Origin of the sequence: Allobosea sp. TND4EK4 (assembly GCF_900156025.1) — a bacterium.
GTDB lineage: Bacteria > Pseudomonadota > Alphaproteobacteria > Rhizobiales > Beijerinckiaceae > Allobosea.
Genome location: NZ_FTMO01000016.1, coordinates 1 through 56,267 on the forward strand (window position 1 = coordinate 1; position 56,267 = coordinate 56,267).

Below are 56,267 nucleotides of genomic sequence, written 5' to 3' on the forward strand. Positions count from 1 at the left end.
GAGGCGTCCCGCGTCGTCGTGAAACTGAACAGCGTGTCCGTCCAGTGATGGACGCTCAGAACCCGCTCCTCGTAGAAATTGCTCATCGCTGTTCCAGGCGGCTTGTTCGCATTCGGGCGGCCTTCTACGCGATTTTGCACCGCAGCGAAATGCGCAAGGGTGCAAGCCGGGTGTGTCGCCCGCGCCTGCCGAGCCGTCTGTTCCCCACCCTCCGCCGGCCTTGATTGACAAGCGCAGCCGCCACGACGAAAGTCGTAATCACGCAATTGATTGCGGAGCACTCGCCCCTCGCAAAGATCATCGAAGCCGCATCGTCCGATCCGCCGTCGACGATGCCAGGAGGGGACGGCTGACGGCGTCTGACGAGGATTTCGCCATGACCATCGACCGCAGGCGCTTTCTGGCGGCCGCTTCCGCCGGAGCCGCGACTCTGGCCGCGCCCGCCCTCGTCCGCGCCCAGGGCGGAGGCGTCGTCCGCATCGGCGAAGTCAACAGCTATACCGCACAGCCCGCCTTCCTGAAGCCCTATCGCCAGGGCTGGGAGCTGGCACAGGAGCAGGCCAATGCGGCGGGCGGACGCCGCTTCGAGACGATCTTCCGTGACGATGGCGGCAAGCCGGAGGACGCGGTGCGTCATGCCGGCGACCTCGTGAACGCCGAGAAGGTCGACCTGATCGCCGGTGGCTATCTTTCCAATATCGGTCTGGCGCTCGCCGATTTCGCGCTGCAGAACAAGCGTCTCTACGCGGCCTCCGAGCCGCTGACCGACGCGCTCGTCTGGTCGAAGGGCAACCGCTACACCTTCCGCCTGCGCCCCTCCACCTACATGCAGGCCGCGATGCTGGTCGAGGAAGCCGCCAAGCTCCCGGCCAGGAAATGGGCGGTGATCGCGCCGAACTACGAATACGGCCAGTCTGCGGTGAAGTGGTTCAAGGAGCTGCTGAAGAAGGCCAAGCCCGATGTGGAATTCGTGGCCGAGCAGTTTCCCGCTCTCGGCCGGATCGACGCCGGTGCCACCGTGCAGGCGCTGGAGGCGGCCAAGCCCGACGCCATCTTCAACGTCACCTTCGCCGGAGACCTCAGCAATTTCGTGCGCCAGGGCAATACGCGTGGGCTGTTCGAGGGCCGCGCCGTCGTCTCGATGCTGACGGGCGAGCCGGAATATCTCGATCCGCTCGGGGCCGAAGCCCCCGTCGGCTGGATCGTCACCGGATACCCCCATGCCGACATCAGGACGCCGGAGCACACCGCCTTCGCCGACGCCTACAGGGCGAAGTACAACGACTATCCCCGCCTCGGCTCGGTGGTCGGCTACAGCACCATGCAGTCGATCGCGGCGGCCGTGGCAAGGGCCCAGTCGACCGAGACCGAAAAGCTGGTCGAGGCCTTCAGCGGGCTGAAGTTCACCTCCGTCTTCGGTCCGGCCGAATATCGCGCCATCGACCACCAGTCGACGGTCGGCGCCTATGTCGGCAGGACGGCGCTGAAGGACGGCAAGGGCGTGATGGTCGATTGGCGCTATGCCGACGGGGCGAAGTACCTGCCGCCCGACGACGTCGTGAAGACGCTGCGCCCGGCCGGCTGACGCGCCGGTTCCGGAAGGACGGCCCGGCCAAGCCCAATGCTCGACCTCATCCTGACGCAGATGCTGAACGGGATGGCCTCCGCCTCCTCGCTGTTCCTTGTCGCGTCCGGGCTGTCGATCATCTTCGGCGTCACGCGGATCGTGAATTTCGCCCACGGCTCGCTCTACATGCTGGGCGCCTATCTCGCGGTCACGCTGGTCGGCGCCTTCGGGCCGGCGAGCCCGCTCGGCTTCTGGGGTGGCATCCTGCTGGCCGCCTTCCTCGTCGGCCTGATCGGCATCGTGATCGAGGTCGTCATCCTGCGGCGCATCTACCAGGCGCCCGAGCTCTTCCAGCTGCTCGCCACCTTCGGCGTGGTGCTGATGGTGCAGGACATCGCGCTCGCTGTGTGGGGTCCGGAGGACAGGCTCGGCCCCCGCGCGCCGGGCTTCAAGAGCTTCGTCATGATCCTGGACAGCCGGTTCCCGAGCTACGAGCTGTTCCTGATCGCCGTCGGCCCGCTCGTCCTCGGCCTGCTCTGGTTCCTGTTCCGCCGGACGCGCTGGGGCACGCTGGTGCGTGCCGCGACGCAGGACCGCGAGATGGTCGGCGCGCTCGGCGTCGACCAGCGCCTGCTCTTTACCTCGGTCTTCGGTTTCGGCGCGGCGCTCGCGGGGCTCGGCGGCGCGCTCCAGCTGCCGCGCGAGGCGGTGACCCTGCACATGGACCTGTCGACCATCGCCGAGGTCTTCGTCGTTGTGGTGGTCGGCGGGCTCGGCAGCGTGGGCGGAGCCTATCTCGCCGCGGTGCTGATCGGCGTGCTCCACGCCTTCGGCATCCTGATCTTTCCCAAGATCACGCTGGTGCTCGTCTTCCTGGTGATGGCCGTCGTCCTGATCGTAAAGCCCTACGGGCTGATGGGGCGAAAGCCCGCCGCCACCCTGCCCGGCGCGGCCGGCATCGAGCCGCTGCTGACACCGGCGACCCCGGGGGCGAAGCTCGCCGGCCTCGCCGCCCTGCTCCTGCTGGCGGCGGCCCCGCTCGCCGTCTCCGATGCCTGGCTGCTCACCCTGACCGAGCTGGTCATCTTCGCGCTCTTCGCCGCATCCCTGCATGTCATGATGGGGCCGGGCGGAATGGCCTCCTTCGGCCACGCGGCGTATTTCGGGCTGGGCGCCTATGGCGCGGCGCTCGCGGTCAAGTGGCTCGGCGCGCCGATGGAGCCGGCGCTGCTGCTGGCCCCGTTCCTCGCGGGCATTGCGGGGATCGTCTTCGGCTGGTTCTGCGTGCGGCTCTCCGGCGTCTATATGGCGATGCTGACCCTCGCCTTCGCGCAGATCGCCTGGGCGACCGCCTTCCAATGGGTCGAACTCACCGGCGGCGACAACGGCATCCTCGGTGTCTGGCCCTCCGCCTGGGCCGTGCCGAAGGCCGTTTTCTTCTATCTGACGCTCGCGATCTGCGCGGCAAGCGTCCTTCTGCTGCGCCGCCTCGTCTTCTCCCCCCTCGGCTACGCGCTGCGCGCCGGCCGCGACAGCCCGCTGCGGGCGGAGGCCATCGGCATCGACGTGATGCGGGTGCAGTGGGCCGCCTTCGCCATCGCCGCCTTCGCGGCCGGCATCGCGGGCGCCCTCTTCGCCTTTTCCAAGGGCTCGGTCTTCCCGACCTATCTGGCGATCCCGCGCTCGGTCGACGCGCTGCTGATGGTCCTGCTCGGCGGCGTGCAGACCGTCTCCGGCCCGGTCGTCGGCGCCTTCGCCTATATCGGCCTGAGCGAGCAGCTGGTGAAGCTGACGCCCTATTGGCGCTTCACGCTCGGCCTTGCCATCGTGCTGCTCGTCAGCCTGTTCCCGCGCGGGCTGGTCGGCGGCTTCCTCGCCTGGCGCGACCGACGGGACGCTGGGGATCCGGCGCGATGAGCGGAATCGAGCCCGTCCTGAGCGTGCGCGAGCTCGCCAAATCCTTCGGCGGCGTCCGGGCCGTACAGGGCGTCTCCTTCGATGTCGCGGCGGGCGAGATGCTGGCCCTGATCGGGCCGAACGGCGCCGGAAAATCCACCTGCTTCAACATGCTGGGCGGCCAGCTCGCGCCCGATTCAGGCGCGGTGACGCTTCTGGGCCGATCCATCGCGGGAGCGAAGCCGCGCGAGATCTGGCGCCGCGGTGTCGGCCGCACCTTCCAGATCACCGCCACTTTCGCCTCGATGAGCGTGCGCGAGAATGTCCAGATGGCGCTGATCTCGCAGGCCGGCGGAGCGTGGAACCCGCTCGCTCCGGCGCGCGCGCGCCATGTCGCCGCGGCCGAGGCCCTGCTGGCGCAGGTCGGAATGCTGGAGCAGGCCGGGCGCGCCTGCGGCATCCTGGCCTATGGCGACCTCAAGCGCGTCGAGCTCGCCATCGCGCTCGCCAACGGGCCGCGGCTGCTGCTGATGGACGAGCCGACCGCCGGCATGGCGCCGCAGGAGCGCATCGCGCTGATGGCACTGGTGGCGCGGATCGCGAAGGCCGAGGCGATCGCGGTGCTCTTCACCGAGCACGACATGGACGTGGTCTTCGCCCATGCCGACCGGGTGCTCGTGCTCGATCGCGGCCGGCTGATCGCCGATGGCCCGCCACACGCCGTGCGGAACGATGCCGGCGTTCGCGCCGTCTATCTCGGCACAGACGACGGGGCGGAGGGCGCGTGATGGAGCCCCTGCTCGACATCTCCGGCCTGGATGCCCGTTACGGCCAGGCTCAGATCCTGCGCGGCATCAGCCTGTCGGTCGGGCGCGGCGAGGTGCTGGCCCTGATGGGACGCAACGGTGCCGGCAAGTCGACCACCATGAAGGCCGTGATGGGCCTCGTCCCGCCATCGGGCGGCACGATCCGCTTCGACGGCCGGCGGATCGACGGGCGGGAAGCCTTCGAGATCGCCCGGCTCGGCATCGGCTATGTCCCCGAGGATCGGCGCGTCTTCTCGGAGCTGACGGTGATGGAGAACCTCAGCGTCGGCCAGCGCCCGCCGCGCCAGGGTGCGCCGCATTGGACGCCCGAGCGGCTCTTTGCGCTCTTTCCCAATCTCGCGGCGATGCGCGACCGGCCGGGCGGCGCGATGTCCGGCGGCGAGCAGCAGATGCTCACCATCGCCCGCACGCTGATGGGCAACCCGCGCCTGCTCCTGCTCGACGAGCCGTCGGAGGGCCTCGCGCCGGTGATCGTCCAGGCGATGGCGCGCACCATCCTGGCGCTGAAGGGCGAGGGGCTCTCGATCCTGCTCTCCGAGCAGAACCTGCATTTCGCCGGCAGCGTCGCCGACCGGGCCGCGATCATCGAGAAGGGCGAGATCCGCTTCGACGGCACGATGGCGGCGCTGAAGGCCGACGCGGCGCTGCGCGCCCAGTATCTTTCCGTCTGAAGCGCCGGAGCGGGAGCAATCGACGAAAAGGCCGGCGTGGGAACGCCGGCCTCTGGCAACGGAAGCTGTGTGCTCAGCGCTTGCGCTTCGCGCCCACAAGCTCGTCCCATTTGCGGAAGGCCACGACCATCCTGTCGGGCTTCAGCGGCAGTTCGATCGGGTTCTTGGCGATGAGGTCGGCATATTCCGGCCGGCCGAACTCGGCGACGACCTCCTGGCTGCGCTTGGGCGCCAGGGACAGCGGCACGTTCTTCACCGCCGGGCCTGGGTAGAGATAGCCCTCGTCATAGGAATAGGCCTGCATCTTCGGCGTCAGAACATGCGCCATGATGTCCAGCACGACGGCGAGGCGATCGTTCGGAATGCCCTTCGGGACGCACATGAAGAAGGCGTCCGAGACCCAGTGGAAGCCCTTCAGCGTCTGGATCTTCGCTTCCTTGGGCACGATGCCGAGCGCCCGCGGGTTGATGTCCCAGCCCGTGGTCGAGATGATGATGTCGCGCGAGCCGTCGCCGAACTCCTTCATCGTCGCGCCGGTGCCCGCCGGGTAGTATTCGATGTAGTCGCCGATCTCCTGCAGATAGGCCCAGGTCTTGTCCCAGCCATTGACGGGGTCCTGCGGGTCCTTGTCGCCGAGGATATAGGGCAGCCCCATCATGAAGGTGCGGCCGGGACCGGAATTGGTCGGGCGCGCATACATGAATTTGTTGGGGTTGGCCTTGGCCCAGGCGAGAAGCTCCTCGGCCGTGGTCGGAACCTGCTTCACCCGCTCGGGCATGTATTCGAGCAGCGGGCCGGAGGGATAGTAGTTCACCACCGTGCCGAAGCCGGCGCCCTGCACCTTGTGCAGGTTGAGCGCCGCCGGCTCGTAATTCTCCTCGATCTTCGGGAACTTGTCGGCGAAATCGGGGAAGATCTTGAGCCAGAGATTCTGCTCCAGCCCGGCCGCGAGCCCGTCGGAGCCGGTCAGCACCAGATCGAGATCGGAGCGGCCGGCATCCTGCTGCGCCTTGATCTTGCTCGCCAGTTCGGGGGCGGGCGCCTTCACATAGGTGATGCGCGAGACGAGCTTGGGGTTGGCGCTGCGGTAATCGTCGAAGGCCTGCTGCATCAAGGCCAGCGCCCCGCCGACATCGATGATGTTGATGCCGACCGGCGATGTCGGCAGTGGCGGCGCGGCGGCGAAGGCGCCACCTGCGCCGCTCGCCAATGCACCAAGCCCGCCCAGCACTGTCCGGCGGTCGAGTCCCTTCGAGAATGTGCTCATCTGTCTCCCCTTGTGTTGATCGGTGGTTCAGGCGGCCTGTCCGGCCGTGTAATCGCGCAGGATCGCGCCGAGGCGGACGCGCTCGACGCGCAAATCGTCCGACCAGGTCAGCTCGCTTTCCAGCAGCGCGATGCCGGCCGCCGTCAGCGCCGGCACCAGTGCTGCCAGCGCATGGATCGAGGCCATCGCGACCGCCTCCTCGAAAGACGCGATGCCCCAGGCGACGATGTTGCGGACCGCGTCGTCCAGCTTCAGCGCCGAACCGGCGAGCGAGGCGCCGCCCGGCTGGCGCACCGAACCGTCCGCGGCGAGGTCGATCGGCATGCCGGCGAAATCGTACCGCCCCGGGACCGCCCCGGCGGCGACCACCGCATCCGTGACCAGGATCGACCGCTCGAACCCCTTGGCCCGGATCAGGCTCTTGAGCGCCCTGCGGTCGATATGGATGCCGTCCGCGATGAAGCCCGCCATCAGCCGGTCCTCGCCGAGCTGGGCAAACAGGGTATTGGCGAGCTTGTGCATCTGCTGGGGCAGGCCGTTGCCGAGATGCGTGGACAGCGTCGCCCCCGCATCCGCAGCCTTCGCGACGACATCGAAATCGGCGGCGGAATGGCCGATCGCCACGACCTTTCCGGCCTTCGCCAGGGCCGCGACCGCCGCGATGCCGCCTTCCCTCTCCGGCGCGACTGTCACCATGAGGATCGGCCGCACCAGCCGGCTCTCGAGCCGCGCGACCAGCCCTGCATCGGCCGCGACCATGGCCTCCGCTGGGTGGCAGCCGGCATAGCCCGGCGCCGGGTTGAGAAACGGCCCTTCCAGATGATAGCCGGGACACATCGAGGGGCCGAGCCGGCTTTCCGCCACGGCCCGGTCCAGCGCCGCGAAGCGCGCCTCCAGCTCGTGCGGATGCGCCGTGATCAGCGTCGGCAGGCAGGCGGTCACGCCCGTCGCCAGCATCGCCTCCAGCGCCCGGTCGAGCGCATCCGCCGTCACGGCCCCGGAGTTGAAGTCCACCCCGGCGAAGCCGTTCACCTGCAGATCGACAAGGCCGGGCGTCTTCACCGTTCAGGCCTCCCGGCCGAGCTGCGAGGCCGCGGCCTCGTCCATGAACATCACCGTGTTCGGATGGGTCTGGAGGATCGAGGCCGGGGCGAGATCGCTCACCGGGCCTTCCAGCGCAGCCTTGACCGCCTGGGCCTTGCGGGTATCGGAGACCGACAGCACGATCAGCTCGCTCTTGAGGATCTGCCGGACGCTCATCGAGATCGCCTGCTGCGGCACCGCGTCGAGATCCGGGAACCAGCCCTCGCCGAGCTGCTGGCGGCGGCAGGCCTCGTCCAGCGTCACCACCAGATAGGGCGCCTCGCTCTCGAAATCCGCCGGCGGGTCGTTGAAGGCGAGATGGCAGTTCTCTCCGATGCCGGCAAAGCAGACGCAGATGCGCCGCCCGGCGATCCGCTCGCCGAGCGCCTTGGCCGCGGCCTGCGGATCGCCCTCGCCATCGACGGGCACGAAGCTCGGCCGATTGCCGAGCGGCGCCAGGAAGCGCTCGCGCAGATAGCGCCGGAAGCTGGCCGGATGGCTCTCGGACAGGCCGACATACTCGTCGAGATGGAAGGCCGTCACCTTCGACCAGTCGATGCCTTCGGCGGCGACGAGATGGCCGAGCATCTCGAACTGGCTCGCCCCGGTCGCGACGATGATCGAAGCCTCGCCGTCCCGCGCCAGCGCCTCCCGGATCGCCGCGGCGCCCCGAGCGGCCGCCTGGCGGCCCAGCTCTCCCTTGTCGGCCATGACATGCGTTTCGATCATCGAATTTCGAACCTTTGACGAACTTAAAAATTCAATATTATTCTGATGATCTTACGTGCGGTGAGATCGGCCGCAAGAAGAATTTTGAACGCACGCGTTTCGAATATATCGCAGCCGCCGCAGGGAGGCCCCATGAGCCTGGTGACGATTGAACCTGACCTCGTGTCGGCCCATACGCGTGATTGCCGCCGGGCTTACGGACTTGTGCTGGACGGGCAGGTGAATTCCCGCGCCGAAATCAGCCGCCGGCTCGGTCTGCGCTCGACCTCGACCTCGCGGGTGGTGGCGGAGCTTCTGGAGCATCGGCTTCTGATCGAGACCTCCGGGGCCTCGGCCGGCCGGGGCCGCCCGGCATCGGTGCTGATCGCGAACACGCGGCGCATCGGCGCATCGGTCATCTACGTCTCCAGCAGGTCGCTCGCGGGAGCCCTGGTCGATCTCTCCGGCCATCTGGTGGTCGAGCGTCGCCGGGCGATGCCGGAGCAGGCCGGCAATGCCGAGCTCGCCGCCGCCATGGCGGCGCTCGCGGAGGAGCTTCTCGCCGCGATGCCGCCGGGCATGAGCCATGCCGGCACCGCCGTCTCGCTCTCCGGCCTGATCGACCTGCGGCTGGGGCAGTGGCTGCTCGCCTCCCGCTGGCCGAAGATGCGCGGGCTGGACATTCGCGCCCTCATCGAGCCGATCGCCGGCCCGGTCGCCATCTGCCGCAATCTCGACGCCGAGCTGCGCGCCCGCGCGATCCGCGCCGCGGACGGCTTCGCGGGCGGGACCATGCTGCTGCATTGGGGCTGGGGGATCGGCCTCGCCTATGCGCAGGACGGCGAGCCCTATGCACCGACCGGCTCCTTCGGCGAGATCGGCCATTGGCGCCTGGCCGCACTGGGCGAGAAGCCCTGCGGCTGCGGCAACACCGGCTGCCTCGAGACCGGCGCCGCGCTCTGGGCGCTGCTCCCGGTCCTGCGGCGTCACTGGCCCGATCTCGACGAGAACGAGACCCGGTTGACCGGCCAGCTCGCCGCCCTCGACCTGCTCTCCCTGCCCGAGATCGAGGCCGCGGCGCGCCTGCTGGCGCGCTCCCTCGCCAATGCCTGCCGCATCCTGTTCCCGGCCAGGATCGCCGTCAGCGGGCCCTTCGTCAGAAACGCACAGCTCTGGGCGCGGCTCGTCACGCTGTTTCGGGAGGAGGGAACGATGGACGGCTTTGCCATGCCGGAGCTTCTCGGCGTCGAATCCGGCCATCTCTACGAGGTCCACGGGGCGGCCTCGCCCCTGCTCAGCCACGCGATAGCCTCCCTGCTCTCGGCGAAGGCGTGACAACCCTGCCGCGCAGACGCCATGCAAAACAGCCACAGGCAGGGTCAAGCGTCGTGCACGAATTCCGCCTCGCCGATCCGCCTATGCCCGGCAGCTCCCCTTCCCGACGGCGACCGATCTCGACGCCGTGCTGGCCGATCCTGCCGTGGACGCCTGATCCGGTGGTGACCGGCGAAGAGGCCCTCGCCTCCCAGCGCCGCGTCGATGACATTCTGGCGGCAGCGAAAGGCCGTTGACGCGCCGTCTCAGCCTTCGACGAACTGCATGCGGTACAGCCGTGCATAGGCGCCGTCCCGCGTCAGCAGGTCGTCATGGCTGCCGGTCTCGACGATCCTGCCCTCGTCCATCACCACGATCAGGTCGGCCTCGCGGATGGTCGAGAGACGATGCGCGATCACCAGCGTGGTGCGCCCCTTCATCAGCTTGGCCAGCGCCTGCTGGACCAGACGCTCGGATTCGGTGTCGAGTGCGCTGGTCGCCTCGTCGAGCAGCAGGATCGGCGCATCCTTGAGAATGGCCCGGGCGATCGCGATGCGCTGGCGCTCGCCGCCGGAGAGCTTGTGGCCGCGCTCGCCGACGGACGCGCCGTAGCCGCCGGGCATCGCGGTGATGAAGTCGTGCGCCGCCGCCGCCTTTGCCGCCGCGACGATGTCGGCCTCTGGCGCATCCGGGCGGCCGAAGGCGATGTTGGCGCGCACCGTGTCGTCGAACAGCACGACGTCCTGGCTGACGACACCGATCTGCGCGCGCAGGCTGGCGAGAGTCACGTCGCGCAGATTCTGCCCGTCGATCTCGATGCGGCCCTCGGTCGGATCGTAGAGCCGCGGCACCAGCGCCAGCAGCGTCGACTTGCCGGAGCCGGAGCGGCCGACCAGCGCCGTCGTCCGGCCTCCCTGCGCGACGAGGTCGATCCCCTCCAGCGCCCGCTGGTCCTCGCGATAGCGGAAACGCAGATGCCGGAAGGCAACCTCGCCGGCCGGGACCGCGAGCGGCTGGGCATCCGGCCGCTCGGTGACGACCGGCTTCTCGTCGAGCAGCGCATAATAGCGCTTCAGCGAGGCGCCGGCCTCCTGCACGATGGCGTTGAGATTGCCCAGCGACCGCATCGGCTGCGCCGCCAGCAGCAGGGCCGAGACGTATCCGGTGAAATCGCCGACCGTGGAGGCGCCTGAGGAGATGCGCACGCCGATCGCCGCCAGCACGCCGGCGACCGCCATGCCGCCGCCGACCTCGAGCAGCGGGTCGAGCCGCCCGCGGGCATTCGCCGCCTTCATCTTCAGCGCCCGGATCGTCTCGAAGGCATCCGCCGCGCGCCGCTTCAAATAGGGCTCGAGTCCGTCCGTCTTGGCGACGCGCGCGCCCTGGAGGCTCTCGGTGACGAGGCTCGCCATGATGCCCGTCTGCTCCTGCTGGGAATTGGCCATCCGCCGGAGCTTCTTGCCGATGCGGCCGATCGGATGGGCAATGACCGGCGCGATCAGCAGCACCACCAGCGTCATCTGCCAGTCGATCCAGATCAGCGCGCCGACGAGCGCGATCGCCGTCACCACATCGCGGATGGCGATGTTGACGATGCGGGTCAGCGCCTCCTTCACGAAGGTGAAATCGGTGGTGAAGCGCTGCGTCAGCGAGGCCGGGTTTTCCTTCTGCAGCTGTGCGAGATCGGCGTCGATCAGATGGCCGTAGAGCTCGGTCTGCATGTCGGCCTCGATCCGGCTGACCACGCTGTTGGTCATCACCGTCTGCGCCAGCAGCGAAAACCCCTTGATCGCCGTCACCAGCACGACCACGCTCGCCACCGCATTGATGACGCCGATGTCGTAGCCGATCGATTTCGAGACCAGCCTCTCCATGCGCCGGACGAAGCCGGTCGACTCGGCCGCGAGCGGATCGGCGAAGGCGTCGAAGGCCGCCTTGATGAGCAGCGGGTAGAAGCTCGTCGTCGCGGCGATCACCACGACCAGCGCCAGGATCATCGCCATCTGAGGCAGGTAGCGGCTGACCTGTTCGCGCCAGACACGGGCGAAGAGCGCGAGGGTATCGTCGGTGACGCGGCCGATCTTCATGGGCCGCCGCCTACCATGCCGCGCCGGCAAGCGCCACCGATGCCGCCATCCCAACGCATGGCCCTGCGTGGCACAAGGGTCTTGCTCCCGACACGAAGCTGTCATCCCATGCTCAAGTCCGATTCAGGAGATCGCATGCCTTCCATCCCGCCGGCCCAGCCCGGCCAGAGCTTCGCCGAGATCGACACCCCGGCACTGGTCATCGATCTCGACGCCTTCGAGCGCAATCTCGTTGCCATGGCCGCCTTCGCCGAAGCGCACGGCATCAGGCTGCGTCCCCACGCCAAGACCCACAAGAGCCCGGATATCGCGCTGCGCCAGATCGCCCATGGTGCGGTCGGCCAGTGCTGCCAGAAGGTCTCGGAGGCGGAAATCCTCGTCGCAGGCGGCGTCGGCGACGTGCTGGTCACCAACGAGATCGCGAGCCCCGCCAAGCTCGACCGCCTGGCCCAGCTCGCCCGCACCGCCAAGATCGGGCTCTGCGTCGACCATCCCGATGGCGTGCGCGACGCGGCGGAGGCGGCGGCGCGCCATGACGTGGTGCTCGACGTGATGGTCGAGATCGATGTCGGCGGGCGCCGCTGCGGCGTCGCGCCGGGCGAGGGGGCGGTGCGCATCGCCGAGGCGATCGCTCGCTCCAACACGCTGCGCTTTGCCGGCCTGCAGGCCTATCACGGCGCCGCCCAGCATATGCGCTCGATCGACGAGCGCCGCGAGGCGATCGAGCGCGCCGGGCTCGCCGCCCGCAACACCGTGGAGCGCCTGTCGCAAGCCGGCCTCGATTGCCCGATCGTCAGCGGCGCGGGCACCGGCACCTTCGAGCTCGAAACCCAGTCCGGCATCTGGAACGAGCTGCAATGCGGCTCCTACATCTTCATGGACGCCGACTATGCCCGCAACCGCCAGGCCGACGGTTCGCCCTTCCGCAGCTTCGAGCACGCCCTGTTCATCGTCGCCCAGGTGATGAGCAAGCCGGTGCCGGACCGGGCGATCATCGATGCCGGCCACAAGACCGCCTCGGTCGATTCCGGCATGCCGATCCCGTTCCAGCGCGAGGGCGCGATCTACACCAAGCCTTCCGACGAGCATGGCGTCCTGACCGGAGACCCGATCGCGCTGCCGCATCGCGGCGACCGGCTGCTGCTGGTCCCCGGTCATTGCGACCCGACCGTCAATCTGCACGACTGGTATGTCGGGGTCCGGGGCCTGCACGGGCCGGACGCGCATGTCGAGCTGGTCTGGCCGGTGGCCGCGCGCGGCGCCGTGACCTGAGCGGGCAAGGGCGGCGGCGGCAATCCTCGCCGGGATGGCGCTGGAGGCCATCCGCCGCGCCGAGGCCTGCGGCGACTTTCGCTGAGCGTGGCGCTCAGGGGCGCCAGCCGGTCTCCTGAGCCGGCGCGTTCTCCTGCGCCTCGGCCCGCCGGGCTTGCGCCACGACGGCGAACAGGGCTTGCAGCGCCCGGTCGACGCCCTCCCCGGAGGCCGAGGAGAGGACGATCGGCATCTGCTTGCAGGCGCGCTTCAGCCGCGCCACCTGCTCCTTCAGCGCCTCGGGCGTCAGCGCGTCGACCTTGGACAGAGCGACGATCTCCGGCTTGTCCTCCAGGCCGTGGCCATAGGCGGCGAGTTCCTCGCGGATGACCTTGTAGGCCTTGCCGGCATGCTCGCTCGTCCCCTCGACCAGATGCAGCAGCACGCGGCAGCGCTCGATATGGCCGAGGAAGCGGTCGCCGAGCCCATGGCCCTCATGCGCGCCCTCGATCAGCCCCGGAATATCGGCCAGCACCATCTCCTGGTCGTGGACGCGGACGACGCCCAGCCCCGGATGAAGCGTGGTGAAGGGGTAGTCGGCGATCTTGGGCTTGGCCGCCGTCACCGTGGCGAGAAAGGTCGACTTGCCGGCATTGGGCAGGCCGACGAGCCCGGCATCGGCGATCAGCTTCAGCCTGAGCCAGACCCAGCGCTCCTCGCCCGGCAGGCCGGGATTGGCGTGCTTCGGCGCCTGGTTGCTCGAGGTCTTGAAATAGGCGTTGCCGAACCCGCCATTGCCGCCCTTGCACAGCACGAAGCGCTGGCCCGGCTCCGTCAGGTCGGCGATCGGCGTCTCGCCGTCCTCGTCGAGGATCTCGGTGCCCGGGGGCACCTTCAGCACCACCGCCGGCGAATTCGCGCCGTGGCGATCCTTGCCCATGCCGTGCTCGCCGGTACGGGCCTTGAAATGCTGCTGATAGCGGTAGTCGATCAGCGTGTTCAGCCCCTGCACGCATTCGACGACGATGTCGCCGCCGCGCCCGCCATCTCCGCCATTCGGGCCGCCGAACTCGATGAATTTTTCACGGCGGAAGGAGACGCAGCCCGCGCCGCCGTCGCCCGCCTTCACATAGATCTTGGCTTGGTCGAGGAATTTCATGCTGTTCTCGTAGTGCTCGCGGCTCCGAAGGGCAATGCCGCCCTGCTTCTCCCGCAAGGGAAGAGGAAAAATGCCTCAGGCGGCCTGCCGGAAGCTGCTCATCTCTTCGCGCAGGGCATCGGCAAAGCGGCGCGCCGCCAGATCGGGCCGCGGCCCGGTGATCAGCCCGACCGAGAGCTCGAACAGCGGCGGCAGATCGTCGGCGGCACCGAGCTTGCGCAGCGAAGGCGGCACCGCGCTTTCGGTCATGGCGGCGACGCAGAACCCCGCTTCGACCGCGGAGAGCACGCCCGAGGTGTGCGAGCAGGAAAACACCAGCCGATGGGCCTTCCCGGCCGTGTTGAGCGCCGCCAGGATGCGCGGCCGCGCCCGGCACCCCTCGGCGAAGAGCGCCAGCGGCAGCGTCTCCTGCAGCTCCGGCCGGTGTCCCTTGGCCGCGACCCAGACCAGCGGTTCACGCCGCAGCACCTCGCCCATCGGGCGGTTGGGGTCCTGGGTAACCACCGCCAGGTCGAGCTCGCCGGCCAGCAGCGCCGGCTCGATGCGCTTGGAGAGGTCGCAGCGCACCTCCAGCTCCACCTTGGGATGGTCGGTGACGAAGCGCGCGATCAACGGCCGCAGATACGCATCCATATAGTCGTCGGGAATGCCGAGCCGCAGCCGCCCCATCGGCATCTCGCCGTCGAGATCGGCCAGCGCCTCGCGCTCGACCGCGAGCAGGCGGCGCGCATGGGCGATCAGCCGCTCGCCCGCATCGGTTGGCGTCACGCCCCGGCGCGAGCGCTCCAGCAGCTTGTGGCCGAGCTGGTTCTCCAGATCCTGGATCCGCACCGAGATCGCCGATTGCGTGCGGCCGAGCCGGGCACTGGCGGCAGTGAACCCGCCGGTCTCGGCCACGGCGACGAGCATGCCGAGCGCCGCGAGATCGAAATGCCCGTTCATGGCGTGCCTCCTTGCAACGCGTCTGATCCATCGATTTTAAGAATGATTAAATCAGTATAATCCGTTTTTCCGATGGGTGGAAGCCGCCTATAAGCGGCAGAAGAAACCAAGCGGCGCAGTCCCACTGCGCCACCGCAGGCGATCCGAAGCCATGTCCGCTCCCGCCATTCCCGTCCGGTCCCAGGCGCCTGCCCTGGCGATGTTCCTGACGCTGCTGACGGGCGCGACCTTCATCGGCTTTTCGGGCGTGTTCGTGCGGCTCGCCGATGTCGGCCCGGCCGCCGCCGGTTTCTGGCGAATGATCTTCGCCTTGCCCGTCCTCGCCGCCTGGACCGCGATGGAGCGCCGCCGCCCGGCCACCACGGGCACAGGCCGCGGGGGCCTTGTCGCCATCGCGCTGGCGGGCCTGACCTTCGGCATCGACGTCGTGCTCTACAACGCCTCGCTGGCGCATACGACGCTGGCCAACGCCTCGCTGCTCGGCAACCTCGCCCCGATCGGCGTCGTGCTCGGCGGCTGGCTCCTGCTCGGCGACAAGCCGTCTCGCCGCATCCTCGGCGCGCTCATGCTGGCGATCGCCGGCGCCGCCCTCCTCGTCCTGCCGAAATTCACCGGCTCGGCAGCGCGCGGCAGCCTGTTCGGCGACGGCCTCGCCTTCGGCGCCGCGATGTCCTACGCCGCCTATATCCTCGCCGTCGGCCGGGCCCGCGCCCATGCCGATGCCGGCCGCGTCAGCCTGATCTCCAGCCTGATCTGCGCCGCTTTCTGCCTCGTCGCGGCGCTTGGGCTCGGCGAGCAGATGATGCCCGGCAGCCTGCAGGGCTGGCTCGCGGTGATCGCGCTCGGCCTCGTCTCGCACGCGCTCGGCCAGGGCCTGATCACGCTCTCTCTCGGCAGCTACGGCGCCGGCGCGGCCTCCCTCGTCATGGTCTGGCCGGCGCTGGTCAGCGTCCTCGCCGCCTGGGCGATCTTCGGCGAGCAGCCGACGCCCGTGCAGGCCTTCGGCGGCGTCGCGATCCTGGCCGCGGTGCTGCTGGTGCGGAAGGGCTGAGGCCAAGGCGGGAAGCGGTCGACCCCTTCCCACTTATCCCCGGCGCCTGAAAGCGCCGGAAACTGGGCTCCTCGCAGGAGCCCCTCATGCCACACAGCCACTTGTCGCCGTCGCGTAGCCAGTTGCGCGCACTCCGTTTGCGCGTGCTCCGTGCGCGCGACGAGATCGGCCTGGTCCGGCGCGACCGTCTGCACCGCAAATACAATCCCGACCAGCCGCGCGTCCCGGCCGGAAGCCCCGATGGCGGACAGTGGGGAGTGGCGGCGGTGGCGGCGAGCCCGGCTCTGCCGCCGAACTGCCGAGCTTCGGATCGGTCGATTTCGATCCGGTCTGGTCGCTGATCGGCGAGGGCTGGAGTGAGGACGGCTCCGTCTTCGAGCAGACGGTCGCCGACGATGCCGGCAATACGATCAGATCCGAATACGCCGCCTCACGCGCCACCAGGTTCGACCAGCGCCAGACCGTCATCCAGCCCGACCGGACAGCCGTCAGCTTCGAGACCACCAACGACGTCCAGTCGATTAGCTTCGGCGGTCCGGATGGGGAGGTCGTCGCCCGCACGATCTGGACGGCGGACGGGCCGGAGGCCGATGCGACGGTTCAGCCAGCCTTTTCTCGACGCGACGCACTCTCGACCATCTTCAGCGGGGGAGCGATCCTCTTCGGCTGGCAATCGCAGAACAACGGCAGCGACGGCCAGCAGGCCATCATGGGCTTCAACGCCCGCGACTATCGACCTGGAGACAGTACTAGCGGCAAAATAGACTTCAGCTATTCCGGGCGCGTAAGCGAAGCGCAAGCAGCATTGGCCTGCCGTCGCTTGCCCGAGGTTCAGGCAATGGCAGACCGTGCGGCCAATGCCGCAGGCTCTCCCGATCTCTATCCGTCACGAACCATTTATGGGACGGACGTTCACTCGCACTTCAAGGATTACGTGGAAGATCGGAAGGATCCCTATTTCCGGGCCGAGCGCTCATTCCTGAAAGAACAGGAAGAGGGCGTCGCCAGGGCGGAAGTCCCTTATGGCTATCCGCGGTCCATTCGCACCGATGCCTATGAATATCGCCCGGACGGCACCTTGTGTGTCTATGATCTGAAGACGGGCCGATCAGGCCTGACGGATCGGAGGGCGGACATGTTGGCCAACGCCGCAAGGTTCGGATTCGGCTTCGTTCGGCGGATCATCGTTATAGAAGTAAGACCGAGCCAATGACGACGAAGAGGCAAATCAAGAAGCTTCTGGAGGTGGCGGCGTCGCGCCATCCCGACCTGGTCGTCAGAGGCCCGTTCCTCGTCCTCGCGCCTCTAAGGCACGTCCTTCGTTCAATATCGATAGACCGAAGCTGGAATGCCGACTATCCGCGCTTCTATTGGCATATCGGTCATGCCTTCAATCCGACGGGATCTCTCCAAGGCCTGTGCCCCGACATTTTCTGGCTTCCCGATGAAGGCCCAAGGCTCTGGTCGCAGCCTGGCTTCACGGAGGCGTTCATCGAAACGCTCGACCAGCGCATCATGCCGATGTTGCGTCGCGTACAAACGATCGAGGACATGTTCCACGTCCGCGGCGAACCACGCTCCTGCGAATACGATAACTGGCTGATTCGCCACGAACCTTACCGCATCCAAATTCTCACTGCGCTGGGGCGCTTCGAGGAAGCTGCCCCCATTTACGAGCAGATTAGGGACTGGCACCTGACGATGAAGAACTGGTGGCAGCCACGTTTCGAAGCGGCCAGCCGGCTCGGCGCTTTGGTCGCCGCCGGAGACCATCCCGCGATCATCGCGCTCCTACACCAATGGGAAGACGAGTTCGTCGCACGTAACAGGCTCGAAGACATCTACGAACGCACGCCTTTCCCGGCCGAGCAGATCTGAGGAGTGTCGCGCCGCTATCGGCCTTGGGGCGGTGACAGTCTGCCGCCAGCCATCGAGCGCTGCATCTTGGCCGAACTACCATATGGGAATGCTGCTCACCCGCTTCATCGTGCCGCGCGCCGTGCCCGCCTCGCCTGATCACGACAGCGATCGGAGCAGGTGTCGATCGTCTCCCAGACGCGCGCCCACCTCTTGCGCCAGGCAAAGGGCCGCCGGCAAATCGTGCAGGTCTTGCTCGGCAGATCGGCCTTGCTGCGCATCTTCGGCATGCGGGCGACGTTCGCTCCAGTCGCGTGACATCTCCTGCTACGCCAGCGTGACGTCGTCGGATCAGGCGGCAGCTTCCGCGGAACGTTACCTCACTCCGCCGCCAGCCGCGGCGGCGGCCGTCCGCCCATCGCCTCCGCCGTCGCCTCGCCCGGCGTCGCATGCTCGGGGTCGTGGATCGGCTGCCACTGGCTCTCATCCTCGGGCGGGCTGAAGAAGCGGCCGAAGAGGCGCCCGGTCAGGCGGGAAAGATCGTCCATCACCGAATAGAAGGACGGCACGAAGATGAGCGACAGCACCGTCGAGACGATGAGGCCGCCGATCACCGCGATCGCCATCGGGGAGCGGAACTCGCCGCCGTCGCCCACGCCATAGGCCGAGGGCGCCATGCCCGCCGCCATGGCGATGGTCGTCATCAGGATCGGGCGCGCGCGCTTGCGGCCGGCCTCGATCACGGCGGTCATCCGGTCCTTGCCCCGCGCGACCTCCTCGACCGCGAAATCGACCAGCATGATCGCGTTCTTGGTGACGATGCCCATCAGCATCAGCAGCCCGATATAGACCGGCATCGAGACCGGCTTGCCGGTCGCCAGCAGCGCGATCACCACGCCGCCAAAGGACAGCGGCAGCGAGAGCAGGATCGTGATCGGCTGGAAGACCGAGCCGAACAGCAGGATCAGCACGGCGAGCACGAGCATCAGCCCGGTCGTCATCGCCTGGATGAAGCCCTGCACCACCTCGCCCTGGATCTCGGCATCGCCCGTCGCCGCGATCCAGACGCCCTTCGGCAGGCCGACCTCGTTCACGATCTCCTCGAAAGTGTCCTGCGCCGTGCCCAGCTCGAAGCCGCGCTTGAGATCGGCGCCGATCTGCGCCCGCCGCACGCGGTCATAGCGATCGATCGAACTCGGCCCGTCGCCGAAGCCGATGCGCGCCACGGCGGTCAGCGGGATCGAGACCCCGCTCGTATTGGTCACGCGCAGAGCCGCGATGTTGCGGATGTCGGTCCGCGCCACCTCGTCGAGCTGCACGCGGATCGGCACCTGCCGGTCGCCCGCCGTGAACTTGGCGAGATTGGCGCCGACATCGCCCAATGTCGCGACGCGCACGGCTTCCGAGATCGCCTCCGGCGTGACGCCGAGGCTCGCCGCCTCCTCGAGCTTGGGCGTGATGCGCAATTCCGGCCGGTTGAGCGAGCCGGCGGTGGCGACATTGAGATAGCCGGGCACCTGACGCATCCGCGCCTCGATCTTCGCCACCGCCTCGTCGAGCGCATCCCCGTCCTTGGAGAGGATCGAGAAGGCCATCTCGCGCTCGCCGCGCTCGTTGACATACCAGGCGCGCACGTCCGGCACGCTGGCGAGCTTCTCGGCGATGGTGACCTTCAGCTCCTTCTGCCGGATCGAGCGCTCTGATTTATGCTTGAGCAGGATGAAGACGGCGCCGCGCCGCACCTCGCGCTGGCCGGTCGGCGAGGCGCCGCCGAGCACGAAGACATCGCGCACCTCGGGAATCGTCTTCAGCGCGTCGACCAGCTTGTCGGTGGTGACGCGCGTATCCTCCAGCGTCGCGCCGGGCGGCAGCTCGACCGAGGCGACGACGCGCGAGGTGTCCTCGTCGGGGATGAAGCCCGTCGGCAGCATCTGCGTCGCCTGGATCGACCCGAACAGGAACAGGAAGCCGACGATCAGCGTCGCATAGGCCGTGTTGAAGGGAATGGTCCGCCACCCCGAACCGTCGCGGCGCGGGAAGACCGGAATCCGCCGCTTCTTCAGCGTCGCCCGCAGCAGGCCGACATAGGCGCCCATGAGGCGTCCGTCCTTGGGGTCGGCATGTTCGACCGGCTTCATCAGATAGGCCGCCATCATCGGCGTGATCAGCCGTGCGACCAGCAGGGAGAACAGCACGGCGACCGCGACCGTCAGCCCGAACTGGCGGAAATACTGGCCGGCCACGCCGCCCATGAACGACACCGGCGCGAAGATCGCGACGATGGTGAGAGTGATCGCGATGACGGCGAGCCCGATCTCGTCGGCCGCCTCCATCGCGGCGCGGTAGGGCGACTTGCCCATCTTCATGTGCCGGACGATGTTCTCGATCTCGACGATGGCGTCATCGACGAGGATGCCGGTCACCAGCGTGATGCCGAGCAGGCTGACGAGGTTGAGCGAGAAGCCCATCAGCTGCATCGCCCAGAAGGTGGGAATCGCCGAGAGCGGAAGAGCGATCGCGGTGATCAGCGTCGCGCGCCAGTTGCGCAGGAACAGGAAGACCACGATGACCGCGAGCGCGGCGCCCTCCAGCAGCGTCTCCATCGCCGCCTTGTAGTTGCCGGCGGTATAGGCGACGGCATCGTCGATCGGCGCGATCCTGACGTCCGGATAGCGCTTGTTCAGCTCGGCGATGCGCTTCGAGACGACATCCTTCACCGACAATTCGCTCGAACCCTTCGAGCGGAAGACCGCGAAGGAGACCACCGGGCTCTTGTTGAGGCGTCCGAAGGCGCGCGGCTCGGAACTGGAATCCTCGACGCGGCCGAGTTCCTTCAGCCGGACCTCGCGCCCGCCCGAGAGCGTGATCTTGGTCTCGGCGAGGTCGGCCACGGTCTTGGCGCCGGCGAGCGTGCGGATCGCCTGCTCCTGCCCGCCGACTTCGCCGCGACCGCCGGCGAGATCGACATTGGTCGCACGCACCTGCCGGTTGACCTCGCCGGCCGTGATGCCGAGTGCCAGCAGCCGGTCCGGATCGAGCGAAATGCGGATTTCGCGGTCGACGCCGCCATAGCGCTCGACGCGGCCAACGCCCTTCAACCCCTGCAATTCGCGCGCGACGACGTCATCGACATGCCAGGAGAGCTGCTCCAGCGTCATGCCGGGCGAGGCCGCGCCATAGGTCAGGATCGACTGCCCCTCGACATCGATGCGCTGGATCACCGGCTCGTCGATCGTGCGCGGCAGGTCGGCCCGGATCTTGGCGATGGCGTCCTTGACGTCGTTCACTGCCCGGTCGGTGTTGGTCTCCAGCCGGAATTCGATGATCGTCTGCGACTGGCCGTCGGTCAGCGTCGAGCGCAGGTGCTTGACGCCGGGGATGTTGGCGACCGCATCCTCGACCCGCTTGCTGACCTGCGTCTCCAGTTCGGCCGGCGCCGCGCCGGACTGCGTCACCGTGATCGAGACCAGCGGCACGTCAATGTTCGGAAAGCGCGTCACCGGGAGCTGCAAGAAGGAGATAACCCCCAGCACGCAGAGCACGACGAAGAGCAGGATCGCCGGGATCGGCTTGCGGATCGACCAGGCGGAGAAATTGATATTCATGCTGCCCGCCCCGTCAGTTCGTCGGAACCGGGGTGACGACATCGCCGTCGCGCACGAAGGTGCCGGCGCGCGCCACCACCATCTCCCCTTCGGCAAGGCCGGAGACGATCTCGACGCGACCGCCGCCCATCAGCCCGAGCGTAACCTTGCGGGTCTCGACCCTGCCGCCCTTGACCACCTGCGCCGTCGCGGCGCCTCGGATATAGGTCACCGCCGAGAGGGGCAGGGTGATGGCGCTCTTGCGCCCGGTCTCGATCACGCCCTTGGCGAAGCTGCCGATGGCGACTGACGGGTTGCCATCCAGCGCCACCCGCACCCGCCCGAGCCGGGACGCCTGGTCCACCTCCGGCGCGATCAGCCGGATCGTGCCGGCCAGCGCCTCGCGAGCGCCGGCAGGTATCACCGCCACCTTCTGGCCGATCTTCAGGTTCGGCAGCTCGACCTCGGCGACATCCGCCTGCAGCTCGATGGCGCCCTCTGCGATGATGCGGAACAGCGGCTCGCTGGATGCCATCGGTGCGATGGCGCCCAGCCTCGCCGACCGGCGGCTGATGACGCCGCCGGCCGGCGCCTTGATCTCGGTGCGCGCCAGCCTGAGCTCGATGTCGCGCCCCTGCGCCTTCGCCGACGCCAAGTCGGCGGTCGCGATCGCCAGCGCCTGTCGTGCCGAATTCGCCCGCGCCTGGCCCGAGCGGGCCGCCGCAGAACGCTGGTCGAAGGTCTCGGCGCTGGCATTCCCGCTGTCGCGCAGGGTCTTTGTCCGGTCGAAAGCATTGTTCGCCTGGACGAGATTGGCGTCGGCCTCGGCGATCTGCGCGTTGGCCTGCGCGATGCTGGCCTCGGCGCGGGCGATCTGCGCGTCGTTCTGGCCCTTCTGGACCTCGAGCATGCTGCGGTTGAGCCGCACCAGCACCTGGCCCTTGGCGACCCTGTCCCCCTCCTCGGCCAGGATCTCGACGATGGACAGGCCATCGACCTCCGGCCCGACCAGCACCTCGTCCCGCGCCGCCAGCGACCCGGCGACAACGACGCTCTGGACGATCTCGGTCGTTGTCGCCGGCGTCACCGTCACGGACGGGCCGGCGGCCTGCTTGGTCGCTGCCGGCTCCTGGGCGAGCGCGGAGGTTCCGCCAAGGCCGGTGAGAAGCCCCAGAACCGCAAGACCGGAGAGGGCGCGGCGAAGCCCGGTGATCGTCGTCATCCTGCACTCCATCGGGTCTTGGTGAGCGTCGCGCTGAGCAATCGGGGACATCACGCGTCTCCCTCCACATCCGGCAGCAAGGTCGTCTGCGCCAGCACGCGCATGCTGATGAAAAGCGTCTCAGCCGCGGTCGCGCTGTCGAAATCGGGATCGACTGCGCGCCGGCACAGAAAGCCGTCGGCCATCATGCTGATCGCCAGCAGGAAGCGCCGATCGTCCAGCCGCGCAGGCAGCTCGCCATTGCGCTTCGCATCGGCGATGGCAGCGGACAGCCCGGCCATGACCGTGCCGTCGATCCCGGCGCACATCTGCGCCATCGCGGGGTTCCGCGCGGCTTCAGCCCAGATCTGCAGGGCGATGACCGCCTTGTCGCGCGGGTCCTCGACCAGATGCTTGCGGCCCAGCGCCTCGAGCTGATCGAGCAGCGGCCCCTTGCCGGGGCAGAGATTGGCGAAATCCGCGGCGATGTTGCTGCGGTCGCGCTCGGCGAGGCCCGCCACGATCGCGTCCTTGGAAGAGAAGTATCGATAGAGATTGCCAGGACTCATGCCTGCCTCACCCGCGACGTCCTGCATCGTCGCGGCATGGAAGCCGGCGCGCGCAAAGACGCGCTCCGCCGCATCCAGGATGCGGATATGACGCTCGGACAGGGACGGCTGGGCGTCGGCTGCTACAGAAACAGACATATGAAACCGGCGAATAATGAGAATGAACGTTCATTCTCATGCCGGATTTCCGCCGCGCGGTCAAGCGAACAGACGGCGCAGCTCTGCTTTGCCTGCAAAAAGGGCATGGTCGGTCCGCGTCCCGGGCCGTCTCACGGCGCAGGATTTGCTTGCCGACACGGGGAGCCCGCCCCATTCTCTCCGTCCTCACCCCTCCCCCTGCCGGGCGCTGGCGAGCCTCTTGTCGCTGATGAACAATCACGCTTTCCCCCTCTTGCCGGCCGGCCCCGTCCGGGGTTCGACACGCCGGCCGGACGCGCGCCAGCCGAAGCCGGTTCTCATCGTGCTGCATCAGGAGCATTCGACGCCCGGCCGCGTCGGCCGGCTGCTGCAGGCGCGCGGCCATGTCCTGGACATCCGCAAGCCGCGCTTCGGCGACCCGCTGCCGCAGACCATGCGCGATCATGCCGGCGCGGTGATCTTCGGCGGGCCGATGGGCGCCAACGATCCGGACGACTTCATCAAGGCGGAGATCGACTGGATCGGCACATGCCTGAAGGAGGACGCGCCCTTTCTGGGCATCTGCCTCGGGGCGCAGATGCTGGCCAAGCAGATGGGCGCGCGCGTCTACACCCATGGCGAAGGACGCGCCGAGGTCGGGTATTATCCGCTGGAGATCACGGAAAACGGCCGGGAACACGCGGCAGAGGCGGGGTTCCGGTGGCCGGGGACGGTCTATCAGTGGCACCGCGATGGATTCGACTGTCCCTGTGACGCGCAATGCCTCGCCATCGGCGGCGATTTCCCGACCCAGGCGATCCGGGCCGCCTCCAGGGTCTACGGCGTCCAGTTCCACCCCGAGGTGACGCCGGCGATGATGTATCGCTGGTCGGTGCGCGGCTACGAGCGCACGCTGATGCCGGGCGCCCAGCTCGGCCATACCCATATTCCCGGCTGGTTCCAGCACGACCCGGCGATCCGGCTCTGGCTCGACGCCTTTCTCGACCATTGGCTGAAGGAGCCGGCGGAAGCCGGAACGGCAACCGCGTGACACGTTCAGCTCTCGTTCTCGGCGCCGGCATGGTCGGCGTCTCCTGCGCGCTCGCGCTCCAGAAGCGCGGCTTCGCCGTCACGCTGGTCGATCGGCGGGAGCCGGGCCGCGAAACCTCCTACGGCAATGCCGGGGTGCTCGCCGCCTCCTCGATCGTTCCGCTGAACAACCCCTCGATCTACGCCAAGATCGCCGGCTATCTCGGCAACCGCCATCCTGCGCTCAATCTGAGCTGGCGCCGCGCCTTCCGGCAGCCCGGCTGGCTGCTGCGCTTCCTCTGGGAGGCGCGGCCCTCGCAGGCCAAGGCCCGCATCGCCGCGCTGCAGGCGCTGACTGCCGACACGGTCGAGCGCCACCGCGCCCTGATGGCCGAGGCCGGCGTGTCGCATCGCCTGCGGGAGACCGGCACGCTCAAGCTCTGGCGCAGCGAGGCCGGGCATGATGCCGCGCGGGCCGAGCACGACTTCCTCAAGCGCCATGGCATCGAGTCCCAGATCCTCGACCGGCAAGGCATTTCCGGCGTCGAGCCCGGCCTGAGGCCGATCTTCCCTGCCGGACTCTTCATCCCCTGCGTCGGCTCGGTCGATTCACCAGGCGCCGTCACGGCCGCCTATGCCGCCCTCTTCGCCGAACGTGGCGGCAGGATCGAGCAGGCCGCCGTGACGAGCCTTGCCCGGCACCGCGATGGCTGGCGTGCGAACACCGCTTCAGGCAGCTTCGAAGCCGACATCGCCGTGGTCGCGCTCGGCCCCTGGAGCGGAGACCTGCTGAAGCCGCTCGGCATCGACCCCTGGCTGGATGTCGAGCGCGGTTATCACCGCCATCTCGCGCCGGAAGCGGGGGCCTCCTTGTCACGCACCGTCTACGACGTCGATGGCGCCTTTTACATGGCTCCGATGGAACAGGGCTACCGCATCACCAGCGGCGTCGACCTGTCCTTCCGCGACGCTCCCGACGACCACCGCCAGATCGACGGCGTGACGGCGGCGGCCCGCGAAGCCTTCCCGCTGGGTGAGGTCGTCGGCGAGACCTGGCGCGGCGCACGCCCGACCCTGCCGGATTCCCTGCCGATGATCGGCGAGGCGCCGCGGAACCCGGGCCTCTGGCTCGCCTTCGGCAACCAGCATGTCGGCTTCTCGACCGGCCCGATCACCGGGGAGATCATCGCCGCCCTGGCCTGCGGCGAGAAGCCGCCGATCGATCCGACGCCGTTCCGGCCGGGGCGCTATATCCGCTGAGACTGGCGAGATTCATCCAGAACCGGCCGCCGCTCGCCTGGGTGGCACCAACGAAAAACGCCAGCCCGAAGACTGGCGTTTGACCGAAAGCCCTGAAAGTGCGGGCCGGCGCGTCAGACCTGGCGCGCCACCATCATCTTCTTCACCTCCGCGATCGCCTTGGCCGGGTTCAGGCCCTTGGGACAGGCGTTCGCGCAGTTCATGATGGTGTGGCAGCGATAGAGCCGGAAGGGATCTTCCAGATTGTCGAGCCGCTCGCCGGTCGATTCGTCGCGGGAATCGATCAGCCAGCGATAGGCCTGCAGCAGCGCGGCGGGGCCGAGATAGCGGTCGCCATTCCACCAATAGCTCGGGCAGGAGGTCGAGCAGCAGGCGCAGAGGATGCACTCGTAGAGGCCGTCGAGCTTCTCGCGGTCGTCCTTGGCCTGGCGCCATTCCTTCTCGGGGGCCGGCGTCGTCGTCTGCAGCCAGGGCTCGATCGAGGCGTGCTGGGCGTAGAAGCGCGTCAGGTCCGGCACGAGGTCCTTGACCACCGGCATATGCGGCAGCGGATAGATCGTGACCCGGCCGGCATTCTTGCCGGTGCCGCCGCACTCGTCGATGCCGGTGGTGCAGGCGAGCCCGTTCTTGCCGTCCATGTTCATGGCGCAGGAGCCGCAGATGCCCTCGCGGCAGGAGCGGCGGAAGGTCAGCGTCGGGTCGACCTTGTTCTTGATCCAGATCAGCGCGTCGAGAACCATCGGCCCGCAATCGTCGCGATCGACGTAATAGGTGTCGGTGCGCGGATTCTCGGTGTCGTCCGGGCTCCAGCGATAGACCTTGAACTCGGTCAGCTTCTTGGCGCCGGCCGGCTTCGGCCAGGCCTTGCCCTCGACGAGGCGGGAGTTCTTCGGGAGATTGAATTCAGCCATCGCTCAGTACACCCGCGCCTTCGGCTTGATGTATTCGATGTCGTTGGACATCGTGTAGGTATGCACCGGCCGGTCATCGAGCGAGACCGTGCGGTTCTCGTCGTCGATCCAGGCGAGCGTGTGCTTCATCCAGTCCTTGTCGTCGCGGTTCGGATAATCCTCGCGGGCATGGGCGCCGCGGCTTTCCGGGCGGTTCAGCGCCGAGTCCATGGTGACGACCGCCTGGGTGATCAGGTTGTCGAATTCCAGCGTTTCGATCAGGTCGGAGTTCCAGATCAGCGAGCGGTCCTTGGTGCCGACATCGGTGATGCCGTTCCAGACCTCGTGGATGAGCTTGTGGCCCTCTTCCAGCGTGTCGCCCTCGCGATAGACGGCGCAGTTGTTCTGCATCGTCCGCTGCATCCGGTCGCGCAGCACGGCCGTGGGCGTGCCGCCCGCAGCGTTACGGTACTTGTCCAGGCGCGAGAGCGCGAGATCGGAGGAGCCCTTCGGCAGTTCCGGCTGCTTCTCGCCCGCCGTCACCGTGTCGGCGCAGCGCAGGCCGGCCGCGCGGCCGAACACCACGAGATCGATCAGCGAATTGGAGCCGAGGCGGTTGGCACCATGCACGGAGACGCAGGCCGCCTCGCCGATCGCCATCAGGCCCGGCACCACCGTGTCCGGATCGCCGCCGACCTTGGTCAGCACCTCGCCGTGGAAGTTCGTCGGGATGCCGCCCATGTTGTAGTGCACCGTCGGCAGCACCGGGATCGGCTCGCGGGTCACGTCGACGCCGGCGAAGATCTTGGCGCTCTCGGAGATGCCCGGCAGACGCTCGTGCAGGATCTTCGGGTCCAGGTGGTCGAGATGCAGGTAGATGTGGTCCTTGTCCTTGCCGACGCCGCGGCCGGCCCGGATCTCCATCGTCATCGAGCGCGAAACGACGTCGCGCGAGGCGAGGTCCTTGGCCGAAGGGGCATAGCGCTCCATGAAGCGCTCGCCCTCGGAATTGGTGAGGTAGCCGCCCTCGCCGCGCGCACCTTCGGTGATCAGGCAGCCCGAGCCGTAGATGCCGGTCGGATGGAACTGCACGAACTCCATGTCCTGCATCGGCAGGCCGGCGCGCAGCACCATGCCGCCGCCGTCGCCGGTGCAGGTATGGGCGCTGGTCGCGGAGAAATAGGCGCGTCCATAGCCGCCGGTCGCCAGGATCGTCTGCTGGGCGCGGAAGCGGTGCAGCGTGCCGTCATCGAGCTTGAGCGCGATCACGCCGCGGCAATGGCCATCCTCGTCCATGATCAGGTCGATGGCGAAATATTCGATGAAGAACTCGGTGTTGTAGCGCAGCGCCTGGCCATAGAGCGTGTGCAGCATGGCATGGCCGGTGCGGTCGGCCGCGGCGCAGGTGCGCTGCGCCGGCGGGCCCTCGCCGAATTCGGTGGTCATGCCGCCGAAGGGGCGCTGATAGATGCGGCCGTCCTCGGTGCGCGAGAAGGGCACGCCCCAATGCTCGAGCTCGTAGACAGCGGCCGGCGCGTTGCGGACGAGATACTCGATCGCGTCCTGGTCGCCGAGCCAGTCCGACCCCTTGACGGTGTCGTACATGTGCCACTGCCAGGTGTCCTTGCCCATGTTGCCGAGCGAGGCGGCGACGCCGCCCTGGGCCGCGACGGTGTGCGAGCGGGTCGGGAACACCTTCGAGATGCAGGCGGTGCGCAGGCCGGCCTGCGAGCAGCCGACGGTGGCGCGCAGACCCGCGCCGCCGGCGCCGACGACGACGACGTCGAAGGTGTGGTCGGTGATCGGATAGGCGGTGCCGGTATAGGCCGGGACCGGGCGGGACTTGGTGATCGCCATCGGATCAGCCTCCAAATGACAGCTTCAGCACCGCATAGACGCTGGCAGCGCCCACCGCGATGGCGAAGAAGGTGTTCGCCATCGCCGTCAGGACCTTGAAGCCCTCGTGATGGACATAGTCCTCCAGGATGGTCTGCATGCCGATCCGCATGTGCACGCAGGCCGAGAGGATGAAGAGCAGCATCAGGATCGAGACGAGCGGATGGCCCAGCAACGCCATCGCCGCCGGATAGGGCCGGCCGCTGAGCGAGATGACAATCCCGATGAAGATGATCGTCAGGACGAGGTTGGACACCGCCGTCATCCGTTGCAGCCAGAAATGGCCGGTGCCGGACTTCGCCGAGCCGAGGCCACGGACGCGGCCGAGCGGGGTACGCATCGAGGATTGGGTCATGGTCGAGTCCCTCAGCGCAGCACGAGCGCGACGACCCAGATCAGGATCGTCAGGCTGACCGAGCCGATCAGCGTGAATCGGGCGAGGTTCATCCGGGCTTGCGGCTCGTAGCCGTTGCCGGTGTCCCACACCAGATGACGTACGCCGCCCAGCATGTGGTGGATCAGGGCGAAGCTGTAGAGGAACAGCACGAGGCGCCCCAGCAGCGAGCCGGCGATCCACTGCGCCGTGTCGAAGGCCTGCGGGCCGGAGGCCGCGGCGACCAGCCAGGCCGCGATCAGCACCGTGCCGACGTAAAGGCTGCTGCCGGTGACGCGATGGGCGATGGACATCGCCATCGTCCAGGACCAGCGGTAGATCTGCAGATGGGGCGACAGCGGGCGAGCCGCGGGCTTGACCTCGGCCAAGAGCATTCTCCGATCGGACGGCCCACCGCATCGGCGGACGCATTTGGGATCATTCTAGAGTGATCCGCTCTCTAACGAAACCCAACGGGTGCCGCAATCCAGACAGGACAGCTCGAGTGACGGATTCCAGATTCTGTCATTTCTTCAGGAAAGTCTAGCGCGGCAGAAGCGCCCAGTAATCCAGGTCGAGAACCACGCCCTCGACATAGCGTTCCCCGTCCTTGAGCGGGTTTCCGGCGCCGGACAGGTTCTTGGTCGCAACCAGCCGCAGGCGCAGCGCGCCGACATCGCTGCGGCCTGGCAACTCGGCGCTCTCCAGCACCTCGCTCCAGGCATAGACGGTATCGCCGGCGAAGAGCGGGGCGACATGCCGCCCGCCATTGATGGCCGCGACGTGAAAGGCGTTGCCGAGTCCGTTGAAGGACAGCGCGCGCGCCAGGCTGATGACATGCCCGCCATAGATTAGCCGCTTGCCGAAGCGGCTGCCTTTCGCGGCATGCGCATCGAAATGCACCCGGGCGGTGTTCTGGTAGAGCCGGGTGGCGAGCTGGTGCTCGGCCTCCTCCACCGTCACGCCGTCGACATGGTCGATGCGCTCGCCGGCAGCATAGTCGCCCCATCGAAAGCGCGAGCCGGCCAGCGCATCGTCATAGGCGGCCAGATCGATCGGCGGGCAGCCCTCGCCCAGTTCCTCGGGCAGCACGGCGACCGGCAAATCCGGCAACTGCTCGGCATGGGCCGGCGTGCCGGGATGGCGCTTGCGCACCAGGACCCAGCGCGCATAGCTCAGCACGATTTCGTGGTGCTGGTTGCGCCCGATGGAGCGGACATAGACGATGCCCGCATCGCCGGACGACGTCTGCTTCAGGCCGATGACCTCGGAGGTGGTCGCCAGCGTGTCGCCGACGAAAACCGGCCTGAGGAAGCGGCCATCGGCATAGCCGAGATTGGCGACGGCATTGAGCGAGACATCCGGCACCGTCTTGCCGAAGACGATATGGAAGACGAGGACATCGTCCACCGGCATCGCCGGATAGCCGATGGCCTGCGCAAAGCTCTCCGCCGACTGAACCGCGAAACGCGAGCCGTAGAGCGCGGTATAGAGAGCGACGTCGCCGGCTGTCACCGTGCGCGGCGTCGCATGGACGATGACCTCCCCGAGATCGAAGTCCTCGAAGAAGCGGCCGGAACTGGTCTTCGACATCGAACCGGGCATGAGCGCCTCCTCTGGCTGGCCAGTGTGCGGTGCAGCAGACGAAGCGTCAGCCCCGACGAAAGGCCGAATGTCAGGCTGCGATGACGGCAAGCTTCGCCAGGTCGACATTCGCCCCGCAGACCAGGACGCCCAGCCGCTCACCCTTGGCCGGCTTGTAGGCCCCGCCGATCAGCGCCCCGAACGCGGCGGCGCCGCCGGGCTCGACGGCAAGGCGGAAGTCCCGCCAGAGAACCTTCTGCGCCTCGGTGATCGCATCGTCCGCCACCAGCACGACATGATCGACGGCATCCTTGCAGCAATCGTAGACCAGCGGGCCGACATTGCGGGCCCCCAGCGAATCCGCGGCCACGGACGCGACCTTCACCTCGACGGGGCCCTTCGCCTCCAACGCCGCCTGCAGCGCGCGCGAGCCCTCGGGCTCGACGCCGACCACCTTGACCCTGCTCCCGGCGAACCAGCTCGCAATGCCCGAGATCAGCCCGCCGCCACCGACCGCGACAAGGACCGTATCGAGATCGGGTTCCTGACCCGCCCATTCGCGGCCTAGCGTGCCCTGCCCCGCGATGGTCTCCTTGGCGGCAAAGGGATGGATCTTCAGCGCGCCCGTCTCGGCAGCGAAGCGGTCGCAGGCCGCTTGCGCGTCGTCATATTGCGCGCCGCCGACCACCACCTCGGCCCCGAAGCGCTTGATCGCCTCGATCTTCGCGGCGGGCGAAATCTCGGGCACGAAGATCGTGGCCTTCACGCCGCGCCTCGATGCGGCATAGGCGACCGCCGCGCCATGGTTGCCGCCGGAGGCGGCCGACACGCCCGCTGCCGGCACGGTCAGCGAGAGCAGGTTGTTGAAGGCGCCGCGCGTCTTGAAGGAGCCCGCATGCTGCAGGCATTCCAGCTTGAGCGAGATGTCCGCCTCGCTGCCGAGCGCACCGGCCCCCAGCCGCATCACCGGCGTGACGCGGGCATGGCCGGCGATGCGCCGGGCCGCGTCTTCGATCATCGGGCGGGAGACGGGGCGGTCGCTCATGACGGCATCCTGTGCGGGCGGATCGGCCGAGAAGGTCCAGATCGCGATGGGCAGGCCGTGGCTATCGCGTCCGGGCGGGTCGGGGAAGGGCTTCCCGCGCCCGGCGGCAATGTGCCGGGCGACGACCAGCGCCGCGAGTGCGTCGAGGAGGTCGTCGGCAGCCGCACCGCGAGGCGGGCGTGAGTTCAGGACATCGGCCGGGATGCATGCCTCCGCCAGCAGCGCCCGGCGCTCGGCCATGCCGGCCGGATTGACGGCGCCCCTGATCTTCTTGGGACACCGCAGGGGCTGCCCGGCCAGGGTGCGGAAGGCGAATTCCGGATGAACCTCGAACACCCGGTTGCGAAGCGCCGCCTCGTCACGGAGCAGGATGTCGATCTCGCGGATCTTCGGAAAGAGATGAAAGCCCTGCTTCGAGACGCGCCGCGCCGGCTCGGACGAGGCGGAGGCGAGCGCGCAGGCCTCGCGGTAATCGAGCGCCTCGACGGCAGCACGCGCGGGGATCGAAAAGACCGATGATTGTCGGTCGCCGAGCAGAGCTCGAACAAGCTGCTCGGGGCCGCGTCCCGAACCTGCGATGCGGTCCGGCAGGCCGATCGGCATGTCGACCGCGACGATCTCCGGCGCGCCCTCCCCTTCGAGAAGCTCGGCGAAGCGGCGCACCACGCGGATGACCGGCGCTCCGCCCCCGGCCGGGGCGATCGCGGCGATCCAGCCGGCCTTGCACCCGTCCACCCCGGCGACCCAGCCCATGCTATCTCCTCCGTCTTTCGCAGCGCTTCCCCCTTCGCCGCGATGCGCTACGTTGCGGCGCAACACGCCCGCGATCCGTCAGGAGCCATGATGACTGCCATCCGCCCCCGCCGCAGCGCCCTCTACATGCCCGGCTCGAATGCCCGTGCGCTGGAGAAGGCCCGCGAGATCGCCGCGGACGTGCTGATCCTCGACCTGGAGGATGCCGTCGCACCCGACGCGAAGGCAACCGCGCGCGAACAGGTCTGCGCGGCGGTGAAGGCCGGCGGCTATGGCCGCCGGGAACTGGTCATCAGGGTCAATGGAACCGCGACCCCATGGTTCGAAGCCGATCTGGCTGCGGCCGTCGAAGCCCGGCCCGATGCCATCCTCATCCCGAAGGTCTCCGACCCCGAGACTCTGGTCGAGATCGGCAACCGCCTGACCACGCTCGGCGCAGACCTCTCGATCGCGGTATGGGCAATGATCGAGACGCCGCTCGCCATCCTCGATGTCGAGCGGATCGCGAGGGCGGCGCGCGATCCGGCGACGCGGCTCACCTGCTTCGTCATGGGCACCAACGATCTCGCCAAGGAGACGCGGGCCCGCTTCGTCCCCGGCCGGGCGCCGATGCTGCCATGGCTCACCAGCGCTCTGCTGGCCGCGCGCGCCCACGGCATCGACATCCTCGACGGCGTCCACAACGAGCTCAGGGACGAAGCCGGCTTCCAGGCCGAATGCGAGCAGGCCCGCGATCTGGGCTTCGACGGCAAGACGTTGATCCATCCCGCCCAGGTGGCGCCGGCGAACGCCGTCTTCGCGCCGGACGAGGCCGAGTTGACCCGCGCCAGGGCGATCATCGCCGCCTTCGACCTGCCCGAGAATGCCGGCAGGGGCGCGATCCAGCTCGACGGGCGCATGGTCGAGCTGCTGCATGCCGAGATGGCGCGTCGCACGGTGGCGCTGGCTCACGCCATCGAGGGCCGAAGCGTGCCCTGAGATTCACCGGCAACGCGCAACGGCGACACGGGATCTCAGGACGGGCAGGCTCTGGTTTCAGAGATGCTCGGTGCAAGCCCGAGCAGGACATCGGGAGCTGGACTGCGGATTCAGCCCTTGGCGGCCTTGGCGCGATCCATCGCCTCGACGATCAGCTTCCTGGCCATGGCGGCGTCGCCCCAGCCCTTGAGCTTGACCCATTTGCCGGGCTCCAGATCCTTGTAGTGCTCGAAGAAGTGCTGGATCTGGTCGAGCGTGATCTTGGGCAGGTCGGTGTAGTTGTGGACGTTCTCGTAGCGCTTGGTCAGCTTCGGCACCGGCACGGCGATGATCTTCTCGTCGCCGCCGCCCTCGTCCTCCATCAGCATCACGCCGATCGGCCGCACGGCGATATAGGAGCCGGGGACCAGCGGGCGGGTGTTGGCGACCAGCACGTCGCAGGGATCGCCGTCCTCGGAGAGCGTGTGCGGGATGAAGCCGTAATTCCCCGGATAGCGCATCGGCGTGTAAAGGAAGCGGTCGACGAAGAGCGTGCCGGCTTCCTTGTCCATTTCGTACTTGATCGGCTCGCCGCCGATCGCCACCTCGATGAGGACGTTGACCTCGTCCGGCGGATTCTTGCCGATGGAGATGGCGTCGATGCGCATGAGTCGAGAACCTGTCGCTGGCGAAATGAGCGGGGGCCTTATGCAAGGTTGCGGCGAAAAGTCCAACCCTTTCCGCTGCGTCGCAGCACCCGACGATTTGCGCGCTGTCCCTGCCGCTGCTATCGGCGCATCATGAGCATTTCCGAGACTGGGCCGTGCTGAACCGCCTGCGCCCCGACGAAGAGCGCTATGCCCGGCGCATGGCCCGCATCGCCCGCTGGGACAAGCCGATCGAGACCGGCGGCCAGCGCTTGCGCGCCTGGACGAACATGCTGCTGGTCGACCACGGCATTTTCCGCATGGCCTATCTCAACGCCCACCGCGTCACGCCGCGCCTGTGGCGCTCGGCCCAGCCTGCACCCGGACAGATCGCCGCTTTCGCCCGCAAGGGCGTGAAGACGATCGTCAACCTGCGTGGCGGGCGCGAGCATGGCTCCTGGCCGCTGCAGAAGGAGGCGAGCGAGCGCCACGGCATCCGGCTCGTCGACTTCGTCCTGCGCTCCCGGGGGGCGCCCGATCGCGAGACGATCCTCGGCGCGAAGGCGTTTTTCGCCAGCCTCGAGGAGCCGGCGCTGGTGCACTGCAAGTCGGGCGCCGACCGGGCGGGTTTCTTCTCGGCGCTCTACCTGCTGGTGCATGAAAACCGCCCGCTCGACGAGGCGATGGCTCAACTCTCGCTGCGCTACGGCCATTTCCGCTTTGCCAAGACCGGAATCCTGGACGCCTTCTTCGACGCCTATCGCCGCGAAGGCGATGCGAAGGGCATCCCTTTCCTCGACTGGGTCGAGACGATCTACGATCCGGTCCGCTTGGAACGCGAGTTCAAGCCGGGGCTCTTGTCCTCCCTGATCGCCGACCGGCTGATCCGCCGCGAATAGCGCTCAGGCCGCCGCGGCCATGCCGTAGGGCGGCTCGCCCGCATCGTCGCGCGACAGCCAGATGAAGGCGAGATAGAGCAGGGTCCGGCCGACCGAGACCGCGCCCAGCGCATAGAGCAGCGCGAGCGACAAGTGCCCGAAGCCGAGCATCACGGCGATGATGACGACCAGCGACACCGCGTTGATCGCCAGTTGCCCGAGCGCGTGGCGCGAGAGCGTCGCGATCTCTTGCAGCGGCCCGACCAGGGTGGAGGCGGCATAGAAGATGCTGAGAACGGCGACTGCCTCGCCGACGCCGGCCCAGCGCGTGCTGTCGAGGAAGCCGTCGGCGAACCAGGCCACGCTGCCGATGCCGGCGAACAGGGCCGCGGCCGCCGCCATCAGCGCCAGCGTCATCAGCTTCATCCAGAACCGCCGTCGCGTACCGGTATAGGCACGCAGGCGATTGAGCGTCAGCGGCACAGCGACCGTGCCGAACATCTGCGCCGGCATGTCGAGAAGGCGCATCGCCAGCGCGACATGGGCGGCGAGCAGCGTGTTCGACGCATAGGGCAAGGCCAGGATCGGCGCGATGGCGAAACCGTAGGAGAGCAGCGCCGAGGGCAGGAGGACGATGGCCACGCCGCGCCAGCGATGGGCAGCCTCCCGCAGGCTCGCCAGGGACCAGAGCGCCGGCAGCAGCAGCGGCAGCAGCGCGCGCGCACGGCGCCGCAACAGATAGGCCGCCGCCAGCAGGTGCCCCACGGCATCGGCCAGGAACAGCGCGAGCGCCTTGGGGCCGAAGAGGAAGATCAGCAGCAGCATCAGCACCGGCTGGATGACGGCCTGGACGACGTTGCTGTTCCCGATGGCCCGGAAGTCGCCCTCCGCCGTGGCCTCGGCCCAGAGCAGGCGCAGCATCGTGCGCCCCACCAGCGAAAGCAGGAAGACGAAGGCGACGGCGGGCGCGACCCAGCCCGCCAGGGCCAGGGTCAGCAGCACGAGCGCGGAAAGGCCCAGGAAGGCCACGCCGACGAGGCTGGCGAGCCGCACGGCGAGGCCGAGCTTCTTCCGGTCGCTGGTCTGGAAGAAGACCACCTCAAGGCGCAGCAGCGAGGCCGTGGAAACGAAGTTCACCGCTGCGGCGAACACAGCGAAGGCGGCGAAGACGAAGGGCGGGCAGAGCGCCGCCGCAATGATCAGCCCCCAGACCGAGATGAAGCGCGCCTGCAGGAAGCGCAGGCCGAGCAGGATCGCGGAGCCGAAGCTCGACCGCAGCAGGGGGACGCGGCGGGCGACGAAGCGCCGGCCGGATGCGAAAGTGAGGGCGGGGCGGCGCGGCGGAAAGCTCGCCCGCTCCATGACGATATGCGCCGCCATCGCTGCATCCTCGGCTGACCCGTCGGGCAGATCGACCTCCGCGATGTCGTCATATTCGTCCCTCTCCGGACGAGGCTGCGACATCACGTTTGTGGATCACGCGAGCACGAAGGCTGCGCCGTTATGGTTAACCAAAGGTGAAGGAGTGTCATCATCGGCCGTTGCTGGGGCCGCCAAGCGAGCCACCATGCGAGGCTCGCTCAGGGGCGTCGCATCGGATTTCGCGGCTCAGGCGAAGCGCGTCTTCAGATCATCGAAGCGCTTTAGCTGATCTGGCAGCAGGGCGCGATGGGCATCTCGCCGCACGAAGATCTTGAACATGACCTCGCCGGCCTCGTTGAAGAACTGCACCGAGCAGGCGCGCCGGCCCTGCCCGCTCGCCCGATCGACGAGATAGATCGCGCGGCAGTTCTGCGCCTTGATGTGCCCGCCGATCGGGCTGTCGCCGTGGATGTTGTAGTAGCCGTGCCCGAAGCTGCCGACGGGAAGCGCGCCCTCGACCTCCAGCACGATGTCCGGCGTGTGCATCAGGAAGAGCACCGTCCCCCAGCTGGCGATATCCTGCCAGAGCGCCTCGAATTGTTCCGGCGCGACGAAGAGCCGCTGCTCGGCCGGCAGCATTTCGAGCACCGCCCGCGTCGGAACGCCCGCCTCCCGCGCAATGGCCTCGATCAGCCCGTCCGGCTTGGCGGCGAGCAACTTACGCGCATGGTCCAGCGGGTTTCCGGCGGTGTCGGCGATCGTCATCGGCCGGCGCTCACTCGGCGGCCTGGCGCGGCCGATGCGGATTGGTCTCGCTCAGCACCGTCTCGAAGCCCTCGAACTCGGGATGGCCGAGATAGAGCGGGGCAGAGCGCGGCTGGCCGGCGTTGCGGTGGGATTCGCGGAACTGCTCGGACTTGGTCCAGGCAGTGAAGTCGTCCTTGGAGGCCCAGCTGGTATGCGAGGAGTACAGCGTGTGGTCCTCCTTCTCCGGCCCCTTGAGCAAATGGAATGCGATGAAGCCCGGCATCTCGTCGAGCCGGCTCTTGCGCGACGACCAGACCGTCTCGAAGGCGGCCTCCTCGCCCTTGACGACCTTGAAGCGGTTCATGGCGATGAACATCGAACGATCCTGCACTGGCGGCCGGACAAGCCGGAAAGGGAAGACGAAGGCGGCGGCATCGGTGTCGCGCTCGGCGACGCCGGCTCCCGGCGCTTGACCGTTTCTAGTAAAGCCGAATATCTGCGTCAACAATAGCTGAGTACAGATTTAGTTTTTAATCATTAAAAACTGAGGTCTACTTGGTGTTTGTCCTTTGAGATCAAGCGGCTGAAAGCAGTCGCGCGGGGCACTTCAACGAAGCGCGGTGACGGACGCCGCGGAGGAGCGACACGATGTCGACAGGCAAGGCTTCTCATCCGCAGGTCACGGCCGGCAGCCCGGTGTCCCGACCGAGCCGGCGCGACGCACTCGCCGCGCTCGGCCTGGCAGTTCCGGCGCTTTCGGGCCTCCTCGGCGCGCCCACCTTCGCGCAGGCCGCCACGGACCGCATCGTGGTCGCCGGCGGCGTCGTCACGGAGGTGATCTATGCGCTCGGCCAGCAGGACCGCGTGGTCGGCGTCGACTCGACCAGCCTGTTCCCGGCCGAGGCGCTGAGGCAGAAGGCCAATATCGGCTATGTCCGCGCGCTGTCGGCCGAGGGCGTGCTGTCGCTCAAGCCGACGCTCCTCCTGCTCATCGACGGCGCGGGGCCGCCCGACGCAATTTCCCTGCTGACCGAATCGGGTATCCGCATCGAGCGCATCGCCGATGGCCAGACGCCGGAGGGCGTCGCCGTGAAGATCAGGGCCATCGGAACCGCGATCGGTGCGGCCGAACCGGCCGCACGCCTTGCCGACCGGACCGCGGCGAGCTTCCGCGAACTCGACGACCTGCGCAGCCGCCTCGGCCGGAAGCGGCGCGTGCTCTTCGTGCTCTCCCTGCAGAACGGGCGCGCGCTGGTCGGCGGCCGCAACAGCTCGGCCGACGGGATCATCGCGCTTGCGGGGGCCGAGAACGCCGCCGCCGCGATCGAAGGCTACAAGCCGATGACGGACGAGGCGATCATCGCCGCCGCGCCGGACATGATCCTGATGATGAGCAATGGCGGCAACCACCGCACCACGGCCGAGGAGTTGTTCGCGCTCCCGGCCTTCTCGCAGACGCCGGCCGCCGCAGCCAAGCGGCTGGTCCATATGGACGGGCTCTATCTCCTCGGCTTCGGCCCGCGCACGCCGATGGCGGCGCGCGACCTGATGGCGTCGATCTATCCCGAGACGACGATTCCGCCCTTGACCACGGGCGCCGTGCCTTGACCTTCGCCGTGCCCAGTCAGGCCATGCCGACACCGTCGCTCTCCGGGCTCGTCGCAAGCCGGCGGCGGCTCGGACTGATCGCGCTTGGCGGGCTGGGGGCGGCGTGCCTGCTGCTTGCGGTCATCGCCGTCGGGCAGGGCGCGGTTGCGATCGCGCCGGGTCGCGTGGCCGCCATCCTTGCCGGCTGGCTGACCGGGAACGGAGCCGCGCTCGAGGGGCGGGATGTCCTGGTCGTGCTCAACATCCGGCTGCCGCGCGTGCTGCTCGGCCTGCTGGTCGGCGCCGGCCTTGCCGTGTCCGGCGCGCTGATGCAGGGCCTTTTTCGCAACCCGCTGGCCGACCCCGGCCTTGTCGGCGTCTCCGCCGGAGCCGGACTCGCCGCGGCGGCAACCATCGTCCTCGGCGACCGCTTCCTCGCCGGCACGCTGATGAAGCTGCCCTTCGCGGTGCTGCCCTTCGGCGCCTTTTGCGGCGGCCTCGTCTCGACGCTGGTTCTCTACGTCATCGCGACGCGCGAGGGCCGCACTTCGGTCGCGACCATGCTGCTCGCCGGAGTCGCGCTCGGCGCGCTCTCAGGCGCGCTGACCGGCCTGCTCTCCTTCGTCTCCGACGACCGGCAATTGCGCGACCTGACCTTCTGGTCGCTCGGCAGCCTGGGTGGCGCGAGCTGGACCAAGCTCTCGGCCGTGGCCCCGATCATCCTGCCGCTCCTGCTCCTGATGCCCTTCCTGGCACGGGGCCTGAACGGTCTCATGCTCGGCGAGGCCGAGGCCTATCATCTCGGCATCCCGGTCCAGCGGATCAAGGCGATGGCGATCCTGCTGGTCGCGCTCGCCGTCGGGGCAAGCGTCGCGGCAGCCGGATTGATCGGCTTCGTCGGGATCGTCGTGCCGCATCTGGTCAGGCTCTGGGTCGGGCCCGACCACCGCCTGCTGCTGCCGCTGTCGGCGCTGGGAGGAGCGATGCTGCTGGTGGCGGCCGACATCGTCGCAAGGCTGATCGTCGCGCCGGCGGAACTGCCGATCGGCATCGTCACCGCCGCGCTCGGCGCGCCTTTCTTCCTGTGGCTGCTGCTGCGGCGCACGAGCCTCCTCGATGTCTGACGCCGCCACGCACCCACCGATCCTGTCCGGCCGCGAGCTCGGCTTTTCGGCCGGTGGCCGCGCGCTCGTGACGAACGCCTCGCTGGACCTGCTCGCCGGAACGACCACGATCGTGATCGGCCCCAACGGCGCCGGCAAATCGACCCTGCTGAAGCTCCTGACCGGCGAGATCGCGCCGGCCGGAGGCGAGATCGACATCGGCGGCGAAGCGCTGCGCGCGATCCCGGGCTGGCGCCTCGCCTGCCAGCGGGCGGTGATGGCGCAGCATGCCAGGCTCGCCTTCCCCTTCAGCGTCTATGAGGTCGCCCGCCTCGGCGTCGACGGGATCGGCCGCGCGCTGCCGCGCCCGCGCCGCGAGGCGATCGTTGCCGAATGCCTGGCCGCTGCCGGCGTCTTCGACCTCGCGGGCCGCAGCTACCAGACCCTGTCGGGCGGCGAGCAGCAGCGCGTCCAATTCGCGCGCGTGCTCTGTCAGCTCGAAGCGGGCAGGAGCATCGCCGAACGCCAGTTGCTCTTCCTCGACGAGCCCATCGCCAGCCTCGACCTTTGTCACCAGCTCGCCTTGCTCGACATGGCCCGCAGCATCGCGGCGCGCGGCGTCGCCGTGCTGGTTGTGCTGCATGATCTCAACCTTGCCGTGACCTACGCGGATCATCTGGTCGTGATGGATCGCGGCCGCATCATCGCGCAGGGCCCGCCCGCGCAAACGCTGGACGACGCGCTGCTGCAGCAGGTCTTCCGGGTCGACCTCTCGCTCAGCCGGGCTCCGGCGCCGGGGATGCCCTTCCTGCTGCCGCAGCAGCATCGGGGCCGGCCGGCGGCCTGAGCCGCGATTCACCACCGATTCATGCTGAATCCGCGTGCCGCACGATTCACCATATCGCTCAACGCCGGATTCAAGCTCCCGGGGCCACTGTTTCGCTCATCTTCGAGCGGAGCCAGACCGATGTCCCGAGCGCTTGTCGTCGCCAGTCTTCTCGCCTGCGCGATAGTGCCTGCCCTGGCGAGCCACAGCCAGGCCCGCGAGGTCGTCGAGCTGCGCGACGGCCGTTTCCAGCCCGGCACAATCCTGATCCGAACCGGCGAGAGGCGCCTTTATTACGTCTACGCACCGGGCGAGGCGATCCGCTACACCATCGCGGTCGGCAAGGCCGGCAAGCAGTGGCGCGGCGTCAAATATGTCGAGGAGCTGCAGGTCGACCCGGCCTGGAGCCCGCCATCCGAGGTCAAGCGCGACAACCCCCGCCTGCCCGACGTCATCCCCGGTGGCTCGCCGCGCAACCCGATGGGCGCACGGGTCATCGGGCTCGGCCCCGGCGGCCAATATGCCATCCACGGCACCAACATGCCGCAGACGGTCGGCACCGCCGCCTCCTATGGCTGCTTCCGCATGCACAACAGCGACGTGATCGATCTCTACGCCCGCGTGCAGATGGGCACGCCCGTCGTCGTGATGCCCTGAAGCATCGCCGGATCTAGAGGCTGACCGGCGAAAGCAGCGGCCGGCCGGCGAAGAAGGCGTCCAGATTGCCGAGCAGCAGCTCCTGCTGCGCGACCTGCGCCGCCTGCGAGCCGGCGGCGATATGCGGCGTCAGCACCGCATTCTCCAGCACCCTCAGCCGTTCCGGCACATTGGGCTCATGCTCGAACACGTCGAGCCCCGCCCCGGCGATGGCGCCGTTTTCCAGCGCCGCGCACAGCGCCTCTTCATCGACGGCGATCCCGCGCGAGATGTTGACCAGATGGCCTTCCGGTCCAAGCGCCTTCAGCACCGCCGCATCGACGGCATGGCGGTTCTCTGCGCTCGCCCTCACCGACACCATCAGCACGTCGGCCCAGGCGGCCAGATCCGTCAGCCCGTCGAAGAAGCGGTAGGGCAGGCCGGCGCGCCGCGAACGGTTGTGATAGCCGATCTCCATCTCGAAGGCCGCCGCCCGCGTCGCGATGCGGCTGCCGATGGCGCCGAGCCCGTAGATTCCGAGTTTTCGGCCCGCCAGCCCCGGTACGAACGGCATGCGTTCCACCGCATTGCCCTGCCAATGCCCGCCGCGCACGAAGCGATCGCCCCGCGGGATACAACGCGCCGTCGCGAGCATGAGACCCATGGCGAATTCGGCGACGCTCGTCGCATTGGCATCGGCCGCGTTGGTGAGCTGGATGCCGCGCGCCTTGGCGGCGGCCCGATCGACGCCTTCGATGCCCGTTCCGTAGCAGCCGATCAGCCTCAGCTTCGGCAGGGCATCGATCAGGGCGGCATCCGTCTTCTGGCTGCCGATGGTCAGCAGCACCTCAGCCTGCTCCGCACCGTCCGGCAGCGCATCCGGCGCAGAGCGCTCCATGGGACCGAGCAGCCGGAAGCGCTCCTCCAGCCGCGCCACCAGCGCGGCGGGCATGCGGGGTGCCATCAGGACGGTCGGCTTCATGGGAGCGCCTTTCGCGGATGCTGCATCGCAACACCGGACGCAAGAGGGCTCAACCCACATCGCCGCCGCAACGCTATCCGCCACGCGCATCGCCGGCCTGCGACGAAAGCAGCACGGCGCAGGCCCTCCTGCCATCCGCGAACATGCGAAAGCCCCCTCGCACGCCGCGGAAAACCGCGTTAACCTTCGCGGGCGACACGCAACCGCCTGCGGTTGGCGCAGGCTATGAGGGGGCTACCGGATGGACCATCTCGCCGACCTGAAGAAGTTCGCCACAAAGCCGATCAACGAAGCGGCCTTCGCCGGCATGTCGAAGGCCTATGCGCTGGTGATGAGCAAGTCCGACACCCGCTACGTCGCCTGCTCGGATCCCGCCGAGATCGAGCGCGTGCGCGAGAACTTCCTCAAGAAGAAGCTCGGGCTGACATCCGGCGATCTCGACGGCTCGATCAAGGCGGTCTGCGAGGCGATGAAGGCCGATCGCACCAAGTCGCGCCTGACCTTCTACTACCTGCTCGCAGAGCATCACGGAAAGCTCGACCTCTTCGTCAAGGCCTGACGCGGCTTCGGACCGGAAGGTGGACGCCACTTTTCGAAGCCGCCCGCCGCTTCGGCGATCACGTCGATCGTCGCGCGCCCGGCCGGGTGCGCGACGATCGAGGCCGGCGCCTCACGCCGGCCGCTTGCCCCAATCGGCATAGAGATCGGCGCGTGTCAGCGGCAGGCCGGATGAGCCCTTGCGGCGCTTGGAGACCAGCGTCTGGTTGATCAGCGCCCCGCCGCGCTCGAAGGCCAATGAGCAGCCCGCGAGGTAAAGCAGCCACATCCTTGTCCGCTCCGGGCCGATCTCGGCTTCCGCCTTGGCCTTGTTGGCGTCGAGCCGCTCCCACCACAGCCGGGTGGTGCGCTGGTAGTGCTCGCGCCAGCCCTCGACATCGTGGACCTCGAAGCCATGGCGCTCGAGATTGGCGATCGACATGCCGAGATGGTCGAGCTCTCCGCCCGGGAAGATGTAGCGCACCAGCGCCCTGTACTCCGCCGGCATCTTCCGAAAAGCCTTGTCGGTCTTCTTGGCCCGCCGCGCGATCGTGTGGTGCAGATAAAGGCCGCGCGGCCGCAGCAGCCTGTTGACGGCGCGGAAATAGGTCGGGTGATTGGCGATGCCGACATGCTCGAACATGCCGATGGAGGAGATCTTGTCGAACTCGCCCTCCATCTGGGCGAAGTCCTTCAGATGCAGCGTAACCTTCCCTTCGAGACCCCAACGCGCCACCTTCTCGCGGGCATAGGCGAGCTGCTCCTCGGCCAGCGTCACGCCATGGGCCTCGACGCCGTAATAGCGCGCCGCATGGCAGACCAGCGCGCCCCAGCCGCAGCCGATGTCGAGGAAGCGGTCGCCGGGCTTGAGCCGCAGTTTCCGGCAGATCATGTCCAGCTTGTCCTGCTGGGCGCGGGCGATGTCGCCGTGATCCTCGGTGAAATAGGCGCAGGTGTAGACCATCTCCTCGTCGAGGAAGAGCCGGTAGAACGCGTTCGAGACGTCGTAGTGGTAGGCGACGTTGGCCTTGTTCGTCGCGGGGTCGCCATCGCGCGCGATCTCGTCGCCCTTGCGGTGGCTGACCGCGTCCGCCGCCTTGCCCGGCGCGAACAGGAAATGCCGCAGCACGTCGAAGACGGCACCCTTGGGGATGGTGCGCGCCAGCCGGCCGATCTTGCCCTCGGGCCGCGCCGCGGCAAGGTCGAAGACCGAGCCGTTGAGGATCGAGAGCCGGTCGGTGATGTGCAGGTTGAGCACCGTGTCGAGCTTGGGCTTGCGCAGCAATGCGGCGAGCACCCCTGCGTCGGCGATGCCGATGGCGAGCCCGTCCTGCGGCCAGCCCACGGGAACCATGCTGCCGTCCCACAGCCGGAATCCGAGCTTCAGCCCCAGTTTCTCATGCGCCTCGGCCAGAAGACGCCGCAGGGCGGCGAGGCGCTTGTCGTTGCTGTCCATGCCGTGAGAATCCGCTCCGTTCCGGCTTTTGTTTGGACGCAACCCGGCCGGTTGGCAATCATTGCGGGAGCAGCCGCCAGGGCCCTGGCACAGGCGCTCAGAAATCGCTGGCGATGCCCTTCACTTCCCAGTCGTCGTAGCGCACCGGCTCCAGCCCGCCACGGCCGTTCACCTCGCGGGACTTCGACAGCTCCGCCGCCCTGGCGTCGATCGCCTCGCGCCGTGCCTGCGCTTCCGCCAGCGCGCGCTCGGCCGCTGGCGAAAGCGGCTTGCGTGGGGTCTCGCCGGCCGTGTCCGTAGAGCCGGTTTCGTCGCTCATCATCCCTCGCCTCCCTTGCAGGACCGGGTTTCGATCCACCACATAGGGCAGGATCGCGCCCCGCGCGAGGGCCGCCCGGACGAGAGCGACAAGAGGAACCGATGAATTACGTCCGCACCGGAATGCTGATGGCGGGTCTCACCGCGCTGTTCGGCGCGGTCGGCTATCTGCTCGGCGGCAGCGGCGGCATGCTGGCGGCGCTCGGCTTTGCCGTCGTCACCAATCTCTTCACCTACTGGAATTCCGACAGGCTGGCCCTCTCCGCCTATAACGCGCAGGAGGTCGACGAGCGCTCTGCGCCGGAACTCTGGCGCATGGTGCGCGACCTCGCCGCCCGCGCCGACATGCCGATGCCGCGCGTCTACCTGATCCAGGAAGACCAGCCCAACGCCTTCGCCACCGGCCGCAACCCGCAGAACGCGGCAGTCGCCGCCACCACCGGCATCCTGCGCACGCTGAGCTATGAGGAGCTGGCGGGCGTGATGGCGCACGAGCTCGCCCACATCAAGAATCACGACACGCTGACCATGACGATCAGCGCCACCATGGCCGGCGCGATCTCCTCCCTCGTCACCTTCGGCATGATGTTCGGCTCGCGCGACCATCGCCCGAATGTCATCGTCCAGATCCTGCTCGCGATCCTGGCGCCGATGGCGGCCGCCATCATCCAGATGGCGATCTCGCGCTCGCGCGAATACGAGGCAGACCGGCTGGGCGGGCAGATCTGCGGCAATCCGGTCTGGCTCGCGGACGCGCTCGCCAAGATCGCCGCCGGCGTCAGCCATGTTCCGAACGAGACAGCCGAGGCGAAGCCTGCTACGGCGCCACTCTTCATCATCAATCCCTTGACCGCGGGTGGCATGGACAATCTCTTCTCGACGCATCCCGACACCGGCAACCGCATCGCGGCGCTCATGGAACAGGCCCGCGCCATGGGCGTGAGCCGCGGCGCCGCGAGCTTCACCGCGCCCGGGGCAAGCCCCTGGAGCAGCGCGCCGCGCCAGCCCGGCCCGTGGGGTTGAGATGACCATGCCCGCTTCCGAACAGGCGAATGCCACTCCCTCCGATGCACCCGGCCTGCCGGCGCGGCGCCTCGCCGCCAGCGTCGTCGACGAGGTGCTGCGCGCCCGCGTCTCGCTGGACGAGACGCTGGAACGGCTCCTGCCGGCCGCCGGGCTGGAGCCGGCCGACGCCGCGCTCGCCCGCGCCATCGCGATCACGGCCTTTCGCCGCCTCGGCACCATCCAGCACGCCATCGACGAGCGCCTGGACCGGGGCAGCCCGCGCAATTCCGGCCCGTTCGAGCCGATCCTGACCGCTGCCGCCGCCCAGATCCTCTTCCTCGACGTGCCGGATCACGCCGCCGTCGACATCGCCATCCGGCAGCTCCACGAGGACCCGCGTTCCGCCCGCTATGTCGCGCTGGGCAATGCGCTGCTGCGGCGCCTGGCCCGGGAGCGGGAGGCGGTTCTTGCAGAAGCGCAGGCCGACCCCTTCCGCGATGTGCCCGAATGGCTCGCAGAAAGCTGGTCCGCCGCCTATGGCGAGGAAGCTGCCCGCGCCATCGCGCTCAGCCATCGCGAGGAGCCGCCCCTCGACATCAGCGTCAAGGCCGACGCCGCCGGTTGGGCCCAGAAGCTCGACGGCGTCCTGCTGCCGACCGGTTCGATCCGGCTGCGGAGCCGGCAGTCGATCACCGACCTGCCCGGTTTCGCCGACGGGGCATGGTGGGTCCAGGATGCCGCGGCCGCTTTGCCGGTGAGGCTGATCGCGCCGGCACCGGGTGAGCGCATCGCCGATATCTGCGCCGCGCCCGGCGGCAAGACGGCCCAGCTCGCCGCCGCGGGCGCGAGCGTGACGGCGCTCGACCGCTCGGCGCCGCGGCTGAAGCGGCTCAAGGCCAATCTCGCCCGGTTGGGTCTGGAGGCTGAGATCGTCACCGCCGATGCCACCACCTGGAAAGCCGAGCCCTTCGACGCGGTGCTGCTCGACGCGCCCTGCAGCGCGACGGGCACGATCCGCCGCCATCCCGACGTCGCCTGGACGAAATCGGAGGAGGATCGCGACCGGCTTGGCGCGCTGCAGGCGCGCCTGCTCGACGGCGCCGCCGCGCTGGTGAAGCCGGGCGGACGGCTCGTCTACTGCACCTGCTCGCTGGAACCGCAGGAGGGTGAAGCACAGGTTGAGGCCTTTCTCGCGCGCCATCCCCAGTTTCATCGCAGCCCGGTCAGTGCCCACGAGATCGGCGATCTCGCTGTCGCCATCGATGCCAGGGGCGATATCCGCACCCTTCCGCCCCAATTGCCCGGCGAAACGCCCCGGCTTTCGGGATGGGCGGGATTTTACGCAAGCCGCCTGATCAGGCTATGACGGCCTAGAGGATTCGCGCGGGGGACCGCGCCGTTTCCGAGGGGGTCGGCGCGGCACGAGGCTGCGCCCGGAAGCGGAGCGTACGGGGGATTTGAGCGCCTGGTCCGAGCGTCGGGGACTGGCTCAGGCTGCGATCGGGCGCGCGGCGCGGCGCACCCGTGGCCAGGTGGTCGCGGCGACACGCCGGCTCTGGCCCTTCGGCCGCAAGCCGGCGAGCCGCCTGCTCTTTGCGCCCCACGATCTGCGCACGGCAGACCCGACCACGGCAGCCGATGTCTATGCGGGCTACTATGCCTTCGCCGGGCGCACCCTGCGGACTCATGGCGAGTCGCCCTTCGAGGTCGAGCCGCCGAGCGAGGCCTGGGCCGAGGCGCTCTACGGCTTCGCCTGGCTGCGCCATATGCGAGCAGCCGACACCGCGATCGCCCGCGCCAACGCACGCAGCCTCGTCGAGGACTTCATCCTCAGGCGCCGCGACCGCACCGAGATCGCCCGGCGCCCGGCCGTCGCCGCCCGCCGGGCGATCTCGCTGCTGTCCCATTCGCCGCTGCTGCTGGAGGGCGTCGACCACGCCTTCTACGACCGCTTCGTGCGCCACGTCTCGCGCCTCGCCGACCGTGTCGGCCTTTCGCTCGCGGGAGCCGTCGAGGGGGCGGACCGTCTGAACGGGCTGATCGCGCTGGCCTTCGCCGCCATCTGCCTCGACGGGCAGGATGCCCGCCGCCGCCGCATCGAAACCCTGCTCTCCGACGAACTCGACGACCAGATCCTGCCCGATGGCGGCCATCTCTCGCGCAACCCGCGCCTGCTGATCGACCTGCTGCTCGACCTTTTGCCGCTCCGCGAAACCTTCGCCGCCCGCGGGCTCGAGCCGCCGCGCGGCGTGCTGACGGCGATCGAACGGACGATGCCGCATCTGCGCCTGTTCCGGCACGGCGACGGGGCGCTCGCGCTGTTCAACGGCATGGGCATCACCCCGCCGGACCTGATGGCGACGCTGTCGGCCTATGACGACGCGCGCGGGCGGCCGACCGAGCACGCTGCCTATTCCGGCTACAGCCGGCTCGCCGCCGAGCGCAGCGTCGTCGTGGTCGATGCCGGTGCGCCGCCGAAGGGCGCCTATTCCGTCGAGGCCCATGCCGGCTGCCTCGCCTTCGAGTTTTCGAGCGGCGCGCAGCGCATCATCGTCAATTGCGGCGCGAGCCGTTTCGGGCCGCCCGAGCTGAAGCTGGCCGCCCGCAGCACCGCGGCCCATTCGACCCTTGTGCTCGACGATCGCTCCAGCGCCAATTTCGGCCGCGTACTCGGCGAAATGCGGATCATCTCCGGGCCCGCCGATGTCCGCGTCGCCCGGCAGGACGGCGTTGACGGGCCCGAATGGGTCGCCAGCCATGACGGCTATCGCTACGCGCTCGGCGCGGTCCATACCCGCCGTCTCCAGCTCGCCCGCGATGGAACCGAACTCGCTGGGGAGGACGAGATCGCGCTCGGCGGGTCGCACACCGCCTTGCCCGCCGCGGCCCGCTTTCACCTCCATCCCAATGTCCGCGCCAGCCTCGTGCGCGACGGCAGCGGTGCGCTGCTGGCGCTCGCCTCGGGGGAAGTCTGGAGCTTCGAGGCCGGCGGCCTGCCGCTGGCTCTGGAAGAAAGCCTGTTCCTCGCTTCGGCGGACGGTCGGCGCCGCACAGAGCAGATCGTCGTGGCTTTCGATGCCGTCGCGACCCCGCGCATCGCCTGGCGCCTGCACCGCATCAGCGCCGCCAATCCACGTGCCGGACAGACAATCGCGCAGATCCTGGCGGAGCGACAGGACGCTGCTTCCGGGCCGGCCGACACGGTGCCGGGCATCGATCTCCCGCCCGACGCGTGACGCTTCCGCGACGGCGGCTTTTGCCTTTCGCGCCGCAGCATGATAGCCCGCGCGCGTCGATCATGGGTCGACGGCCTGCCCCGCCACACAGCCGGATCTGATCCCGATGCCGAATGAGCTTCGCCGCGTCGAACGCGCGCTTCTTTCCGTTTCCGACAAGACCGGGCTGATCGACTTCGCGCGCGCCCTGCACGGCCTCGGCATCGCTTTGGTCTCGACCGGCGGCACGGCCAAGGCCATCGCCGAAGCCGGCCTGCCGGTCAGCGACGTGTCCGATCTCACCGGCTTTCCGGAGATGATGGACGGCCGGGTCAAGACGCTGCATCCGAAGGTGCATGGCGGCCTGCTCGCGGTCCGCTCGCATCCCGAGCACCAGGCCTCGATGATCGGCCACGGCATCCAGCCGATCGACCTGCTCGTGGTGAACCTCTACCCCTTCGAGGCGACGGTGGCGGCCGGCAAGCCCTATGACGACTGCATCGAGAACATCGATATCGGCGGCCCGGCGATGATCCGCGCCGCGGCCAAGAACCATCACGACGTTGCCGTCGTGGTCGAGGCCGCGGACTACGCCTCTGTTCTTGCTGACCTGACCGCCCAGAAGGGTGCGACGACGCTGACGCTGCGCCGCAAGCTCGCCCAGAAGGCCTATGCGCGCACGGCCGCCTACGACGCCGCGATCTCGAACTGGTTCGCGGGCGAGCTCGGCGACACCGCCCCCGCCTTCCGGGCACTGGGTGGACAGCTTGCCGAGACGATGCGCTATGGCGAGAACCCCCATCAATGGGCCGCCTTCTACCGCACCCCCGAGGACCGCCCCGGCGTCTCGACCGCCCGGCAGGTCCAGGGCAAGCAGCTCTCCTACAACAACATCAACGACACCGACGCCGCCTTCGAGTGCGTCGCGGAGTTCGATCCCGTCGCGAGCGCGGCCTGCGTCATCGTCAAGCACGCCAACCCTTGCGGCGTCGCCACTGGCGCCTCGTTGCTCGACGCCTATGACAGGGCCCTGCGCTGCGATCCCGTTTCCGCCTTCGGCGGCATCGTCGCCCTGAACCGCAGGCTCGACGCCGAGGCTGCAAAGAAGATCGTCGAGGTCTTCACCGAGGTCATCATCGCTCCCGATGCGGACGAGGAGGCGATCGCCCTGATCGCCGCCAAGAAGAACCTGCGCCTGCTGCTGACCGGCGGCCTGCCGGACGTCCGCGCGCCGGGCCTCGCCCTGCGCACCGTCTCCGGCGGCTTCCTGGCCCAGTCACGCGACAATGCCGTGGTCGACGACATGGAGCTCAAGGTCGTGACCAAGCGCCAGCCCAGCGAGCGCGAACTCGCCGATCTGCGCTTCGCCTTCCGCGTAGCCAAGCACGTCAAGTCGAACGCCATCGTCTATGCCAGGGACCTCGCGACCGTCGGGATCGGGGCCGGCCAGATGAGCCGCGTGGATTCATCGCGGATCGCGGCCTGGAAGGCGGCCGAGGCCGCGAAAGCCGCCGGCCTGCCCGAGACGCTCGCCAAGGGCTCCGTCGTCGCCTCCGACGCCTTCTTCCCCTTCGCCGACGGCCTGCTGGCCGCGGCGGAGGCCGGTGCCACGGCGGTGATCCAGCCCGGCGGCTCGATGCGCGACGATCTCGTCATCCAGGCGGCGGACGAAGCCGGCCTCGCCATGGTCTTCACCGGCCATCGCCACTTCCGCCACTGATCGGAAGGGCGCCAGGATGAGCCTCGACTCCGTCCGCGCATTCTTCGCAGCCCATGCGCCCGACATCCCGGTCATGGTGACCGAGCAGAGCAGCGCCACCGTTCTGCTCGCGGCGGCGGCGCATGGCGTCGAGCCCGGCCAGATCGCCAAGACGCTGTCGCTGCGGATCGGCGATGAGGTCGTCCTCGTCGTCGCCCGGGGTGATGCCAGGCTTGACAACCGCAAGGCCAGGGCCGCGCTCGGCGGCAAGCCGCGCATGCTTGGGCAGGAGGAGGTCGAGGCCCTGACCGGCCATCCGGTCGGAGGCGTCTGTCCCTTCGGGCTCGCCACGGCCCTCAAGATCTATTGCGACGTCTCGCTGAAGGCGTTCGACGAAGTGGTGCCGGCCGCCGGATCGACCCACAGCGCCGTGCGCATCGCGCCGGAGCGCATGGCAGCGCTGACCGGCGCCGAATGGGTCGATGTCTGCCAGGACCCGGCGGCGCCGGGAGAAGCCGGCGTCGGCCCTGCGGAAGCCTGACGCCTCAGCTCTTGATCGCCGCGATCAGTGCCATCGCCGCGGCCGGATTGCGGACCTTGTCGCCGCTGATGACATAGAGAAAGACGTCGCGCGCCTGCGCCCTGGCCGGAGGGGCAAGGGTCTCCAGCCCCTCGGGCACGCCGCCCTCGGCCCAGACCTGCGTGGCCTTCGCCCAGCGCTTCAGCCCGGCCTCGGAATAGCCCTTCGGCTCGGCCTCCTTCGTGCCCATGATGCGGGCATAGACGAAGGGCGCCGTGACATCGGCGATCTGCGTGTAATCGGCATCGGCTGAGGTGATGGCGGCGACCCCGTAGTCCCGCAGCAGCGCGACGAAATCGGGCGAGCGGAAGCTGTCATGGCGCACCTCGACCGCATGGCGCAGCGTGACCCCGTCCAGCTCCTTCGGCAACAGCTTGAGGAAAGCCTCGAAATCACCGGGCTCGAAGCGCTTCGTCGGCATGAACTGCCAGTTGATCGGCCCGAGCTTGTGCTTGAGTTCGGTCAATCCGCTGGTCAGGAATTTCTCGACCGAGGGGCCGGCCTCCGCCAGCACCTTGCGGTTCGTGCAGAACCGCGAGCCCTTCAGGGCGAAGACGAAATCCTCCGGCGTCTCCTCCCGCCATCTGGCGAAGCTCTCCGGCTTCTGCGAGCCGTAATAGGTCCCGTTGATCTCGATCGAGGTCAGATGGCCGGCCGCGTATTCCAGCTCGCGCTTCTGCGGCAGCCCGTCCGGATAGAACGTGCCGCGCCAGGGTTCGAACACCCAGCCGCCGATCCCGATGCGGACCGCTCCCGCCGCCTTCGCCATGATGCGCTCCTCTGCAACAGGCCGATCCTGCCTGTCCGGGGCTTTGGCGGCCACCGGTTTTTCGCCCGCGGACGGTACCGTGCGGCAGCCGCCGATCCTGTCAGGATCGCCGCCCTTTCAGAAATGCAAGCAACGTCCCGACCGGCTTTACGCGGATCTTGGAAGGCCGGTCCGGGCACAAGACTCCTCAAAGCCCTGTTTCGACCGCCTGCCAATCGAGAAGGGTCTGCGGAACCTTCTCCCGCTGGAGAGGCCTTGCATAGAAGAACCCCTGAGCCGAAACGCAGCCCACATCGCGCAGGCGCGCGGCCTGCTCGGCGTTTTCGACCCCTTCGGCCGTGGTGTGCATGCCCATGGCGTGAGCGAGGCTGACGATGGCGGCGACGATTGCAGCGTCGCTCTCATCACTGATGAGGTTGCGCACAAAATTCTGGTCGATCTTGATGTGATCGACCGGGAACTGCTTGAGATGCAGCAGCGAGGCGAAGCCCGTCCCGAAATCGTCGAGCGCGATCGAGATACCGGCTTCGTGCAGCTTGTTCAGGATCAGCGAGGCCGTCGCCGTCCGGCGCCCGAGGAAGGCCGTTTCCGTCACCTCGACCTCGAAATGTTCCGAGGAGACCCCCGCCTCGTCGAGGATGCCGATGATTCTGTCGGCCAGCCTTGGATCGGAGATCTCGGCCGAGGACAGGTTCACCGCCACGCGGCCGCAGGCGAGACCCCGATCCAGCCATGATCGAACGTCTGCCACGACCTGGCGGATCATCTGTTCGCCGAGCTCGATCGAAATGGCCTGCTCGGCGAACATCGAGCCGAAATAAGCGGGCGTGAGAACCCCCTTGGCAGGGTGCTTCCAGCGGGCGAGGGCCTCGAGGCCGACGATCCGGCCCGTCAGCAGCGATATCTTTGGCTGATAATAAGGAACGAACTGGTGGGCCGCGAGGCCTTCGCGGACATCGCGGGCGATGGTCACCCGATGTTCCATCGTCTCGCGGGCGGCGCTGGTATACACCACCGCCTGGCTGCGCCCCTGCTCCTTCGCGCGATAGAGCGCGATGTCCGCGTCCTTCATCAGTTCGATGGGGTCGCGGTGATGCTCCGGGAAGGTGGCCAGCCCGATGCTGAGCGTGGTGGAGAGCGCCCGGCCTTCATGCTGGAACGGGGCACGGAGAGCCTCGACGATGTCCGCGGCCCGTGCCGTCGCTTCGCTCCCTTCCCCGATATCGGCAAGGATGATGGCGAACTCGTCGCCGCCCAGACGCGCCACGGTGTCGCCCGCTCCGACAAAGCTTCCAAGCCGCAGGGCCGCTTCGCGAAGAAGCAGGTCTCCGACCGCATGGCCGAGCGTGTCGTTCACATCCTTGAAGTCGTCGAGATCCAGCATCAGCAGTCCCACGCCGGTTCCCGAGGCCTCGGCCTTCGTCAGCGCCTCGTTGAGGCGGAGCTGGAAGAGGGCCCTGTTCGCAAGGCCCGTCAGGGGATCATGATTGGCGGTGCGCCAGATCGCTTCCTCGGTGGCCTTCCGATCGGCGATGTCGAAGGTCAGCCCGATCAGCCGGTTCCGCTCCTTGCGCTCCGCCCTGACCGCCAACCATGTTTGCGATCCGTCGGGCGCGAAATAGCGCATTTCGGCAGCGCCGCTCCCGTCGGCCATGACGGCACTCCAGAATGCCGGCACTTTCTCGCGGTCATCGGGATGAACCCTCGCGATGAAATCGGCTGCCGGCCCGGAGGACAGGCCGAGCAGCACCAGGGAATTCTCGGAACGATCGACCCACTGCGTCTCGAGATCGAGTTCCCAGGCCGCCATCCTGCTGGCCTGCAGGGCGAGCCGCAACCGCTCCTCGCTGACCCGGATCGCATTCTCGGCCGCCTTGCGGATCGTGATGTCGGTGAAGGTGCGGACCATCCCGCCATTGGGGAGGCGGTTGCTCCGGACTTCCAGCACCGTCCCGTCGGGTCTCTGCCTCTCGTAGTCCAGGATTTCGACGGTGATTCCCTCGTATTTGATCGCGCGAAGGAGCTCCTTGGTGACCGTGCCGAATTCCCCTTTCTCCAGTTGCCAGCGCTTCACCGCCTCGAAGGAAGGATTGGATCGCATCAGGTCGTGGGGCAGGCCGAGCAGATCGATCGCGCGCTGATTGCAGACGGCGACGTATCCGTTGGCATCGACCATCATGATGCCCTGTTCCACATGCTCCAGGACGGCAGTCAGGAGATCGCTGTCGACGGGGAATGATCGAGCTATGCGCTGAATGTTCAAGCGGCCGCCTCTCCCCAAGCTCAGGGTCGCTCCAGCGTAGGGCTGCGTCGCTTTCGAAATGCTGAAAGATCGTGGTCGAGGTTTGCCATTCCATGCGAATTGCAAGGCAGTGCAGGGCCGCCTGTCTCGGCGCGAATCATCTCTCGCGTCGCCGGAGCGGTCAGCAGAGGCCGGGCGGGGAGCAAGCCGTTCTCGTTCCGCAGCACCATCCCGCTCCGCGAGCCCGACGCGCCGCGCCGAACTGGAGACAGCCCCGGTCGAGGCATCGGCCCTATTTCCGCGTCACCGCGGGTTTTGAGAGGCGATCATCCTCACCGCCGCGACAACGGCCGCCGCGGATATCGCGGACGCGACCGAGAACAGCCCGCCATAGCCCATCGTGTCGGCAAGCTTGCCGGCGATCATCGACCCGGCGAGATAGACCAGCAACTGCGCGCAGGCCAGGATGGTGAAGTCGGTCCCAGGCTGTTCCGACGTCGTCACCGCCATGAACAGCGAGTAGAGCGCGACGATCTCCATGTAGCGGATCAAGGTCTGGAAGCCGGCTGCGCCGAAGAGGGGCCATGCGCCGGTGAAGACGCCCAGAGCGTGGCCGGCGAAGAGCAGAAAGCACAGCGTCCGCAAGCCCCCGAGCAGCGCCAGGACGAAGGCGAGCCCACGCATCCTGACCATCCAGGCGGCAAGGATAGAGCCGCCGAGCCCCGCCGTCGTCGCCGAGATCCCGGAAAGATAGCCGATCTGGCTCAGCGGAACACCCGCATCGACGAGATAGGCCCCCTCCATCGCCTTCACGAGGCCTTCGCTCGCCCGATAGATCAGCGCGATCCAGAGAATCTGGCGCGCTTCCGGACGCTTCAGGAAGGCGCGGATCGAAGGCCTTGGCGCACGCGCGTCCGGCACCGGGTCGGTCTCGCGCATCATCGCGGCCGCGATCAGCGGCAGCAGCGAGACGGCCGCGATCACGAGAAGCATGCCGGTCCAGCCGATATGCTCGTAGAGCACGAGCCCCAGCGTCCCGCCGATCACCACGCCGAAGGCGATCGAGCCGCCCTGGATGGCATTGCCGATCGGCCGATCGGCTTCCGGCAGATACTTGGCCGCATAGCCGTCGGTGGCGATGTCCTGCGTCGAGATCAGCAGCGAGGCGACGAGGCCGATCGCGATGATCCAGCCGACCTGTGTCGGCCCCACCGCGATCAGCGCCAGCATCGTCGCGATCACGCCGATCTGGGTGATGAAGACCCAGCCGGCGCGATGCGCCCGGGCGAACGGCCTGATCCGGTCGATCCAGGGCGCCCAGATGAACTTGAGCACCAGCGGCAGCAGCAGGACGCTCATGTATCCGATGGCGGTTCGCGAGACCCCGATCTCACGCATGATCGGGGGCAGGGCGGCGACGAAGAGATAGGACGGGATCGACTGCGCCAGATAGAGCCCGCCGAGCACCGCGAAGAGCCGCTTGCGGCCGATCGATGGCTGCGCTGCGACGCCGCCAGATGAGGTCGTCGCGCTCATGATGTGGCTGCCAGCTGCCGGAGCAGGAAGGCGCGGCCGACCGCCTCGTTCCGGTCCGCGATGATCGGGAACGGCCAGAGTTTGCGGAAGGTCTCGGCCGTCTTCTCGCTGGCATCGGGCCGCACGATGGCGCAGGCGCGGCAGAGCCGCCCGACCTGCGCCCGCGTCGCCTTGAACCAGAGCGCCTGCTCGCGTTCGCCGGCCTGGGAGAGGCCCCGTCCTCCGCCGAACACGGTCAGCAGCGCGAAGGGGCGCTCCTGCCGCCCGATCTCGGCGAGCGCATCGAGATAGGCCCGCTCGTCTTCGTCGCGATAGGGCGGCAGGAAGCGCAGCGTCACGATCGAATCGTCGCCGATATCGAGGCTGACCATGCTCAGAACGTCTTCTTGAAGCCGAGCGTCACCGTGCGGCCCCAGGCATAGTTGGCGAGGTTGCGCACCGAGGTCGCGGTCGGGTTCTGGTAGCTGCGATCGAACAGGTTGTTGACCGCGACATAGGCCTCGCCGGAAAGGACCGGGGCCGTCAGCGCGACATTCATCGTCGCGCCGCCCTTGAGCTTGTAGCGGGTGCCGCGCAGATCGATGGCGACGTCGCGCCCGGAGAAGCCCTCGCCCTCGACCCGGAGGCTGACGCCGTTCGTGAAGCGGTAGGTGCCATGGAGCATGCCGCGCCAGGGCGAGCCGATGCGGTTGTTGGGCAGGTTGGAGTCAAGCCGCCCGTCGCCATTGGTGTCGTAGCGGCCCTCGCGAAACGAGGCGACGGTGCCCATGCTGAACTGCTCGCTGAAGGCGTAGTCGCCGGTGAACTCGAAGCCCCAGATCCGCTCCTTCTGCTGCGACAGCGTGTTCGTGACCGCATCGAAGGTGACGCCGTCCTCGGAGGTGCTGACATAGCCCGACAACGAGCCCTTGAAGGCGCCGTAGCTGCCGCGAACGCCGAGTTCGTAATTGTTGACGATCTGGGCCTCGGGCGCGATCGATCCGTAAGAGATGCTGCGCCGGCTCGCAGGCAGGCAGTTCGGCAGGGCGACGGGGCAGGCATAGGCGGTCGAGATGCCGGCCCGCCGGGTGAAGGCTCCGACATCGGGCAGCGCGAAGCCCTGCGAGAAGCCGCCGAATATCTCGCTCGATTCCGACAGCTTCACGGTCGCGCCGATATTGGCCGTCAGGGCCGAATAGTCGAAGTCGCCGCCGGTAACGTTGAG

At 68.2% G+C, this 56,267-nt stretch carries 51 protein-coding genes and 1 pseudogene (1 of these 52 running past the window's edge); 23 read left to right on the forward strand and 29 right to left on the reverse strand.

Going from position 1 to position 56,267, the window contains the following annotated elements:
* Window positions 1–86, reverse strand: a pseudogene (locus BW981_RS22700) (ferredoxin--NADP reductase); the annotation flags it as partial.
* A 290-nt stretch (window positions 87–376) separates the two neighbouring features.
* On the opposite strand from BW981_RS22700, the gene BW981_RS17975 reads away from it, so the two are divergent.
* Genes BW981_RS17975 through BW981_RS17990 form a run of 4 tightly spaced genes read left to right on the forward strand, consistent with a single transcriptional unit; the run spans window position 377 to window position 4,961 of the window.
* Entirely contained in the window at window positions 377–1,585 is a 1,209-nt protein-coding gene (locus BW981_RS17975; RefSeq protein WP_076441737.1) for an ABC transporter substrate-binding protein, read from the forward strand.
* A gap of 36 nt (window positions 1,586–1,621) precedes the next feature.
* Window positions 1,622–3,484, forward strand: coding sequence for an ABC transporter permease (locus BW981_RS17980; protein WP_076441739.1), 1,863 nt, complete (start codon window positions 1,622–1,624; stop codon window positions 3,482–3,484).
* On the forward strand, window positions 3,481–4,251 hold the full coding sequence (locus BW981_RS17985) for an ABC transporter ATP-binding protein (RefSeq protein ID WP_076441741.1): 771 nt from the start codon (window positions 3,481–3,483) through the stop codon (window positions 4,249–4,251). Before BW981_RS17980 ends, BW981_RS17985 begins: the two co-directional genes overlap by 4 nt.
* Window positions 4,251–4,961 (forward strand): ABC transporter ATP-binding protein, encoded by a 711-nt coding sequence (locus BW981_RS17990; protein ID WP_076441743.1) that lies wholly within the window; start codon window positions 4,251–4,253, stop codon window positions 4,959–4,961. The genes BW981_RS17985 and BW981_RS17990 overlap by 1 nt, the downstream gene beginning before the upstream one ends.
* A gap of 73 nt (window positions 4,962–5,034) precedes the next feature.
* Here BW981_RS17990 and BW981_RS17995 read toward each other — a convergent pair whose 3' ends face one another.
* Genes BW981_RS17995 through BW981_RS18005 form a run of 3 tightly spaced genes read right to left on the reverse strand, consistent with a single transcriptional unit; the run spans window position 5,035 to window position 8,040 of the window.
* Entirely contained in the window at window positions 5,035–6,228 is a 1,194-nt protein-coding gene (locus BW981_RS17995; protein ID WP_076441745.1) for an extracellular solute-binding protein, read from the reverse strand.
* A gap of 27 nt (window positions 6,229–6,255) precedes the next feature.
* Complete coding sequence (locus tag BW981_RS18000) at window positions 6,256–7,290, reverse strand: N-acetylglucosamine-6-phosphate deacetylase (RefSeq protein WP_076441747.1); 1,035 nt, start codon at window positions 7,288–7,290, stop codon at window positions 6,256–6,258.
* A 3-nt stretch (window positions 7,291–7,293) separates the two neighbouring features.
* Entirely contained in the window at window positions 7,294–8,040 is a 747-nt protein-coding gene (locus BW981_RS18005; RefSeq protein WP_076441749.1) for a glucosamine-6-phosphate deaminase, read from the reverse strand.
* Window positions 8,041–8,172: 132 nt separating this feature from the next.
* Between BW981_RS18005 and BW981_RS18010 the strand changes: the two genes are divergently transcribed.
* Window positions 8,173–9,354: an ROK family protein gene (locus BW981_RS18010; protein ID WP_175624169.1), complete on the forward strand. Its 1,182-nt coding sequence runs from the start codon at window positions 8,173–8,175 to the stop codon at window positions 9,352–9,354.
* Between the two features lie 245 nt (window positions 9,355–9,599).
* Here BW981_RS18010 and BW981_RS18015 read toward each other — a convergent pair whose 3' ends face one another.
* Window positions 9,600–11,420 (reverse strand): ABC transporter ATP-binding protein, encoded by a 1,821-nt coding sequence (locus tag BW981_RS18015; protein ID WP_076441753.1) that lies wholly within the window; start codon window positions 11,418–11,420, stop codon window positions 9,600–9,602.
* Window positions 11,421–11,555: 135 nt separating this feature from the next.
* Between BW981_RS18015 and BW981_RS18020 the strand changes: the two genes are divergently transcribed.
* Complete coding sequence (locus BW981_RS18020) at window positions 11,556–12,692, forward strand: DSD1 family PLP-dependent enzyme (RefSeq protein ID WP_076441814.1); 1,137 nt, start codon at window positions 11,556–11,558, stop codon at window positions 12,690–12,692.
* Between the two features lie 94 nt (window positions 12,693–12,786).
* Here BW981_RS18020 and obgE read toward each other — a convergent pair whose 3' ends face one another.
* Both obgE and BW981_RS18030 read right to left on the reverse strand, forming a co-directional pair.
* On the reverse strand, window positions 12,787–13,830 hold the full coding sequence (obgE, locus tag BW981_RS18025) for a GTPase ObgE (protein ID WP_076441754.1): 1,044 nt from the start codon (window positions 13,828–13,830) through the stop codon (window positions 12,787–12,789).
* A 75-nt stretch (window positions 13,831–13,905) separates the two neighbouring features.
* Complete coding sequence (locus tag BW981_RS18030; protein WP_076441756.1) at window positions 13,906–14,772, reverse strand: LysR family transcriptional regulator; 867 nt, start codon at window positions 14,770–14,772, stop codon at window positions 13,906–13,908.
* Between the two features lie 151 nt (window positions 14,773–14,923).
* Between BW981_RS18030 and BW981_RS18035 the strand changes: the two genes are divergently transcribed.
* The 3 genes from BW981_RS18035 to BW981_RS18045 all read left to right on the forward strand — a co-directional run bounded on the left by BW981_RS18035 (window position 14,924) and on the right by BW981_RS18045 (window position 17,701).
* Window positions 14,924–15,823 carry a DMT family transporter gene (locus BW981_RS18035; protein WP_076441757.1) on the forward strand — a complete coding sequence of 300 codons (900 nt, stop codon included), beginning with the start codon at window positions 14,924–14,926 and terminating at the stop codon, window positions 15,821–15,823.
* 250 nt (window positions 15,824–16,073) lie between these two features.
* Entirely contained in the window at window positions 16,074–17,036 is a 963-nt protein-coding gene (locus tag BW981_RS18040; RefSeq protein WP_076441759.1) for a hypothetical protein, read from the forward strand.
* Window positions 17,033–17,701 carry a hypothetical protein gene (locus BW981_RS18045; RefSeq protein ID WP_076441761.1) on the forward strand — a complete coding sequence of 223 codons (669 nt, stop codon included), beginning with the start codon at window positions 17,033–17,035 and terminating at the stop codon, window positions 17,699–17,701. Before BW981_RS18040 ends, BW981_RS18045 begins: the two co-directional genes overlap by 4 nt.
* A gap of 104 nt (window positions 17,702–17,805) precedes the next feature.
* On the opposite strand, the gene BW981_RS18050 is transcribed toward BW981_RS18045, so the two are convergent.
* The 4 genes from BW981_RS18050 to BW981_RS18065 all read right to left on the reverse strand — a co-directional run bounded on the left by BW981_RS18050 (window position 17,806) and on the right by BW981_RS18065 (window position 23,172).
* Window positions 17,806–17,922, reverse strand: coding sequence for a DUF2256 domain-containing protein (locus BW981_RS18050; protein ID WP_348521415.1), 117 nt, complete (start codon window positions 17,920–17,922; stop codon window positions 17,806–17,808).
* 138 nt (window positions 17,923–18,060) lie between these two features.
* Complete coding sequence (locus BW981_RS18055) at window positions 18,061–21,285, reverse strand: efflux RND transporter permease subunit (protein WP_076441764.1); 3,225 nt, start codon at window positions 21,283–21,285, stop codon at window positions 18,061–18,063.
* Between the two features lie 13 nt (window positions 21,286–21,298).
* Window positions 21,299–22,486: an efflux RND transporter periplasmic adaptor subunit gene (locus BW981_RS18060; RefSeq protein ID WP_076441765.1), complete on the reverse strand. Its 1,188-nt coding sequence runs from the start codon at window positions 22,484–22,486 to the stop codon at window positions 21,299–21,301.
* 50 nt (window positions 22,487–22,536) lie between these two features.
* The gene (locus BW981_RS18065; protein WP_076441767.1) at window positions 22,537–23,172 is read right to left on the reverse strand and encodes a TetR/AcrR family transcriptional regulator; all 636 of its coding nucleotides are present in this window, start codon (window positions 23,170–23,172) and stop codon (window positions 22,537–22,539) included.
* 229 nt (window positions 23,173–23,401) lie between these two features.
* Between BW981_RS18065 and BW981_RS18070 the strand changes: the two genes are divergently transcribed.
* Window positions 23,402–24,202 (forward strand): glutamine amidotransferase, encoded by an 801-nt coding sequence (locus tag BW981_RS18070; RefSeq protein WP_083712470.1) that lies wholly within the window; start codon window positions 23,402–23,404, stop codon window positions 24,200–24,202.
* Entirely contained in the window at window positions 24,199–25,440 is a 1,242-nt protein-coding gene (locus BW981_RS18075; RefSeq protein ID WP_076441817.1) for an NAD(P)/FAD-dependent oxidoreductase, read from the forward strand. Before BW981_RS18070 ends, BW981_RS18075 begins: the two co-directional genes overlap by 4 nt.
* 113 nt (window positions 25,441–25,553) lie before the next feature.
* On the opposite strand, the gene BW981_RS18080 is transcribed toward BW981_RS18075, so the two are convergent.
* From BW981_RS18080 to BW981_RS23675, 6 genes are all read right to left on the reverse strand, one after another.
* On the reverse strand, window positions 25,554–26,351 hold the full coding sequence (locus tag BW981_RS18080) for a succinate dehydrogenase iron-sulfur subunit (protein ID WP_076441769.1): 798 nt from the start codon (window positions 26,349–26,351) through the stop codon (window positions 25,554–25,556).
* 3 nt (window positions 26,352–26,354) lie between these two features.
* On the reverse strand, window positions 26,355–28,187 hold the full coding sequence (sdhA, locus tag BW981_RS18085) for a succinate dehydrogenase flavoprotein subunit (RefSeq protein WP_076441771.1): 1,833 nt from the start codon (window positions 28,185–28,187) through the stop codon (window positions 26,355–26,357).
* Between the two features lie 4 nt (window positions 28,188–28,191).
* Window positions 28,192–28,581 carry a succinate dehydrogenase, hydrophobic membrane anchor protein gene (gene sdhD, locus BW981_RS18090; protein ID WP_076441773.1) on the reverse strand — a complete coding sequence of 130 codons (390 nt, stop codon included), beginning with the start codon at window positions 28,579–28,581 and terminating at the stop codon, window positions 28,192–28,194.
* 11 nt (window positions 28,582–28,592) lie between these two features.
* Window positions 28,593–28,994, reverse strand: coding sequence for a succinate dehydrogenase, cytochrome b556 subunit (gene sdhC / locus BW981_RS18095; RefSeq protein ID WP_076441774.1), 402 nt, complete (start codon window positions 28,992–28,994; stop codon window positions 28,593–28,595).
* A gap of 148 nt (window positions 28,995–29,142) precedes the next feature.
* The gene (locus tag BW981_RS18100; RefSeq protein ID WP_244560370.1) at window positions 29,143–30,204 is read right to left on the reverse strand and encodes a MaoC family dehydratase; all 1,062 of its coding nucleotides are present in this window, start codon (window positions 30,202–30,204) and stop codon (window positions 29,143–29,145) included.
* A gap of 70 nt (window positions 30,205–30,274) precedes the next feature.
* Entirely contained in the window at window positions 30,275–31,981 is a 1,707-nt protein-coding gene (locus tag BW981_RS23675) for a serine/threonine dehydratase (protein WP_083712464.1), read from the reverse strand.
* A gap of 90 nt (window positions 31,982–32,071) precedes the next feature.
* On the opposite strand from BW981_RS23675, the gene BW981_RS18115 reads away from it, so the two are divergent.
* Window positions 32,072–32,959, forward strand: a complete 888-nt coding sequence (locus BW981_RS18115) for an HpcH/HpaI aldolase/citrate lyase family protein (protein ID WP_076441822.1) — start codon at window positions 32,072–32,074, stop codon at window positions 32,957–32,959.
* 110 nt (window positions 32,960–33,069) lie between these two features.
* On the opposite strand, the gene ppa is transcribed toward BW981_RS18115, so the two are convergent.
* The gene (gene ppa, locus BW981_RS18120; protein WP_076441776.1) at window positions 33,070–33,606 is read right to left on the reverse strand and encodes an inorganic diphosphatase; all 537 of its coding nucleotides are present in this window, start codon (window positions 33,604–33,606) and stop codon (window positions 33,070–33,072) included.
* A gap of 155 nt (window positions 33,607–33,761) precedes the next feature.
* Between ppa and BW981_RS18125 the strand changes: the two genes are divergently transcribed.
* Window positions 33,762–34,484 (forward strand): fused DSP-PTPase phosphatase/NAD kinase-like protein, encoded by a 723-nt coding sequence (locus tag BW981_RS18125; RefSeq protein WP_076441778.1) that lies wholly within the window; start codon window positions 33,762–33,764, stop codon window positions 34,482–34,484.
* Between the two features lie 3 nt (window positions 34,485–34,487).
* Here BW981_RS18125 and BW981_RS18130 read toward each other — a convergent pair whose 3' ends face one another.
* From BW981_RS18130 to BW981_RS18140, 3 genes are all read right to left on the reverse strand, one after another.
* Entirely contained in the window at window positions 34,488–35,927 is a 1,440-nt protein-coding gene (locus BW981_RS18130) for a hypothetical protein (protein ID WP_076441779.1), read from the reverse strand.
* Window positions 35,928–36,071: 144 nt separating this feature from the next.
* Complete coding sequence (gene hutX, locus BW981_RS18135; RefSeq protein ID WP_076441781.1) at window positions 36,072–36,590, reverse strand: heme utilization cystosolic carrier protein HutX; 519 nt, start codon at window positions 36,588–36,590, stop codon at window positions 36,072–36,074.
* Window positions 36,591–36,600: 10 nt separating this feature from the next.
* On the reverse strand, window positions 36,601–36,948 hold the full coding sequence (locus BW981_RS18140; RefSeq protein WP_076441782.1) for a heme-degrading protein HmuQ: 348 nt from the start codon (window positions 36,946–36,948) through the stop codon (window positions 36,601–36,603).
* 272 nt (window positions 36,949–37,220) lie between these two features.
* Between BW981_RS18140 and BW981_RS18145 the strand changes: the two genes are divergently transcribed.
* The 4 genes from BW981_RS18145 (at window position 37,221) to BW981_RS18160 (ending at window position 40,745) form a co-directional block, all read left to right on the forward strand.
* Window positions 37,221–38,180, forward strand: a complete 960-nt coding sequence (locus BW981_RS18145; protein ID WP_083712465.1) for a heme/hemin ABC transporter substrate-binding protein — start codon at window positions 37,221–37,223, stop codon at window positions 38,178–38,180.
* A 23-nt stretch (window positions 38,181–38,203) separates the two neighbouring features.
* Window positions 38,204–39,283, forward strand: coding sequence for a FecCD family ABC transporter permease (locus BW981_RS18150; RefSeq protein WP_139333836.1), 1,080 nt, complete (start codon window positions 38,204–38,206; stop codon window positions 39,281–39,283).
* The gene (locus BW981_RS18155; RefSeq protein ID WP_076441784.1) at window positions 39,276–40,109 is read left to right on the forward strand and encodes a heme ABC transporter ATP-binding protein; all 834 of its coding nucleotides are present in this window, start codon (window positions 39,276–39,278) and stop codon (window positions 40,107–40,109) included. The genes BW981_RS18150 and BW981_RS18155 overlap by 8 nt, the downstream gene beginning before the upstream one ends.
* Window positions 40,110–40,229: 120 nt before the next feature.
* On the forward strand, window positions 40,230–40,745 hold the full coding sequence (locus BW981_RS18160) for a L,D-transpeptidase (RefSeq protein WP_076441785.1): 516 nt from the start codon (window positions 40,230–40,232) through the stop codon (window positions 40,743–40,745).
* A 13-nt stretch (window positions 40,746–40,758) separates the two neighbouring features.
* On the opposite strand, the gene BW981_RS18165 is transcribed toward BW981_RS18160, so the two are convergent.
* Complete coding sequence (locus tag BW981_RS18165; protein ID WP_076441787.1) at window positions 40,759–41,706, reverse strand: 2-hydroxyacid dehydrogenase; 948 nt, start codon at window positions 41,704–41,706, stop codon at window positions 40,759–40,761.
* Window positions 41,707–41,947: 241 nt separating this feature from the next.
* Between BW981_RS18165 and BW981_RS18170 the strand changes: the two genes are divergently transcribed.
* Window positions 41,948–42,265: a DUF2853 family protein gene (locus BW981_RS18170; protein WP_076441788.1), complete on the forward strand. Its 318-nt coding sequence runs from the start codon at window positions 41,948–41,950 to the stop codon at window positions 42,263–42,265.
* A gap of 111 nt (window positions 42,266–42,376) precedes the next feature.
* Here the strand turns inward: BW981_RS18170 and BW981_RS18175 are convergent, their stop codons facing one another.
* Both BW981_RS18175 and BW981_RS18180 read right to left on the reverse strand, forming a co-directional pair.
* Window positions 42,377–43,699, reverse strand: coding sequence for a class I SAM-dependent methyltransferase (locus tag BW981_RS18175; protein ID WP_076441790.1), 1,323 nt, complete (start codon window positions 43,697–43,699; stop codon window positions 42,377–42,379).
* Window positions 43,700–43,796: 97 nt separating this feature from the next.
* On the reverse strand, window positions 43,797–44,021 hold the full coding sequence (locus tag BW981_RS18180; protein ID WP_244560371.1) for a DUF1674 domain-containing protein: 225 nt from the start codon (window positions 44,019–44,021) through the stop codon (window positions 43,797–43,799).
* Window positions 44,022–44,119: 98 nt separating this feature from the next.
* Here BW981_RS18180 and htpX point away from each other — a divergent pair, with 98 nt between their 5' ends.
* The 5 genes from htpX (at window position 44,120) to BW981_RS18205 (ending at window position 50,477) form a co-directional block, all read left to right on the forward strand.
* Window positions 44,120–45,040, forward strand: coding sequence for a zinc metalloprotease HtpX (gene htpX / locus BW981_RS18185; RefSeq protein WP_076441792.1), 921 nt, complete (start codon window positions 44,120–44,122; stop codon window positions 45,038–45,040).
* Between the two features lie 7 nt (window positions 45,041–45,047).
* Window positions 45,048–46,388, forward strand: a complete 1,341-nt coding sequence (locus tag BW981_RS18190) for an RsmB/NOP family class I SAM-dependent RNA methyltransferase (protein WP_076441830.1) — start codon at window positions 45,048–45,050, stop codon at window positions 46,386–46,388.
* Between the two features lie 91 nt (window positions 46,389–46,479).
* The gene (locus BW981_RS18195) at window positions 46,480–48,258 is read left to right on the forward strand and encodes a heparinase II/III family protein (protein ID WP_083712466.1); all 1,779 of its coding nucleotides are present in this window, start codon (window positions 46,480–46,482) and stop codon (window positions 48,256–48,258) included.
* 106 nt (window positions 48,259–48,364) lie between these two features.
* On the forward strand, window positions 48,365–49,957 hold the full coding sequence (gene purH / locus BW981_RS18200) for a bifunctional phosphoribosylaminoimidazolecarboxamide formyltransferase/IMP cyclohydrolase (RefSeq protein WP_076441793.1): 1,593 nt from the start codon (window positions 48,365–48,367) through the stop codon (window positions 49,955–49,957).
* Window positions 49,958–49,973: 16 nt separating this feature from the next.
* Complete coding sequence (locus BW981_RS18205) at window positions 49,974–50,477, forward strand: YbaK/EbsC family protein (RefSeq protein ID WP_076441795.1); 504 nt, start codon at window positions 49,974–49,976, stop codon at window positions 50,475–50,477.
* A 4-nt stretch (window positions 50,478–50,481) separates the two neighbouring features.
* On the opposite strand, the gene BW981_RS18210 is transcribed toward BW981_RS18205, so the two are convergent.
* The 5 genes from BW981_RS18210 to BW981_RS18230 form a co-directional block, all read right to left on the reverse strand.
* Window positions 50,482–51,285: a DUF72 domain-containing protein gene (locus BW981_RS18210; protein WP_076441797.1), complete on the reverse strand. Its 804-nt coding sequence runs from the start codon at window positions 51,283–51,285 to the stop codon at window positions 50,482–50,484.
* A gap of 187 nt (window positions 51,286–51,472) precedes the next feature.
* Window positions 51,473–53,548 carry an EAL domain-containing protein gene (locus tag BW981_RS18215; RefSeq protein ID WP_139333834.1) on the reverse strand — a complete coding sequence of 692 codons (2,076 nt, stop codon included), beginning with the start codon at window positions 53,546–53,548 and terminating at the stop codon, window positions 51,473–51,475.
* A gap of 282 nt (window positions 53,549–53,830) precedes the next feature.
* A complete protein-coding gene (locus BW981_RS18220; RefSeq protein ID WP_076441799.1) occupies window positions 53,831–55,063 on the reverse strand; it encodes an MFS transporter in 1,233 nt (410 codons plus the stop codon).
* Window positions 55,060–55,434 carry a hypothetical protein gene (locus tag BW981_RS18225; RefSeq protein WP_076441801.1) on the reverse strand — a complete coding sequence of 125 codons (375 nt, stop codon included), beginning with the start codon at window positions 55,432–55,434 and terminating at the stop codon, window positions 55,060–55,062. The genes BW981_RS18220 and BW981_RS18225 overlap by 4 nt, the downstream gene beginning before the upstream one ends.
* 2 nt (window positions 55,435–55,436) lie before the next feature.
* A protein-coding gene (locus BW981_RS18230; RefSeq protein WP_076441802.1) for a TonB-dependent receptor crosses the window boundary here: on the reverse strand, window positions 55,437–56,267 show its 3' end. Its footprint extends 1,404 nt past the window's final position; only the last 831 of its 2,235 coding nucleotides appear in the window; its start codon lies beyond the right edge, outside the window — the gene reads right to left on this strand; its stop codon occupies window positions 55,437–55,439.

Coding starts and splice junctions, on each gene's coding strand:
- BW981_RS18115 (WP_076441822.1), top strand. CDS start 32,072: ATGACTGCCATCCGCCCCCGCCGCAGCGCCCTCTACATGCCCGGCTCG.
- ppa (WP_076441776.1), bottom strand. CDS start 33,606: ATGCGCATCGACGCCATCTCCATCGGCAAGAATCCGCCGGACGAGGTC.
- purH (WP_076441793.1), top strand. CDS start 48,365: ATGCCGAATGAGCTTCGCCGCGTCGAACGCGCGCTTCTTTCCGTTTCC.
- BW981_RS18160 (WP_076441785.1), top strand. CDS start 40,230: ATGTCCCGAGCGCTTGTCGTCGCCAGTCTTCTCGCCTGCGCGATAGTG.
- BW981_RS17975 (WP_076441737.1), top strand. CDS start 377: ATGACCATCGACCGCAGGCGCTTTCTGGCGGCCGCTTCCGCCGGAGCC.
- BW981_RS18140 (WP_076441782.1), bottom strand. CDS start 36,948: ATGTTCATCGCCATGAACCGCTTCAAGGTCGTCAAGGGCGAGGAGGCC.
- BW981_RS18015 (WP_076441753.1), bottom strand. CDS start 11,420: ATGAAGATCGGCCGCGTCACCGACGATACCCTCGCGCTCTTCGCCCGT.
- BW981_RS18210 (WP_076441797.1), bottom strand. CDS start 51,285: ATGGCGAAGGCGGCGGGAGCGGTCCGCATCGGGATCGGCGGCTGGGTG.
- BW981_RS18070 (WP_083712470.1), top strand. CDS start 23,402: ATGAACAATCACGCTTTCCCCCTCTTGCCGGCCGGCCCCGTCCGGGGT.
- BW981_RS17985 (WP_076441741.1), top strand. CDS start 3,481: ATGAGCGGAATCGAGCCCGTCCTGAGCGTGCGCGAGCTCGCCAAATCC.
- BW981_RS18020 (WP_076441814.1), top strand. CDS start 11,556: ATGCCTTCCATCCCGCCGGCCCAGCCCGGCCAGAGCTTCGCCGAGATC.
- BW981_RS17990 (WP_076441743.1), top strand. CDS start 4,251: ATGGAGCCCCTGCTCGACATCTCCGGCCTGGATGCCCGTTACGGCCAG.
- BW981_RS18165 (WP_076441787.1), bottom strand. CDS start 41,706: ATGAAGCCGACCGTCCTGATGGCACCCCGCATGCCCGCCGCGCTGGTG.
- BW981_RS18205 (WP_076441795.1), top strand. CDS start 49,974: ATGAGCCTCGACTCCGTCCGCGCATTCTTCGCAGCCCATGCGCCCGAC.
- sdhC (WP_076441774.1), bottom strand. CDS start 28,994: ATGCTCTTGGCCGAGGTCAAGCCCGCGGCTCGCCCGCTGTCGCCCCAT.
- BW981_RS18065 (WP_076441767.1), bottom strand. CDS start 23,172: ATGTCTGTTTCTGTAGCAGCCGACGCCCAGCCGTCCCTGTCCGAGCGT.
- BW981_RS18060 (WP_076441765.1), bottom strand. CDS start 22,486: ATGACGACGATCACCGGGCTTCGCCGCGCCCTCTCCGGTCTTGCGGTT.
- BW981_RS18180 (WP_244560371.1), bottom strand. CDS start 44,021: ATGATGAGCGACGAAACCGGCTCTACGGACACGGCCGGCGAGACCCCA.
- BW981_RS18080 (WP_076441769.1), bottom strand. CDS start 26,351: ATGGCTGAATTCAATCTCCCGAAGAACTCCCGCCTCGTCGAGGGCAAG.
- BW981_RS18155 (WP_076441784.1), top strand. CDS start 39,276: ATGTCTGACGCCGCCACGCACCCACCGATCCTGTCCGGCCGCGAGCTC.
- BW981_RS23675 (WP_083712464.1), bottom strand. CDS start 31,981: ATGGGCTGGGTCGCCGGGGTGGACGGGTGCAAGGCCGGCTGGATCGCC.
- BW981_RS18170 (WP_076441788.1), top strand. CDS start 41,948: ATGGACCATCTCGCCGACCTGAAGAAGTTCGCCACAAAGCCGATCAAC.
- BW981_RS18100 (WP_244560370.1), bottom strand. CDS start 30,204: ATGCCCGGTTCGATGTCGAAGACCAGTTCCGGCCGCTTCTTCGAGGAC.
- BW981_RS18130 (WP_076441779.1), bottom strand. CDS start 35,927: ATGTCGCAGCCTCGTCCGGAGAGGGACGAATATGACGACATCGCGGAG.
- BW981_RS18055 (WP_076441764.1), bottom strand. CDS start 21,285: ATGAATATCAATTTCTCCGCCTGGTCGATCCGCAAGCCGATCCCGGCG.
- BW981_RS18010 (WP_175624169.1), top strand. CDS start 8,173: ATGAGCCTGGTGACGATTGAACCTGACCTCGTGTCGGCCCATACGCGT.
- BW981_RS18145 (WP_083712465.1), top strand. CDS start 37,221: ATGTCGACAGGCAAGGCTTCTCATCCGCAGGTCACGGCCGGCAGCCCG.
- BW981_RS18175 (WP_076441790.1), bottom strand. CDS start 43,699: ATGGACAGCAACGACAAGCGCCTCGCCGCCCTGCGGCGTCTTCTGGCC.
- BW981_RS18150 (WP_139333836.1), top strand. CDS start 38,204: ATGCCGACACCGTCGCTCTCCGGGCTCGTCGCAAGCCGGCGGCGGCTC.
- BW981_RS18220 (WP_076441799.1), bottom strand. CDS start 55,063: ATGAGCGCGACGACCTCATCTGGCGGCGTCGCAGCGCAGCCATCGATC.
- obgE (WP_076441754.1), bottom strand. CDS start 13,830: ATGAAATTCCTCGACCAAGCCAAGATCTATGTGAAGGCGGGCGACGGC.
- BW981_RS18035 (WP_076441757.1), top strand. CDS start 14,924: ATGTCCGCTCCCGCCATTCCCGTCCGGTCCCAGGCGCCTGCCCTGGCG.
- BW981_RS18005 (WP_076441749.1), bottom strand. CDS start 8,040: ATGATCGAAACGCATGTCATGGCCGACAAGGGAGAGCTGGGCCGCCAG.
- BW981_RS18045 (WP_076441761.1), top strand. CDS start 17,033: ATGACGACGAAGAGGCAAATCAAGAAGCTTCTGGAGGTGGCGGCGTCG.
- sdhA (WP_076441771.1), bottom strand. CDS start 28,187: ATGGCGATCACCAAGTCCCGCCCGGTCCCGGCCTATACCGGCACCGCC.
- BW981_RS18030 (WP_076441756.1), bottom strand. CDS start 14,772: ATGAACGGGCATTTCGATCTCGCGGCGCTCGGCATGCTCGTCGCCGTG.
- BW981_RS17995 (WP_076441745.1), bottom strand. CDS start 6,228: ATGAGCACATTCTCGAAGGGACTCGACCGCCGGACAGTGCTGGGCGGG.
- BW981_RS18225 (WP_076441801.1), bottom strand. CDS start 55,434: ATGGTCAGCCTCGATATCGGCGACGATTCGATCGTGACGCTGCGCTTC.
- BW981_RS18190 (WP_076441830.1), top strand. CDS start 45,048: ATGCCCGCTTCCGAACAGGCGAATGCCACTCCCTCCGATGCACCCGGC.
- BW981_RS17980 (WP_076441739.1), top strand. CDS start 1,622: ATGCTCGACCTCATCCTGACGCAGATGCTGAACGGGATGGCCTCCGCC.
- htpX (WP_076441792.1), top strand. CDS start 44,120: ATGAATTACGTCCGCACCGGAATGCTGATGGCGGGTCTCACCGCGCTG.
- hutX (WP_076441781.1), bottom strand. CDS start 36,590: ATGACGATCGCCGACACCGCCGGAAACCCGCTGGACCATGCGCGTAAG.
- sdhD (WP_076441773.1), bottom strand. CDS start 28,581: ATGACCCAATCCTCGATGCGTACCCCGCTCGGCCGCGTCCGTGGCCTC.